Annotated in this window: 53 protein-coding genes and 2 pseudogenes (2 of these 55 running past the window's edge); 9 read left to right on the forward strand and 46 right to left on the reverse strand. The window is 56.7% G+C overall.

Annotated features, from left to right (window positions below; translation table 11 throughout):
- The 17 genes and pseudogenes from rplB to rpsL form a co-directional block, all read right to left on the reverse strand.
- Window positions 1-781, reverse strand: the 5' portion of a protein-coding gene (gene rplB, locus ACRZ9U_RS06715) for a 50S ribosomal protein L2 (protein ID WP_008757664.1). It extends 62 nt beyond the left edge of the window; only the first 781 of its 843 coding nucleotides appear in the window; its start codon is at window positions 779-781; its stop codon lies off the left edge, out of view.
- A 236-nt stretch (window positions 782-1,017) separates the two neighbouring features.
- On the reverse strand, window positions 1,018-1,566 hold the full coding sequence (locus ACRZ9U_RS06720) for a hypothetical protein (RefSeq protein WP_170402810.1): 549 nt from the start codon (window positions 1,564-1,566) through the stop codon (window positions 1,018-1,020).
- Entirely contained in the window at window positions 1,566-2,471 is a 906-nt protein-coding gene (locus ACRZ9U_RS06725) for a hypothetical protein (RefSeq protein ID WP_170737463.1), read from the reverse strand. The genes ACRZ9U_RS06720 and ACRZ9U_RS06725 overlap by 1 nt, the downstream gene beginning before the upstream one ends.
- A gap of 165 nt (window positions 2,472-2,636) precedes the next feature.
- Window positions 2,637-2,714, reverse strand: a pseudogene (locus ACRZ9U_RS06730) (50S ribosomal protein L23); the annotation flags it as partial.
- A gap of 23 nt (window positions 2,715-2,737) precedes the next feature.
- Window positions 2,738-3,772, reverse strand: a complete 1,035-nt coding sequence (locus ACRZ9U_RS06735) for a fatty acid desaturase (protein ID WP_170402816.1) — start codon at window positions 3,770-3,772, stop codon at window positions 2,738-2,740.
- 251 nt (window positions 3,773-4,023) lie between these two features.
- Window positions 4,024-4,656 (reverse strand): hypothetical protein, encoded by a 633-nt coding sequence (locus ACRZ9U_RS06740; RefSeq protein WP_480901477.1) that lies wholly within the window; start codon window positions 4,654-4,656, stop codon window positions 4,024-4,026.
- Window positions 4,653-4,949, reverse strand: a complete 297-nt coding sequence (locus ACRZ9U_RS06745) for a 50S ribosomal protein L23 (RefSeq protein ID WP_008757532.1) — start codon at window positions 4,947-4,949, stop codon at window positions 4,653-4,655. Before ACRZ9U_RS06745 ends, ACRZ9U_RS06740 begins: the two co-directional genes overlap by 4 nt.
- Complete coding sequence (gene rplD, locus ACRZ9U_RS06750; RefSeq protein ID WP_010437039.1) at window positions 4,946-5,563, reverse strand: 50S ribosomal protein L4; 618 nt, start codon at window positions 5,561-5,563, stop codon at window positions 4,946-4,948. Before rplD ends, ACRZ9U_RS06745 begins: the two co-directional genes overlap by 4 nt.
- Entirely contained in the window at window positions 5,560-6,285 is a 726-nt protein-coding gene (rplC, locus tag ACRZ9U_RS06755) for a 50S ribosomal protein L3 (protein WP_039538255.1), read from the reverse strand. Before rplC ends, rplD begins: the two co-directional genes overlap by 4 nt.
- Window positions 6,286-6,303: 18 nt before the next feature.
- The gene (gene rpsJ, locus ACRZ9U_RS06760) at window positions 6,304-6,618 is read right to left on the reverse strand and encodes a 30S ribosomal protein S10 (RefSeq protein WP_008756422.1); all 315 of its coding nucleotides are present in this window, start codon (window positions 6,616-6,618) and stop codon (window positions 6,304-6,306) included.
- A 151-nt stretch (window positions 6,619-6,769) separates the two neighbouring features.
- The gene (locus tag ACRZ9U_RS06765) at window positions 6,770-7,249 is read right to left on the reverse strand and encodes a hypothetical protein (RefSeq protein ID WP_170402823.1); all 480 of its coding nucleotides are present in this window, start codon (window positions 7,247-7,249) and stop codon (window positions 6,770-6,772) included.
- 147 nt (window positions 7,250-7,396) lie between these two features.
- Window positions 7,397-7,510: pseudogene (locus ACRZ9U_RS06770) on the reverse strand (EF-Tu C-terminal domain-related protein); the annotation flags it as partial.
- A gap of 49 nt (window positions 7,511-7,559) precedes the next feature.
- Window positions 7,560-9,272 (reverse strand): amidohydrolase, encoded by a 1,713-nt coding sequence (locus ACRZ9U_RS06775; protein WP_480886685.1) that lies wholly within the window; start codon window positions 9,270-9,272, stop codon window positions 7,560-7,562.
- Window positions 9,273-9,510: 238 nt separating this feature from the next.
- Window positions 9,511-10,686, reverse strand: coding sequence for an elongation factor Tu (gene tuf, locus ACRZ9U_RS06780; protein WP_010441214.1), 1,176 nt, complete (start codon window positions 10,684-10,686; stop codon window positions 9,511-9,513).
- A 60-nt stretch (window positions 10,687-10,746) separates the two neighbouring features.
- Window positions 10,747-12,864: an elongation factor G gene (gene fusA, locus ACRZ9U_RS06785; RefSeq protein ID WP_170328783.1), complete on the reverse strand. Its 2,118-nt coding sequence runs from the start codon at window positions 12,862-12,864 to the stop codon at window positions 10,747-10,749.
- An 18-nt stretch (window positions 12,865-12,882) separates the two neighbouring features.
- Window positions 12,883-13,353 carry a 30S ribosomal protein S7 gene (gene rpsG / locus ACRZ9U_RS06790; protein WP_010441203.1) on the reverse strand — a complete coding sequence of 157 codons (471 nt, stop codon included), beginning with the start codon at window positions 13,351-13,353 and terminating at the stop codon, window positions 12,883-12,885.
- 15 nt (window positions 13,354-13,368) lie between these two features.
- Complete coding sequence (gene rpsL, locus ACRZ9U_RS06795; protein WP_005621086.1) at window positions 13,369-13,740, reverse strand: 30S ribosomal protein S12; 372 nt, start codon at window positions 13,738-13,740, stop codon at window positions 13,369-13,371.
- A 359-nt stretch (window positions 13,741-14,099) separates the two neighbouring features.
- Here rpsL and ACRZ9U_RS06800 point away from each other — a divergent pair, with 359 nt between their 5' ends.
- Window positions 14,100-14,954, forward strand: a complete 855-nt coding sequence (locus tag ACRZ9U_RS06800) for a glycosyltransferase (protein ID WP_480901480.1) — start codon at window positions 14,100-14,102, stop codon at window positions 14,952-14,954.
- Here the strand turns inward: ACRZ9U_RS06800 and ACRZ9U_RS06805 are convergent.
- From ACRZ9U_RS06805 to ACRZ9U_RS06840, 8 genes are all read right to left on the reverse strand, one after another.
- Window positions 14,939-15,808, reverse strand: a complete 870-nt coding sequence (locus ACRZ9U_RS06805) for a DMT family transporter (protein ID WP_170406483.1) — start codon at window positions 15,806-15,808, stop codon at window positions 14,939-14,941. The two genes, ACRZ9U_RS06800 and ACRZ9U_RS06805, sit on opposite strands and share 16 nt — an antisense overlap.
- 129 nt (window positions 15,809-15,937) lie before the next feature.
- A complete protein-coding gene (locus ACRZ9U_RS06810; RefSeq protein ID WP_170406486.1) occupies window positions 15,938-17,011 on the reverse strand; it encodes a pyridoxal-phosphate dependent enzyme in 1,074 nt (357 codons plus the stop codon).
- Window positions 17,012-17,152: 141 nt separating this feature from the next.
- Window positions 17,153-21,394 carry a DNA-directed RNA polymerase subunit beta' gene (gene rpoC / locus ACRZ9U_RS06815; protein ID WP_170406489.1) on the reverse strand — a complete coding sequence of 1,414 codons (4,242 nt, stop codon included), beginning with the start codon at window positions 21,392-21,394 and terminating at the stop codon, window positions 17,153-17,155.
- 52 nt (window positions 21,395-21,446) lie between these two features.
- Window positions 21,447-25,583, reverse strand: a complete 4,137-nt coding sequence (rpoB, locus tag ACRZ9U_RS06820) for a DNA-directed RNA polymerase subunit beta (RefSeq protein WP_170406492.1) — start codon at window positions 25,581-25,583, stop codon at window positions 21,447-21,449.
- Between the two features lie 251 nt (window positions 25,584-25,834).
- Entirely contained in the window at window positions 25,835-26,209 is a 375-nt protein-coding gene (gene rplL / locus ACRZ9U_RS06825) for a 50S ribosomal protein L7/L12 (RefSeq protein ID WP_010441182.1), read from the reverse strand.
- Between the two features lie 79 nt (window positions 26,210-26,288).
- A complete protein-coding gene (gene rplJ, locus ACRZ9U_RS06830) occupies window positions 26,289-26,807 on the reverse strand; it encodes a 50S ribosomal protein L10 (RefSeq protein WP_170406495.1) in 519 nt (172 codons plus the stop codon).
- A 515-nt stretch (window positions 26,808-27,322) separates the two neighbouring features.
- Window positions 27,323-28,243, reverse strand: a complete 921-nt coding sequence (locus ACRZ9U_RS06835) for a LicD family protein (RefSeq protein ID WP_170406498.1) — start codon at window positions 28,241-28,243, stop codon at window positions 27,323-27,325.
- Window positions 28,240-28,812: a class I SAM-dependent methyltransferase gene (locus ACRZ9U_RS06840; RefSeq protein WP_480901493.1), complete on the reverse strand. Its 573-nt coding sequence runs from the start codon at window positions 28,810-28,812 to the stop codon at window positions 28,240-28,242. Before ACRZ9U_RS06840 ends, ACRZ9U_RS06835 begins: the two co-directional genes overlap by 4 nt.
- A gap of 11 nt (window positions 28,813-28,823) precedes the next feature.
- On the opposite strand from ACRZ9U_RS06840, the gene ACRZ9U_RS06845 reads away from it, so the two are divergent.
- A complete protein-coding gene (locus ACRZ9U_RS06845) occupies window positions 28,824-28,973 on the forward strand; it encodes a hypothetical protein (protein WP_480439580.1) in 150 nt (49 codons plus the stop codon).
- A 239-nt stretch (window positions 28,974-29,212) separates the two neighbouring features.
- On the opposite strand, the gene rplA is transcribed toward ACRZ9U_RS06845, so the two are convergent.
- On the reverse strand, window positions 29,213-29,911 hold the full coding sequence (gene rplA / locus ACRZ9U_RS06850; protein WP_010440987.1) for a 50S ribosomal protein L1: 699 nt from the start codon (window positions 29,909-29,911) through the stop codon (window positions 29,213-29,215).
- A gap of 1 nt (window position 29,912) precedes the next feature.
- Window positions 29,913-30,362 (reverse strand): 50S ribosomal protein L11, encoded by a 450-nt coding sequence (rplK, locus tag ACRZ9U_RS06855; RefSeq protein ID WP_010440985.1) that lies wholly within the window; start codon window positions 30,360-30,362, stop codon window positions 29,913-29,915.
- Between the two features lie 381 nt (window positions 30,363-30,743).
- On the opposite strand from rplK, the gene ACRZ9U_RS06860 reads away from it, so the two are divergent.
- Window positions 30,744-31,985 carry a peptidoglycan-binding domain-containing protein gene (locus ACRZ9U_RS06860; RefSeq protein WP_170406505.1) on the forward strand — a complete coding sequence of 414 codons (1,242 nt, stop codon included), beginning with the start codon at window positions 30,744-30,746 and terminating at the stop codon, window positions 31,983-31,985.
- Window positions 31,986-32,080: 95 nt separating this feature from the next.
- Window positions 32,081-33,268, forward strand: coding sequence for an adenylate/guanylate cyclase domain-containing protein (locus ACRZ9U_RS06865; RefSeq protein WP_170406509.1), 1,188 nt, complete (start codon window positions 32,081-32,083; stop codon window positions 33,266-33,268).
- A 47-nt stretch (window positions 33,269-33,315) separates the two neighbouring features.
- On the opposite strand, the gene nusG is transcribed toward ACRZ9U_RS06865, so the two are convergent.
- The 7 genes from nusG to ACRZ9U_RS06900 form a co-directional block, all read right to left on the reverse strand.
- Window positions 33,316-33,849 carry a transcription termination/antitermination protein NusG gene (gene nusG, locus ACRZ9U_RS06870; protein WP_152459924.1) on the reverse strand — a complete coding sequence of 178 codons (534 nt, stop codon included), beginning with the start codon at window positions 33,847-33,849 and terminating at the stop codon, window positions 33,316-33,318.
- Window positions 33,850-34,041: 192 nt separating this feature from the next.
- Complete coding sequence (gene secE / locus ACRZ9U_RS06875) at window positions 34,042-34,239, reverse strand: preprotein translocase subunit SecE (protein ID WP_170398600.1); 198 nt, start codon at window positions 34,237-34,239, stop codon at window positions 34,042-34,044.
- A gap of 80 nt (window positions 34,240-34,319) precedes the next feature.
- On the reverse strand, window positions 34,320-34,478 hold the full coding sequence (ccoS, locus tag ACRZ9U_RS06880) for a cbb3-type cytochrome oxidase assembly protein CcoS (protein WP_074737762.1): 159 nt from the start codon (window positions 34,476-34,478) through the stop codon (window positions 34,320-34,322).
- A gap of 5 nt (window positions 34,479-34,483) precedes the next feature.
- Entirely contained in the window at window positions 34,484-36,661 is a 2,178-nt protein-coding gene (locus ACRZ9U_RS06885; protein WP_170406511.1) for a heavy metal translocating P-type ATPase, read from the reverse strand.
- Window positions 36,662-36,663: 2 nt separating this feature from the next.
- On the reverse strand, window positions 36,664-37,122 hold the full coding sequence (locus ACRZ9U_RS06890) for a FixH family protein (protein WP_170406514.1): 459 nt from the start codon (window positions 37,120-37,122) through the stop codon (window positions 36,664-36,666).
- 2 nt (window positions 37,123-37,124) lie between these two features.
- The gene (gene ccoG / locus ACRZ9U_RS06895) at window positions 37,125-38,552 is read right to left on the reverse strand and encodes a cytochrome c oxidase accessory protein CcoG (RefSeq protein WP_170398610.1); all 1,428 of its coding nucleotides are present in this window, start codon (window positions 38,550-38,552) and stop codon (window positions 37,125-37,127) included.
- A gap of 111 nt (window positions 38,553-38,663) precedes the next feature.
- Entirely contained in the window at window positions 38,664-39,542 is an 879-nt protein-coding gene (locus tag ACRZ9U_RS06900; protein ID WP_170406517.1) for a LysR family transcriptional regulator, read from the reverse strand.
- A 101-nt stretch (window positions 39,543-39,643) separates the two neighbouring features.
- Here ACRZ9U_RS06900 and ACRZ9U_RS06905 point away from each other — a divergent pair, with 101 nt between their 5' ends.
- Window positions 39,644-39,802 carry a hypothetical protein gene (locus ACRZ9U_RS06905; RefSeq protein ID WP_170406520.1) on the forward strand — a complete coding sequence of 53 codons (159 nt, stop codon included), beginning with the start codon at window positions 39,644-39,646 and terminating at the stop codon, window positions 39,800-39,802.
- A gap of 151 nt (window positions 39,803-39,953) precedes the next feature.
- Here the strand turns inward: ACRZ9U_RS06905 and ccoP are convergent, their stop codons facing one another.
- The 4 genes from ccoP to ccoN are packed head-to-tail and all read right to left on the reverse strand — an operon-like array spanning window position 39,954 to window position 43,388.
- Entirely contained in the window at window positions 39,954-40,817 is an 864-nt protein-coding gene (gene ccoP / locus ACRZ9U_RS06910; protein ID WP_170398621.1) for a cytochrome-c oxidase, cbb3-type subunit III, read from the reverse strand.
- Window positions 40,814-41,026 (reverse strand): cbb3-type cytochrome c oxidase subunit 3, encoded by a 213-nt coding sequence (locus ACRZ9U_RS06915; RefSeq protein ID WP_170406523.1) that lies wholly within the window; start codon window positions 41,024-41,026, stop codon window positions 40,814-40,816. The genes ccoP and ACRZ9U_RS06915 overlap by 4 nt, the downstream gene beginning before the upstream one ends.
- A gap of 11 nt (window positions 41,027-41,037) precedes the next feature.
- Window positions 41,038-41,766 (reverse strand): cytochrome-c oxidase, cbb3-type subunit II, encoded by a 729-nt coding sequence (gene ccoO / locus ACRZ9U_RS06920; RefSeq protein WP_170398627.1) that lies wholly within the window; start codon window positions 41,764-41,766, stop codon window positions 41,038-41,040.
- 14 nt (window positions 41,767-41,780) lie between these two features.
- Window positions 41,781-43,388, reverse strand: coding sequence for a cytochrome-c oxidase, cbb3-type subunit I (ccoN, locus tag ACRZ9U_RS06925; protein WP_170398630.1), 1,608 nt, complete (start codon window positions 43,386-43,388; stop codon window positions 41,781-41,783).
- Between the two features lie 192 nt (window positions 43,389-43,580).
- Between ccoN and ACRZ9U_RS06930 the strand changes: the two genes are divergently transcribed.
- The gene (locus tag ACRZ9U_RS06930) at window positions 43,581-44,420 is read left to right on the forward strand and encodes a universal stress protein (RefSeq protein WP_170398633.1); all 840 of its coding nucleotides are present in this window, start codon (window positions 43,581-43,583) and stop codon (window positions 44,418-44,420) included.
- 42 nt (window positions 44,421-44,462) lie between these two features.
- Here ACRZ9U_RS06930 and ACRZ9U_RS06935 read toward each other — a convergent pair whose 3' ends face one another.
- Together ACRZ9U_RS06935 and fnrL are read right to left on the reverse strand one after the other, a co-directional pair.
- Window positions 44,463-44,717 carry a GlsB/YeaQ/YmgE family stress response membrane protein gene (locus ACRZ9U_RS06935; protein WP_170398637.1) on the reverse strand — a complete coding sequence of 85 codons (255 nt, stop codon included), beginning with the start codon at window positions 44,715-44,717 and terminating at the stop codon, window positions 44,463-44,465.
- A gap of 39 nt (window positions 44,718-44,756) precedes the next feature.
- Window positions 44,757-45,500, reverse strand: a complete 744-nt coding sequence (gene fnrL, locus ACRZ9U_RS06940; RefSeq protein ID WP_170406526.1) for a transcriptional regulator FnrL — start codon at window positions 45,498-45,500, stop codon at window positions 44,757-44,759.
- A gap of 61 nt (window positions 45,501-45,561) precedes the next feature.
- On the opposite strand from fnrL, the gene hemN reads away from it, so the two are divergent.
- Together hemN and ACRZ9U_RS06950 are read left to right on the forward strand one after the other, a co-directional pair.
- On the forward strand, window positions 45,562-46,917 hold the full coding sequence (gene hemN / locus ACRZ9U_RS06945; RefSeq protein ID WP_170406528.1) for an oxygen-independent coproporphyrinogen III oxidase: 1,356 nt from the start codon (window positions 45,562-45,564) through the stop codon (window positions 46,915-46,917).
- 213 nt (window positions 46,918-47,130) lie between these two features.
- Window positions 47,131-49,056, forward strand: a complete 1,926-nt coding sequence (locus ACRZ9U_RS06950) for an elongation factor G (RefSeq protein ID WP_170406530.1) — start codon at window positions 47,131-47,133, stop codon at window positions 49,054-49,056.
- Between the two features lie 22 nt (window positions 49,057-49,078).
- Here ACRZ9U_RS06950 and ACRZ9U_RS06955 read toward each other — a convergent pair whose 3' ends face one another.
- The 5 genes from ACRZ9U_RS06955 to ACRZ9U_RS06975 all read right to left on the reverse strand — a co-directional run bounded on the left by ACRZ9U_RS06955 (window position 49,079) and on the right by ACRZ9U_RS06975 (window position 55,450).
- Entirely contained in the window at window positions 49,079-50,656 is a 1,578-nt protein-coding gene (locus tag ACRZ9U_RS06955; RefSeq protein ID WP_170398649.1) for an ABC transporter ATP-binding protein, read from the reverse strand.
- Window positions 50,653-51,759: an ABC transporter permease gene (locus ACRZ9U_RS06960; RefSeq protein ID WP_170398652.1), complete on the reverse strand. Its 1,107-nt coding sequence runs from the start codon at window positions 51,757-51,759 to the stop codon at window positions 50,653-50,655. Before ACRZ9U_RS06960 ends, ACRZ9U_RS06955 begins: the two co-directional genes overlap by 4 nt.
- Complete coding sequence (locus tag ACRZ9U_RS06965) at window positions 51,760-52,854, reverse strand: microcin C ABC transporter permease YejB (RefSeq protein ID WP_170398655.1); 1,095 nt, start codon at window positions 52,852-52,854, stop codon at window positions 51,760-51,762.
- A 1-nt stretch (window position 52,855) separates the two neighbouring features.
- Entirely contained in the window at window positions 52,856-54,766 is a 1,911-nt protein-coding gene (locus ACRZ9U_RS06970; RefSeq protein ID WP_170406534.1) for an extracellular solute-binding protein, read from the reverse strand.
- A gap of 174 nt (window positions 54,767-54,940) precedes the next feature.
- Window positions 54,941-55,450 (reverse strand): c-type cytochrome, encoded by a 510-nt coding sequence (locus ACRZ9U_RS06975; RefSeq protein ID WP_170406537.1) that lies wholly within the window; start codon window positions 55,448-55,450, stop codon window positions 54,941-54,943.
- Window positions 55,451-55,571: 121 nt separating this feature from the next.
- Here ACRZ9U_RS06975 and ACRZ9U_RS06980 point away from each other — a divergent pair, with 121 nt between their 5' ends.
- Entirely contained in the window at window positions 55,572-56,405 is an 834-nt protein-coding gene (locus tag ACRZ9U_RS06980; RefSeq protein ID WP_170398663.1) for a prephenate dehydratase, read from the forward strand.
- Window positions 56,406-56,521: 116 nt separating this feature from the next.
- On the opposite strand, the gene ACRZ9U_RS06985 is transcribed toward ACRZ9U_RS06980, so the two are convergent.
- Window positions 56,522-56,699, reverse strand: the final stretch of a protein-coding gene (locus tag ACRZ9U_RS06985; RefSeq protein WP_170406540.1) for a GNAT family N-acetyltransferase. Its footprint extends 320 nt past the window's final position; 178 of the gene's 498 nt are visible here — the last part of the coding sequence; its start codon lies off the right edge, out of view; it ends in the stop codon at window positions 56,522-56,524.

Below are 56,699 nucleotides of genomic sequence, written 5' to 3' on the forward strand. Positions count from 1 at the left end.
TGTTGCGGGTACGCTTACCCTTGGTGTCCTTACCCCACGGGGTAACCGGCGTACGGCCACCCGAGGTACGACCTTCACCACCACCGTGCGGGTGGTCGATCGGGTTCATTGCAACACCACGAACCGACGGGCGAACGCCCTTGTGGCGCATACGACCGGCTTTACCGAGGTTTTGGTTGCTGTTGTCGGGGTTGGACACGGCACCAACGGTGGCCATGCATTCCTGACGGACCATGCGCAGCTCGCCCGAGCTCAGACGGATCTGAGCGTAGCCGCCATCGCGACCAACGAACTGAGCGTATGTACCGGCCGCACGTGCGATCTGACCGCCTTTACCAGGCTTCATCTCGATGTTGTGGACGATGGTACCGATGGGCATGCCCGAGAACGGCATTGCGTTGCCCGGCTTGATGTCGGCCTTGGCGGATGCCACGACTTTGTCACCAACAGCCAGACGCTGCGGAGCCAGGATATATGCCTGCTCGCCGTCTTCGTATTTTACCAGTGCGATGAATGCGGTCCGGTTCGGGTCATATTCGATCCGCTCGACGGTTGCCGCGACATCAAATTTGTTCCGTTTGAAGTCAACGATCCGGTAGAGACGCTTTGCGCCACCGCCGCGGCGGCGTGAAGTGATCCGTCCGGTGTTGTTCCGGCCGCCCGATTTGGTCAAACCCTCAGTGAGAGACTTGACCGGACGTCCTTTCCAAAGCTCCGAACGGTCGATCAGCACCAGCCCGCGCTGGCCCGGCGTCGTCGGCTTGTACGACTTGAGTGCCATGCTTTCTGTCTTCCGTTTAGCAAGTGCAGGGAGTTTCCCCACTATGTGATAGGCCCCCGTAGGTGCCAAGGGTATAGGGCCCCGAAGGTCCCCGGTTACAAATATCAGAGGCCCCGGAACGAATCCGAGGCCGCAAGATTGGGAGCGTGTAACAGGGTTGGGGGTGGGTGTCTATAGGTAGCGACTCATCTTTCACCAGAAATCAAAGCCTACTCGTAAAACGATTAATACGTCTTTCAGTCGTGGGTTCCTTCAAAACGCAGTGGCTTGGAATACTCCGAGTCAAAAACCTCATGGGCACGCTTGAGGACCATCGCCACTGTCAAAAGAAAATGTGAGTAGATTCCAATTAATAATCCGGCTTCCACGCTGCATGGAACTGGCGCAGCAAAGAAAACTAAGAATGTCGTAACGGCCACGCATGAAAGCAATATCAAATAGGAAACGTTCGCGTTGACCTCTCTCAGCAACTCACGCGCATTCTGAGCCTCCACCTGCGCATCAGCCTCTAAGATCGCATCGCCAGTCGCTTTTCTATCTGCGCGAAAAACACCGTACATCGCAACTTGAGCACTAAACAAAAGCGCCGAGAAAATAGAGAAAACGGAGATCGAGACGCTATATACTTCATCAGACAAACGCGCGCCGAAATACCATGCGATCAAACCAAGTAACGCGGGAATGGCAAAGAAGATCGTTAAATCAAGCTTGCTAACTTCGTTAGCACCGACATTACGCAGCGTTGCAATATGAGCATTGACGATGGCTCCAACCGAAATCTTCATTACAACATCCCATATTCTGCGCGAAAGTCAGTAATGACATTTGTCGCGACTTCCGAAATAGAGTCGAAAGAAGGATGCTGATCCTCATCCAAATCAACGTCTTCGGTGATGTCGATGACACCTGCGTTGTTTGAAGGACCAACAATACCAACTTTTCGATAGGTTTTTCCGATGCTGATCAGAGCGCTTGCTTCCTCAAACTCGATACCCTCAAACAAAAACGCCGTACCCCCTTGAGCCGCGCGAATTTGTGGGGCTACATCGGAGTACGTTCCGAACAATCCTGACCTGCCCGCAGAGAACGAAAGCTCAACATTGAGTTCTTCTGGAGGCAAGTTTCTCAAAATCTCAGCCCTGTCTTTTGGCACCCTCTTTTTCGATAATATAAGCTTCTTGACTGGAGAGTTTCGATACGCGTCATCGGAGGTCGGCATTACCTTTCTCGTTGTCAACCTAAGATGCTCAAATCTGTCGCTGAAATCCTTAGTTAGATCACCCAATACCTGAGACACACATGAACGCTCTCGAAAGGACTGGAGCGCTGCAAATCCATAGTTTCCAAAATCAGGAACCCAGAACTGATAATATAGCGGAATCTCTTCAACGTCCCCGGCAGTTCGGTCGTAGAGAACTTCGCTATTCGCAGGATTAACTATCTTGGAGCTAAATCCATAGGTGCCGTAATGAACAAGTCCATGACGACTACGCCCTTGATCTTCTTCCGGTTCCAAGCGCCAGCTTCTCTCAATGTTGTTATTTTGGAGGGTTGTGAACTTAGAAGCAACAAACTGCGGAAGAAATTCATGCAACTCCGATCCAGTCCCAGCATCAGAAAACGGAACCGACTGGTAGTTGTCTTTTCGACTAAGCATCAATTGATAAACATAAAGACCAATTTTGCTCATAGGGCCCTCTCAACAAATTTAATATCAAGACTTGATAACTCTTAGGTCGAGATACGCAATACTTCCTCAACCTAAAGGAAAATTCGTCACACCCATTCTGCCCGTAGTTAACAAAAAACCCCCGCTTTCGCGGGGGCTTCTATCTCTCTCCAAAGACAGGTCCGATCAAAGACCAGTGGATACGTCGATGGTGTTAACCTCTTCCAGGGTCACATATGCTTTTTTGACGTCTATCCGACGGCCCTACTGGCTGCAGAACCTGCCTCTCACCCATAAAGCGCGCGCGCCTCGGCGAAGGATAACAGGCGACGACTTTGCTCATCCCACAGATGCAGCCGCGCATTGGCGAGGCTCTCGCGGATGGTCATCTGATTGCTGTTGGCCAGTTCGTCGTGATCCCGCAGCACCTCGGTCAGGCGGTAGAACGGAATGCGGCTGTACAGATGGTGCACGTGGTGGATGCCGATATTGGCGCTGAACCACTGCAACACGGACGGCAGAATATAGTGCGAGCTACCGTGAAGGGCCGCCTCATGCAGTTGCCAATCGTCGTCCGAATCCCAATGCGTTTCTTCGAATTGGTGCTGTACATAAAACAGCCATACTCCGGCAGTTGCCGCAATCAGGGTTGATGGCAGAAAGATCAGCAAGACCGGCATTATGCCGCCAAAGTAGTAGACGGCCAGAAGAGCGGCCAGGATGGCAACATTGGTGCCCATCGCGCTGACCCAGAACCTCACACTGCCCGTCAAACCCAGCGGGAGGCGGTTCTGGAACAGGAACAAATAACCGGGGCCAAGCACGAACAGAGTAATGGGATTTCGGTAAACGCGATACCAGAACCGGTTCATGGGAGACTTGGATTGGTACTCAGCCACTGTCAGCGTGTGGATATCCCCCATTCCCCGCTTGTCCAAGTTACCCGAACTGTTGTGATGGTAAGAATGAGTGCGGCGCCAGACATCATAGGGTGTTAGGGTCAGCACCCCGATCACCCGTCCAACCCAGTCGCTGACTGTCCGGTTCTTGAAGAACGCCCCGTGCCCGCAATCGTGTTGGATCGCAAACAGGCGCAGCAGGAAGGCCGCATTCAGGACCGCAATGGCAAATGCCAGCCAGTAGCTGATGGATAATGCCATCCAGGACAGCGCCCAAAGCACAAAGAATGGGATAATGCTGACACCCAGCTCAAAGGAACTGCGCCATTGATTAGGTTCGCGGTATTTGGCAAGCGTCGAAACCCAATCCCGCGCGGCAGTTCTATCCGGGTTTTCCCGGGTCGAGAGAGAGGTTTCGGTCATGCGCCTGCCATGTCTTTTGCTTGTTGGAAGCCGGATAGACTACCCGCGCGACATAGCAAGCGAATTGTGCAAAATATGAGAGTTTAGTGCTCAAAATTTTGTGTCGCCGCGTAAGAACAACCCCCATGAGCACGCCACTTACCTCTCCCCAAAGACGCGTCCAATCACGGACCGCCGGATATATCGATGTGTGGCCTCTCTTCCAGGGTTGCACGTGCTTCTGACGCGTTTCTGATGAGTCAACGAAACTCTTAGCCCAACGACCGCCTTCTGCAGAGCGGCTCAGACTCTACCGCGATACGTTGCTTGAGTTGGATATGACCCAAAACCTTGCGAAATGCGCGGTGCTTGGGTTTGCCTTCCAGATAATCCGCCAGTTTGAGCAGGTTGATCGGGTGCTTCGTAATTAACGTCTCGATCCGCTGCACCGCTTCGTCCAGCACGTAGTGATCCACATACTGGCAGGCCACCTGTGTAGGCGTCAGGAGACAGTAATCCTGCGGGCGTTTCTCAGTATAGCGCGTGATGTCGAAGGGCGACGCACCGAGGGCGTGGAACTTGGGGATGTGCACACGCATCTCGGCCTCGACGTGTTCCAACACCGTACCCGAGGTCTGGCGAAACCCCAGCGGACCAAGCTTATCGACCACATGATTGCGCATCGCCGGAGAGATCATGTCCACATCCGCCCGGTCGTATTTCAGATCGTCGAAAACCGACAAAAGCCCCAGCTTTTCATCGGCGATCTGAAAATAGGGCTCGGCGCTGAAGGCCCGCATCTTCTCCAACACCTGCGCACGCGCAGTTTCAGGGTCTAAAGCGAAATCGGCCCCGACGGGTTGAACCGCCGGGGCCGTGAATAGTCGCAGTAAGCGTCGGATCAAAGACCGGTGCTCACGTCGATTGTGTTACCCTCTTCCAGGGTCACATATGCTTTTTTGACGTCTTTCCGACGGCCCAGCTGGCCGCGGAACCGCTTGACCTTGCCTTTGGTCACGGTGGTGTTCACCGCTTTGACCTTCACACCAAACAGAGCCTCAACGGCCTCTTTGATCTGCGGCTTGTTGCTATCGATCGCCACTTCAAAGACAACTGCGCCGTTTTCGGACGCCATGGTCGACTTTTCAGTGATGATCGGCTTGCGGATCACGTCGTAGTGTTCTGCCTTCGCGCTCATTTCAGACGAGCCTCCAGTGCTTCGACAGCCGCTTTGGTGAGCACCAGGGTGTCACGCTTGAGGATGTCATAGACGTTTGCGCCCATCGACGGCAGGATATCCAGACCTTCGATGTTCTTGGACGCTTTCAGGAACCCTTCGTTCACGGTCGCGCCGTCGATGACCAGAGCACGTTTCCAGCCCAGGTTTGCAACCTGTTTGGCCAGAGCGGCGGTCTTGCCTTCGGCTTCGGCGTTCTCGATCACGACCAGTTCACCTGCCTTGGCTTTGGCCGACAGAGCGTGGCGCAGGCCAAGCTTGCGGAACTTCTTTGGCAGGTCATGACCATGCGAACGCACGACGGGGCCTTTGTAGATACCACCACCACGGAAGATCGGCGCATTACGGTCACCATGGCGTGCACCACCGGTGCCCTTCTGGCGATAGATCTTCTTGGTCGAATAGCTGGTTTCCGAGCGGGTCTTGACCTTGTGGGTGCCGGCCTGCGCATTGTTGCGCTGCCAACGGACCACACGGTGCAGGATGTCCGCGCGCGGCTCGAGACCGAACAGGTCTGCATCCAGCTCGATGTTGCCGGCTTTGCCGCCGTCCAGTTTGATTACATCAAGTTTCATGCTTCACCACCTTCCGCGGGAGCTTCTTCCGCAGGTGCTTCAGTTGCAGCACCTTTTACGGCTGCCGGGAAAGGCAGACCTTCGGGTGCTTTCTTCTTGACGGCGTCCTTGACGGTGACCCAGCCCGATTTCGGTCCGGGAACGGCGCCTTTGATGAAGACCAGGTTCCGGTCGGCGTCGGTTTTGACAACTTCCAGGTTCTGGGTGGTAACACGGGCAGCACCCATGTGACCGGCCATCTTCTTGCCTTTGAACACCTTGCCCGGGTCCTGACACTGACCTGTCGAACCGTGCGAACGGTGGCTGATCGAAACACCGTGCGAGGCGCGCAGACCACCAAAGTTCCAACGCTTCATTGCGCCGGCAAAGCCTTTACCGATCGAGGTGCCTGAAACGTCAACTTTCTGACCTTCCAGGAAGTGTTCTGCCGAAATCTCGGCGCCCACATCGATCAGGCCATCTTCGGAGACGCGGAACTCGGCCAGCTTACGCTTGGGCTCGACCTTGGCAGCGGCATAGTGACCGCGCATGGCCTTCGAGGTGCGTTTTGCTTTGGCAGCACCGGCGCCCAGCTGAACGGCAGTGTAGCCGTCTTTGTCAGCGGTGCGCTGTGCAACGACCTGCAGGTTGTCCAGGTGGAGAACGGTCACAGGGATCTGCTTGCCGTCTTCCATGAACAGGCGGGTCATGCCAACTTTTTTTGCGATAATACCAGAGCGCATAATCTATACCCTCCGATCTTACGACTGCAGCTTGATCTCGACGTCCACACCAGCAGCGAGGTCGAGCTTCATCAGCGCGTCAACGGTCTGGGGGGTCGGATCAACGATGTCCAAGAGACGCTTGTGCGTGCGGATCTCGAACTGGTCGCGGGATTTCTTGTCAACGTGAGGGCCACGGAGAACCGTGAACTTCTCAATCTTGTTCGGCAGCGGGATCGGGCCGCGCACGTTCGCGCCGGTCCGCTTTGCAGTGTTGACGATCTCTTGCGTGCTGGCATCCAGAACGCGATAGTCAAATGCCTTCAGCCGAATACGGATGTTTTGGCTTTGCATAGATACAGCCTTTTATCAGGCGTTGAGGTTGAGAGGAGGACAGACGCGCATCGCCAACCCTCTTCGAACCCAAAAGGCGGGAATCATCCCGCCTTGATGTTCTTGATGAGAACTCGCGCGTATTAGTGGGGTTGGTGGGATTTGGCAAGGCCTATTTGATTGGACTTTCACCTGAAGTGTGCTTCTTAATCTGCTCTTCAGTGATGAGTTCTTCCGCAAGCGCACTCGCGAGACTATCAGCCACCCTCCAGCACTGAAAAAGCTCTTCATGCAACTCTTCTAAGTCAGCGACCATATCATCCCGCCCCACTTCGGACTGAATCTTAAAGTTATGACGCTCAAAAAACCCGTGAAAAAGTTTGTTTCTTGCGACCAAGCCTCGTTTGAACTGTTTGATGATTAGATCGTCTTCAAACCGCAATTCTTGTTTTAGCATTTCCAGGACTCTGCCCAACGTGCTGCATTCAATAACTTCTAGAGCCCTTGCGGCCGCATTTGGGTCCTGTTCGCTGTACCAATTGTTGTTATGTCCCTTGCTCGCCAACACAACAGTTCCGAGCGCAGTCTCGAATAGCTGTGCCGCTTCCGCAGTAATTCCGAACTTTGCATAAAGCTGATCTCTACTCGCCATACAAAAATCTATTTCAACTTCAGAAGCTGATTACAAGAAAAAGGCCGCCCCGAGGGACGGCCTTCTTGATTTCCTCACTGAGTTGCTCTCGGCAGATTTTTCCATGGAAAATCGCCTGCCGCAACCAGGTGCGACAAGCGCGCCTTTCTCGATGATTTTCGATACTACACCGGCGCCGACGGTGCCGCCGCCTTCGCGGATCGCGAAGCGCAGACCGTTTTCCATCGCGATCGGTGCCATTAGCTCAACGCCGAACGATACACATGTCCACCTCGGCTCCATTTTCGGTCTGTTTCAATCAAAACTTAACCTAATTCCTCACTAACCAAGGATCTTCTACCTTCATGCCTTGATAAACCGCGTGCAGGAAAAGATGAGCAATCACAGGGTCATTTGAAAATGGCGAGAATTGCAAATTGCCCTCTCTGACGCCCTCCTCAGCTTCATAGACAACCTCATCCCCTTTGACAGTCACCAGCACCTCAAGTTCAGCCAGAGTCTCCGGATCGACTGCCGTGGGATCATCCGACAGGATCACAAAATCCGCCACTTTGCCGACCTCAATCGAGCCCTTCTCATCTTCCTCAAAATGCTGCCATGCAGGCCAGATCGTCATTGCCTTCAATGCCGTCATGACATCGACCCTCTGATACGGCCCCAGAATGTCACCTGACCGCGTGCGACGCGTGACCGTAGCCGCAAGAACACGCATGCTATCTGGAAAGGCCACCGGCGCATCGTGATGCGTGCCGAACATCATGTCACGTTCGCGTAGCCATCCTGTAGGAGAGATATTGTCTGCATTGACCGGCCCAACAGTATGATCTCGGTGCCAATCGCCCCAATAAAACGTATGCATCGGGAATAACGACGGAAACACACCAAGGCGCTTAAAACTGGCAACCTGATCCTCTCTTAGAAACTGACCGTGCACCAGAACGGGCCGGTTGCCAGGGTCGCCATACTTGATCTGCGCCTCTTCGAGCGCAGCAATCAGCATGTCAGATGCTCCTTCGCCGTTGGAATGCACAAGGATCTGGAAATCATTCTCGTAACACCAGTTCACAGCGTCCTGGAGTTGTTCCATGGTTATGGCGGCATAACCTGCGTACCCCGCGGCATAGTTTCCAACCGGATCATAGTAGGGTCGATCCCGCAAAGCCGTGAAGCCCTGCGGCGAACCGTCAATTGTCAGCTTGCAGCCCCCTATCCGAACCCGGTTGTCATAATCCGCCGAGGTGTTTGCTCCGATATACTCCCTCGACTCGAGAACATCCGGAAACGCTACAACGTCGATAGGAAGCCCTTCTTCTGCGGCAACTTTCTTAAGAACTTCGACGATTTCACCTGAAGATCGACCTTCTTGTCCGGTCGTATATCCAAACTTTGCCCAGAGTTCGGTCCCAGCTCGGGCAAATGCTGCCAGACCTTCCTCACCCAAATTCCCCAGCATCGGCACGAGAACCGAAAAGAACGCGTACTCCTCCAGAACACCGTTTGGCTCTCCGGCCTCATCGCGTTGGATCACCCCGCCCGGAGGTGCTTCGGAAGCCGCCGTTATACCAGCCAATTCCAAAGCTTTCGAGTTTGCGACACCTATATGCCCAGACTGATGAATAATGACGACCGGCAAGTCCTCAGACACAATGTCCAACTCTTGTCGTGTTGGGTGACGGAGTTCCTTTAACTGAGCATTGTCGTAACCAAAGCCGATGATCATTTTGACCTGCTCAACGGCTTGCGCATTCTCCTCGGCCCAGTCAGTCAGTGTGGATTGCAGACTGGCGATATCAATGACATCCCCGTCCGGTGGCGCAAGAAGGTTAGCGGACAGGGCTTGCAGGCCGCCCATGACGACATGTCCGTGGCTATCAACGAAACCCGGAAGCATCGCGCGCCCTTCCAGATCATAGGTTTCGGTTTCCTCACCCTGATGCACCGACAAGTCAGATAGCGACCCGACCGCAAGAATGCGCCCGTCTTTGACTGCGACAGCTTCGGCGGACGGAGCCGTATCGTTCATCGTTACAATTGGTCCGCCCAAATAGATCCGATCCGCAATCTGTTGTGAGGACGCAGAGGTAGATGAGAAAGCAACCGCTGCGACAAGACAAACTGAACGCGCCCAAAAGTGCATCTTATGACCTCTTTCTAATTGCAATGTCTCAATACGAAAGAAGTTAGCATTACTGTTGGCTTAGGCAAAAACGAAAAAGGGCGCCCCGAGGGACGCCCTTTCTTTGTATATTCGCTTACGCGAATTACTCGATGATTTTCGAGACGACGCCGGCGCCGACGGTGCGGCCACCTTCGCGGATGGCGAAACGCAGGCCGTCTTCCATCGCGATCGGGGCGATCAGCTCGACGGTGAAGCCGACGTTGTCGCCGGGCATAACCATCTCGGTGCCAGCCGCCAGGGTCACGGTGCCGGTCACGTCAGTTGTACGGAAGTAGAACTGCGGACGGTAGTTCGCGAAGAACGGGGTATGACGACCGCCTTCTTCCTTGGTCAGGATGTAGGCTTCGGCTTCGAACTTGGTGTGCGGTGTAACCGAACCCGGCTTACACAGAACCTGGCCACGCTCAACGCCGTCACGGTCGATACCGCGCAGCAGGGCGCCGATGTTGTCGCCCGCTTCACCGCGATCCAGCAGCTTGCGGAACATTTCAACACCGGTACAGGTGGTTTTCTGAGTGTCACGGATGCCGACGATTTCGATCTCGTCGCCAACATTGATCACGCCACGCTCGACACGGCCGGTCACAACAGTACCACGGCCCGAGATCGAGAACACGTCTTCGACCGGCATCAGGAACGGCTTGTCAACTTCACGCTCAGGGGTGTCGATGTAGTCATCAACAGCCGCCATCAGTTCCTTGATCTTCTCTTCGCCGATTTCCGGGTTGTTGCCTTCCATCGCGGCCAGAGCCGAACCTGCGATGATCGGAATATCGTCGCCGGGGTATTCGTAGCTGGACAGCAGTTCGCGAACTTCCATCTCAACCAGTTCCAGCAGCTCTTCGTCGTCAACCTGGTCAACTTTGTTCATGAACACGACCATCTTCGGGATGCCAACCTGGCGGCCCAGCAGGATGTGCTCGCGGGTCTGCGGCATCGGGCCGTCAGCTGCGTTCACAACCAGGATCGCGCCGTCCATCTGAGCGGCACCGGTGATCATGTTCTTGACATAGTCGGCGTGGCCGGGGCAGTCGACATGCGCATAGTGGCGGTTGTCGGTCTCGTACTCCACGTGGGCGGTCGAGATGGTGATGCCACGTGCTTTTTCTTCAGGCGCGCCGTCAATCTGGTCATACGCTTTGAAGTCACCGAAATACTTGGTGATTGCTGCGGTCAGCGTGGTCTTGCCGTGGTCAACGTGGCCAATCGTGCCGATGTTGACGTGCGGCTTATTACGCTCAAACTTTTCCTTTGCCATGATGGCCTCCTTTTTCGGTAATGAAGGGAGCGCGTTAGCCGCGCTCCCTCAAATCTTCGCTTATGCGTATTTCGCCTGAATCTCGTCCGAGATGTTCTGCGGAACCGGATCGTAGTGATCGAACTGCATGGTGAACTGGGCACGGCCCGACGACATCGAACGCAGAGTGTTGATGTAGCCGAACATGTTGGCCAGCGGAACAAACGCGTCGATCGCGATTGCGTTTCCGCGCGGTTCCTGACCAGATACCTGGCCCCGACGCGAGGTCAGATCACCGATGATACCGCCGGTATATTCTTCCGGGGTGATCACTTCGACCTTCATGATCGGTTCCAGCAGTTTCGCGCCAGCTTTGCGCATGCCTTCACGCATACACATCCGCGATGCGATCTCGAACGCCAGAACGCTCGAGTCAACGTCGTGGAACTTACCGTCCAGCAGGGCAACCTTGAAGTCGATCACGGGGAAGCCAGCCAGCGGGCCGCTGTCCATGACCGAGTTGATACCTTTTTCAACACCGGGGATGTATTCCTTCGGAACGGCACCACCAACGATGCGGCTTTCGAACGAATAGCCTTCGCCTGCCTCGGTCGGCTGGATCTCCAGCTTGACTTCCGCGAACTGACCCGAACCACCCGACTGTTTCTTGTGGGTGTAGGTGTGCTCGACCGGCATCGAGATGGTTTCACGATAGGCCACCTGAGGTGCACCGATGTTCGCTTCAACCTTGAACTCGCGCTTCAGACGGTCAACCAGGATGTCCAGGTGAAGTTCGCCCATGCCCTTCATGATGGTCTGACCGGATTCCAGATCAGTTTCCACACGGAAGGACGGGTCTTCGGCGGCCAGACGGGCCAGACCCTGAGACATCTTCTCTTGGTCGCCCTTGGTTTTGGGCTCAACCGCGATCTCGATAACCGGATCGGGGAAGGTCATGGTTTCCAGAACCACCGGATCTTTCGCATCACACAGAGTATCACCGGTGGTGGTGTCTTTCAGACCTGCCAGCGCGATGATGTCGCCTGCAAACGCTTCTTCGATCTCTTCCCGGTTGTTCGAGTGCATCATCATCATACGACCGATGCGCTCTTTCTTACCTTTGGTCGAGTTCAGGATCGAGTCGCCCTTGTTCATGGTGCCCGAGTAAATCCGGGTGAAGGTCAGCGAGCCAACGAAGGGGTCGTTCATGATTTTGAACGCCAGACCCGAGAAGGCCATGTCGTCGTCTGCACGACGGGCGATGTCACGAACTTCTTCCTCGTCGCCGGGTTTGAAGCCCATGTAATCAACAACGTCCAGCGGGCTGGGCAGATAGTCGATCACAGCGTTGAGGAGCGGCTGAACGCCTTTGTTCTTGAACGCCGAACCACCCAGAACCGGAACGAACGCGATTTCCAGAGTACCTTTGCGCAGCAGGGCGCGCAGGGTCGGAACGTCGGGCTCATTGCCTTCCAGGTATTCCATCATCGCGTCGTCGTCCATTTCGACGGCCGCTTCGATCATCTTGCCGCGCCATTCGTCAGCCATGTCTTTCAGGCTGTCGCGGATAGGAGCTTTGATCCAGCTTGCGCCCAGATCTTCGCCCTGCCACAGCCACTCTTCCATGGTGACCAGGTCGATCAGGCCTTCCAGCTCGGACTCGGCACCGATCGGAATACCAACCGGAACAGCGCGTGCGCCGGTGCGGTCTTCGATCATGTTGACGCAGTTGAAGAAGTCAGCGCCGATCTTGTCCATTTTGTTGACGAAAACCATACGCGGAACCTTGTAGCGGTCAGCCTGACGCCACACGGTTTCGGTCTGGGGCTCAACACCGGCGTTTGCGTCCAGAACGCAGACAGCACCGTCGAGAACCGCCAGCGAACGCTCAACTTCGATGGTGAAGTCAACGTGGCCGGGGGTGTCGATGATGTTCAGGCGGTGCTTAGGAGTTTCTGCGGTCTGACCGTCCTCGGTGCGTTCCCAGAAAGTGGTGGTCGCAGCCGAAGTGATGGTGATGCCGCGTTCCTGCTCCTGCTCCATCCAGTCCATGGTGGCTGCACCATCGTGCACCTCACCGATGTTGTGGGATTTACCAGTGTAATACAGGATACGCTCCGAGCAGGTGGTCTTACCTGCGTCGATGTGCGCCATGATACCGAAGTTACGGTACAGTTCGAGCGGATATTCGCGTGCCATTGGTCTAAGCCTCTCGGATTACCAACGATAATGGCTGAAGGCTTTGTTCGCCTCGGCCATCTTGTGGGTGTCTTCGCGTTTCTTGACGGCAGTACCGCGGGACTGAACGGCGTCCAGCAGCTCGCCTGCAAGGCGCTCTTCCATGGTGTTTTCGTTGCGGCCGCGCGCAGCAGTGATCAGCCAGCGGATGGCCAGTGCTTCGCGGCGCTCAGGGCGCACTTCGACCGGAACCTGATAGGTTGCACCACCAACGCGGCGCGAGCGAACCTCGACCGACGGTTTGATGTTGTCGAGCGCTTCGTGGAACACTTCGACAGGAGCGCGCTTTACCTTGTTCTCAACGCGGTCAAACGCGTTGTAAACGATGCGCTCTGCGACCGACTTCTTGCCGTCGATCATCAGGTTGTTCATGAATTTGGTCAGTACCTTGTCGCCAAATTTGGCGTCAGGCAGGACTTCGCGTTTTTCGGCGGCGTGACGACGTGACATATCAGCCTCTCCTTCTTACTTGGGACGCTTCGCGCCGTATTTCGAACGACGTTGCTTACGATCTTTGACGCCCTGAGTATCCAGAACACCGCGCAGGATGTGGTAACGCACACCGGGAAGGTCTTTTACACGACCGCCACGGATCAGAACAACCGAGTGTTCCTGCAGGTTGTGGCTTTCACCCGGGATGTACGAGATGACCTCGAACCCGTTGGTCAAGCGCACCTTGGCAACCTTACGCATAGCCGAGTTCGGCTTCTTAGGTGTGGTGGTGTACACGCGGGTGCAGACGCCGCGTTTCTGCGGGCACTGTTCCAAGTGCATGGACTTCGAGCGTTTTACTTTGGGCTGCCGCGGTTTGCGGATCAGCTGTTGAATAGTTGGCATTCCGGTTTCTTCCCCGTTTTGCAACACACATGACATGCACGCGCGTTGCGTGCGGTTAAATTCGCTGCACTCATGCGTCCACAAGCGCAAAACCCGCGAGCGTTCCCATTCCGAGGTGAACGTCGCGGTTTGTTATCAGAGGGCGCGAACGATAAAAGTGTTCGGGCCTTGACCAGTTCATTACTGAAATCGGTTATGGGGCGGCCCCCGGTACCGAGATGTCGCGCGTATTAAGGGGAGTCGGCCCGAGTGTCAACAGCCCAGCAGGAAAGGCGTGTTGTACATAAGAGCTCCGGCCGTCTATCAGGAACTAATGGAGATTCCCACTGCGCCGACGCATTGCAGCACTCCGGCACCGGATGCATAGTGAGCATGCCCTGCAAACCATTGGATGCCCCATGCAAGTCTTTGGCCTGTGCCGATTTTCATTCCCTGCTCTGGGCGATTTCCAGATCGAACATGACACGGTCGCAGATCGGCGCGCCCATCTCTACAACCCTGCTCGTCTGGAAGAGCGGTTCCGCCTGTTCGAATCTGTGACGTTGCCCAGCTTTCGCGCGCAGACAGATGGGGACTATCAGCTTCTGGTCGTTGTTGGGGACTGTCTGCCGCGAAAGGCGCTCGACCGGCTTAAGGACCTCACCGCTGACATCAAGCAGGTACGAATTGTCCAAAGACCCGTCGAACCAAGCCATAAACACCGGCAGGTCATGAAACGAATCCTTCAGGAAGCGCGTTCAAACCCGGACCGGCCCTGTCTTCAATTTCGCCATGATGACGACGACAGCATTTCGATTGATTTCATCGAAAGACTGCGCGAGTCCGCCGATGATGTTGCCGGGCTGATTGGAAAAAATCAGGCCATAGGCCTCGATTTCAACAACGGATACCAGGCCAGCTTTGGGCCGAATGGGGTTTGGGCGGCACAAGTCTACAAATCTCTGCTTGGGGTGGGCTTGGGCATGCTTATCGCGGGCGGGTGCGACCACACGATCATAAGTTTTACCCACAACCGGATCGGGCGTTTCATGCCAGTGGTCAGTTATCCTGATCGCCCGATGTGGATCAGGACATTGAACAACTCCAACGACTCGCCGCGCGCTGAAAAGCAGAAGGCGCAGCTTGCGCCGATCACGCCCGAAATCGAGACCGATTTTGCCACGCGTTTCGCGCTAAACCCCGGTTTCGTACGTTTGCCTCACTTCTCCGCCTGACGCGACCGTTCGCGAAACAGAGTGAACATCCCTGCCCCAACTACCAATGCACCACCCAGCATTGTGATCGCGTCCGGCCAGTCACCAAACACAGCCCACCCCAGTCCCAGTGCCCAAAGCAGGCTGGAATAGCGAAATGGCGCAACAAAACCGACCTCGCCCACGCGCATCACCATGACACTGAACAGATAGCCTATCAGAACAAAGACCGCAGCGCTGGCGATCATCGCTCCAGATGCGGTCGAGACCGGCACCCATCCTTCAAACGTGGAGACGATGATCGCTGCCAATGTGATAGTGAGGGATGTCGCCAGTGTTACCACCACAGAAGGTACTTCAGCAGACATTCGGCGGGTGATCAAATCGCGAACTGTAACGGAAGCAACCGCAATCAATGCGTAAATCGCATAGATGCTGAACCCTTCAGGACCGGGCCGAACGATCAACAACATACCGACGAACCCAAGCGCAATTGCAGCAATACGTCTCCATCCAATTACTTCACCGAAGAATAAGGCAGCACCCAAAGTCACGGTCAGCGGCAACGCCTGTAGAACTGCCGTAACGTTGGCAAGCGGCATGTGCATCAGAGCCGTCAAAAAGAAGATGGTCGCCGCCAACTCTGCCAGGCAACGTAATGCGATAAGCCATTTGTCATGGAGGGGAAAATTCAGGTGGAGCGCCCCAAGATAACGGGCCATTATCAACACAAGAACTGTCGCCAAAACTCCGCGCATGGCCACAAGTTGGAACAGAGGCAGATCTTGCCCCACCACTTTCACCAACGCATCATTGACGGTAAAGGCCGCCATACTGCCCATCATCAGCAGCGCGCCTTTAACGTTAGGACTCATTTAATCAACACCCGATCTTCAATATATTGTCGTATTCACTGTTCAATTGATCACGAATTCAATTTGCGCCTGACAATCCTACAGTAATAGTTCCGACGAGCTACACAAACTGTCGACTTTTCAGTCGTTTCAATCTGTCATCTGGGCGGAAGGCGTAGATTTCGAGATCTCGATCTCATCATCCGTCATCTCCTCTTCTACGCCATCAAACAATGGCGTCGAAAGGTAACGCTCGCCCGTATCTGGCAACATTACCAACATGACGGAACCTTCCGGAGCAGTCTCCGCCAGTTTCATCGCGACCGCAAAGGTCGAGCCACCAGAAATACCGGTAAAAATCCCCTCTTCCGCGGCCAAACGGCGCGACCATGCAATACCGTCGCTACCGGGAACGGGAATCAACTCATCATAGTACGAGTTATCAATGGCCTCCTGCAGAACCCACGGAATAAAATCAGGCGTCCAGCCTTGGATCGGATGCGGCTCGAAGTTCGGATGGCTCTCGGTCGGCTGGTGTATTTCATTGCGCGTGTTCACATATCCTGACGACACAATGGCTGCGTTGGCAGGCTCTGTCAGGATGATCTTGGTCTCAGGGCGCGCTTTTCTAAGAGCCCGGGCCACGCCCGAGACGGTCCCGCCAGTGCCATAGCCCGTAACCCAATAGTCGAGATTCTGCCCATCAAAGTCACCCAAGATTTCCTGCGCGGTGGTATTTTCGTGAATATCGGCATTGGCTGCGGTTTCAAACTGGCTGGCCAGGAACCAACCGTTCTGCTCGGCCAGTTCCTTAGCTTTTGTATACATGCCGAACCCCTTTTGCGCGCGCGGTGTCAGGACAACTTTTGCCCCCAAAAACCGCATCAGCTTGCGTCGTTCGACCGAGAAGCTGTCGGCCATAGTCACAACCAAGGGATAGCCTTTGGCCGCGCAGACCATCGCCAGCCCGATACCGGTATTCCCCGAGGTCGCCTCAACTACTGTCTGACCGGGTTTTAAGCTACCGTCGCGTTCTGCCGCTTCGATGATGTTGAGGGCAAGGCGATCTTTGACAGAACTGGCCGGGTTAAACGCTTCGAATTTTACGTAAACCGTCACGTTTGAGGGGGTAATCCTGTTTATTCGTATGCTTGGCGTGTCTCCGACGGTGTCCAAAATACTGTCATACAGGCGCTTTCGCCCATGCGTTTGACGAGTTGTCATTGCGGCCCCCTCCTCTGTTGACGAAAGCATGCCACAAACCGGGTCACATTAGTAACTATCTTTGTGAGAGTTCGCCTCGGAGCGCTCACAACAAGAAAGGCCCCGCGAAATCGCGGGGCCTTTCTTAGTTATTGAGGGTGCCTATTCGCGGCTTTCCGGTGTTTCCACAAGAACGTCCAGCTCATCACCGACCATGTCGTCGTCGAAGGTCGGAGCGGCCAGAGCAGCAGCCGCTTCGGCCTCTTCCCGGCGGGCTTCGATGACCACGTTGTCACGCGATTGCGCGATGTGGCGGACGGCCTGAGTGGCCCCACCGGTACCGGCAGGGATCAGGCGACCAACGATGACGTTCTCTTTCAGGCCAACCAGCTTGTCTTTCTTGCCCTGAACCGAGGCTTCGGTCAGCACGCGGGTGGTTTCCTGGAACGACGCCGCCGAGATGAACGAACGCGTCTGCAGCGAAGCTTTGGTGATCCCCAGAAGGATCGGCTCACCCTGAGCCGGACGACCGCCACGCGAGATGGTCTTCTCGTTGGCTGCGTCGAACTCCTGCTTGTCGACATGTTCGCCTTTCAACAGGGTGGTGTCGCCTGAATCCAGGATCTCCCACTTCTGCAGCATCTGGCGCACGATGACTTCGATGTGCTTGTCATTGATCTTCACGCCCTGCAAGCGATAGACGTCCTGCACTTCGTCGATCATGTAATCCGCCAGCGCTTCGACACCCATGATGGACAGGATGTCATGCGGAGCCGGGTTACCGTCCATCAGGTATTCACCCTTCTGGATGAAGTCCCCTTCGGCGACCGGGATGTGCTTGCCCTTGGGTACCATGTATTCGATGGTCTCCATGGACTCGTCAGCCGGTTCGATGCTGATGCGGCGCTTGTTCTTGTAGTCGCGGCCAAAGCGCACGTAACCATCGGCTTCTGCGATGATCGCGTGATCTTTCGGACGACGGGCTTCGAACAGTTCGGCCACACGTGGCAGACCACCGGTGATGTCCTTGGTCTTGGCGCCTTCACGCGGGATACGCGCAACAACGTCACCGGCTTCGATGGTCTGACCATCTTCGACGGACAGGATCGCATCCACCGACATCGGATAGTGAACCGGGTTGCCCGCATCGTTGCGGACCGGCTCGCCATCTTCACCGACCAGAATGATCTCGGGCTTGAGGTCGCTGCCTTTGGGGGCCGCACGCCAGTCGATCACGATCTTCTGGGTCATGCCGGTTGCATCGTCGGTCTCATCCCGGACCGCAAGGCCCGAAACAAGGTCGACATATTTCGCGGTACCGGCTTTCTCGGCGATGATCGGCAGGGTGTAGGGATCCCATTCGAACAGCTTGTCGCCACGAGCAACCTTGGTGCCGTCCTTGACGAACAGCTTGGAGCCATAGCCCAGCTTGTGGCTGGCACGCTCTTCGCCGTGTTCGTCGCTGATCACCAGCTTCATGTTCCGGCCCATAACGAGGCTTTCGCCTGCGGCATTGACCAGAATCTGCGGGTTCTCGAAGGAAACGACGCCTTCCTGGCTGGCTTCCTGGAACGACTGCTGACCACCTTGCGCAACACCGCCGATGTGGAAAGTACGCATCGTCAGCTGCGTACCGGGTTCACCAATGGACTGCGCGGCGATGATGCCGACAGCCTCACCTGTGTTCACCATGGTGCCGCGTGCAAGGTCACGACCGTAGCAGGTGGCGCAGACGCCTTCCTCGGACTCACAGGTCAGAGGCGAGCGGATGCGCATCGACGCAACACCAGCTTCGTCAATGGTGTCCGCCATGCGTTCGTCGATCAACTGACCAGCGGCCACGATCACCTCATCCGTGCCCGGACGCAGAACATCGTCAGCCGCCACACGACCCAGCACACGTTCGGCCAGCGAGGCAACAACCTCACCGTCATTCACGGCGGCTTCGGCTGTGATCGCACGCTCAGTACCACAGTCGATCTCGCGAACGATGCAGTCCTGTGCGACGTCCACCAGACGACGGGTCAGGTAACCCGAGTTCGCCGTCTTCAGAGCGGTATCCGACAGACCCTTACGGGCACCGTGGGTCGAGTTGAAGTACTCGAGAACGGTCAGACCTTCTTTAAAGTTCGAGATGATCGGCGTCTCGATGATGTCACCGTTCGGCTTGGCCATCAGGCCACGCATACCGCCCAGCTGTTTCATCTGAGTGACCGAGCCACGTGCACCGGAGTGGGCCATCATGTAGACCGAGTTCGGCTCCTGATCCGACCCGTCTTCGGCCTTGGCAACGTCCGAGATGGTGCTCATCATCGCTTCGGTGACGCGGTCGTTACACTTCGACCAGGCATCAACAACTTTGTTGTACTTTTCGCCCTGAGTGATCAGGCCGTCCATGTACTGCTGTTCAAAGTCCTTCACCTGACCGCGGGTGTCATCAACGATGCCCCACTTGTCATCCGGGATGACCATATCGTCCTTACCGAACGAGATGCCCGCCTTGAAGGCTTCTTTGAAGCCCATCGACATGATCTGGTCACAGAAGATAACCGACTCTTTCTGACCGCAGTAACGGTAGACGGTGTCGATCACCTGCTGAACTTCTTTCTTCCGCAGCAGGCGGTTGACCAGCTCGAACGGGGCTTTGTTGTTCATCGGCAGCAATGCACCCAGACGCAGACGGCCCGGAGTGGTTTCATAGCGCTTCTGAACTTCGTTGCCTTCGTCGTCGATCTGCGTGATCCGCGCGGTGATTTTCGAGTGCAGATGCACCTCACCCGCGTCCAGCGCGTGCTGAACTTCTTCGATCGAACCGAAGACCTTGCCTTCGCCCGGCATGCCTTCGCGTTCGAGGGTCACATAGTACAGACCCAAGATCATATCCTGCGACGGAACGATGATCGGCGCGCCGTTTGCCGGCGAAAGAACGTTGTTCGTCGACATCATCAGAACACGGGCTTCCAGCTGGGCCTCAAGGCTCAGCGGGACGTGAACGGCCATCTGGTCACCGTCGAAGTCGGCGTTAAAGGCCGAACAGACCAGCGGATGCAGCTGGATGGCTTTACCTTCGATGAGAACCGGCTCGAACGCCTGAATGCCAAGACGGTGCAGCGTCGGCGCACGGTTCAGCATGACAGGGTGTTCGCGGATCACCTCGTCGAGGATATCCCACACTTCGGGACGTTCTTTCTCGACCAGTTTCTTTGCCTGTTTCACGGTCGAAGACAGACCCTTGGCTTCAAGGCGCGAGTAGATGAACGGCTTGAACAGCTCCAGCGCCATCTTCTTTGGCAGACCACACTGGTGCAGTTTGAGTTCCGGACCGGTCACGATGACCGAACGGCCCGAGAAGTCGACGCGCTTACCCAGAAGGTTCTGACGGAAGCGACCCTGCTTACCTTTCAGCATGTCCGACAGCGATTTCAGCGGACGCTTGTTGGCGCCGGTGATCACGCGGCCACGACGGCCGTTGTCGAACAGAGCGTCAACGGATTCCTGCAGCATCCGCTTTTCGTTGCGGACGATGATGTCTGGTGCACGCAGCTCGATCAGACGCTTCAGACGGTTGTTCCGGTTGATGACGCGGCGATACAGATCGTTCAGATCCGAGGTCGCAAAACGGCCACCATCCAGCGGAACCAGCGGACGCAGTTCCGGCGGAATGACCGGGATTACGGTCATAACCATCCACTCGGGCCGGTTGCCGGACTCGAGGAAGGATTCAACAACCTTCAAACGCTTGATGATCTTCTTGGGCTTCAGTTCGCCGGTCGCTTCGGCCAGATCAGCGCGCAGCTGCTCGGCTTCGGCTTCCAGATCGATCTGAGCCAGCATCTCACGGATAGCTTCGGCACCAATGTTCGCGGTGAACGCGTCCATGCCATAGGCATCCTGCGCGTCCATGTACTCTTCTTCGGTCAGCATCTGGCCGTAGGTCAGGTCAGTCAGACCGGGCTCGATGACAACATAGTTTTCAAAGTACAGAACGCGTTCCAGATCGCGCAGCGTCATGTCCAGCATCAGACCGATGCGGGACGGCAGCGATTTCAGGAACCAGATATGTGCAACGGGCGCGGCCAGTTCGATGTGGCCCATACGCTCGCGGCGGACTTTCTGCAGAGTGACTTCCACACCGCATTTCTCGCAGACAACGCCGCGATACTTCATCCGCTTATATTTGCCGCACAGACATTCGTAATCTTTGATCGGGCCAAAGATACGCGCACAGAACAGACCGTCACGCTCGGGCTTGAACGTCCGGTAGTTGATGGTTTCGGGTTTCTTGATCTCACCATAGGACCAAGACAGGATCCGTTCAGGGCTGGCCAGCGAAACCTTGATCTCGTCAAAGACTTTCGGCGGTGTCAGCGGGTTGAACGGGTTGTTGGTGATTTCCTGGTTCATTTTGATACCTCAAATCTTGCGGAAGGGGGGACGGGAGGAAGGGCCGAGGCCCTTACTCCTCAACCTCCGCATCCAGGAGTTCCATATTCAGGCCGAGGCCACGGACTTCTTTCACCAGAACGTTGAACGATTCCGGTACGCCCGCTTCAAAGTTATCCTCGCCCTTGACGATCGACTCATAGACCTTGGTCCGGCCAGCGACGTCATCCGATTTCACGGTGAGCATCTCCTGCAGGGTGTAGGCGGCGCCGTAAGCTTCCAGAGCCCAGACTTCCATCTCACCAAATCGCTGACCACCGAACTGCGCCTTACCACCCAGCGGCTGCTGGGTCACCAGGCTGTACGGCCCGGTCGAACGCGCGTGGATCTTGTCGTCCACAAGGTGGTGCAGTTTCAGCAGGTACTTGATGCCCACGGTCACTGGACGCGCAAATTGCTCGCCGGTACGACCGTCGAACAGAACCGACTGTCCGCTTTCCGAGAAGCCCGCCCGCACCAGCGCGTCGTTGACGTCAGCCTCTTTGGCACCGTCAAAGACCGGAGTTGCGATCGGAACACCGCGGGTCACGTTGCCCGCAGCCTCGATCAGGCCATCTTCGTCCAGACCGGTGATGCCTTCTTCGTAGACATTCTCACCATAGGCTAGCTTCATCGCTTCGCGTACCGGGGTCAGGTCGCCGGAGCGACGGTATTCACCCAGAGCGTCGTCGATGTTCAGACCCAGACCGCGCGCGGCCCAACCCATGTGGGTTTCAAGGATCTGACCGACGTTCATACGCGAAGGCACACCCAGCGGGTTCAGACAGAAGTCAACCGGAGTACCATCGGCCAGGAACGGCATGTCTTCCATCGGAACAACCTTGGAGATCACACCTTTGTTCCCGTGACGACCGGCCATCTTGTCACCCGGCTGCAGCTTGCGCTTCACGGCGATGAAGACTTTGACCATCTTCATCACACCCGGCGGCAGGTCGTCGCCACGACGGACTTTCTCGACCTTGTCCTCGAAACGGGCGTCCAGAGCACGCTTTTGCACTTCGTACTGCTCGTTCAGAGCCTCGACGATCTGTGCGTCCTGCTCACCTTCCAGTGCCAGCTGCCACCACTGACCACGGGTCAGGGTTTCCAGCAGTTCCTCGGTGATCACCGACCCTGCCTTGACGCCTTTCGGGCCTTTGACAGCGGTTTTACCCAGAATCAGGCCCTGCAGACGCGCGTAGATGTTGCGGTCAAGGATCGCCAGCTCGTCGTCCCGGTCACGGGCCAGACGTTCGACTTCCTCACGCTCGATCTGCAGCGCACGCTCGTCTTTTTCAACTCCGTGACGGTTGAAGACGCGGACCTCAACGACCGTACCGTAGTCGCCCGGCTTCACGCGCAGCGAGGTGTCGCGAACGTCAGATGCTTTTTCACCAAAGATGGCGCGCAGCAGCTTTTCTTCCGGGGTCATCGGGCTTTCGCCCTTCGGAGTGATCTTGCCGACCAGAATATCGCCCGGCTCAACATCCGCGCCGATGTAAACGATGCCCGCCTCGTCGAGGTTGCGCAACGCTTCTTCACCGACATTCGGGATGTCGCGGGTGATCTCTTCCGGACCCAGCTTGGTGTCACGGGCGGCGACTTCAAACTCCTCGATGTGAACCGAAGTAAAGACGTCGTCACGCGCGATACGTTCTGAGATCAGGATCGAGTCTTCGTAGTTGTAACCGTTCCACGGCATGAACGCGACGACCACGTTCTTACCAAGCGCCAGTTCACCCATATCGGTCGACGGACCATCGGCAATGACCTCGCCCTTCTGGACGGTGTCACCCACCTTGATCAGCGGACGCTGGTTGATGCAGGTGTTCTGGTTCGAACGCTGGAACTTGCGCAGACGATAGATGTCAACGCCAGCGTCACCCAGTTCCAGATCTTCGGTGGCGCGGATAACGATACGCTGGGCATCAACCTGGTCGATGATACCGGCGCGTTTCGCCTGAATCGCGGCACCCGAGTCGATCGCAACCTTTTCCTCGATCCCGGTACCGACCAGCGGAGCCTCGGCCCGCAGCAGCGGAACCGCCTGACGTTGCATGTTCGAGCCCATCAGAGCGCGGTTGGCGTCGTCATTCTCAAGGAATGGGATCAGCGATGCAGCAACCGAGACCAGCTGTTTCGGCGACACGTCGATCAGGTCCACATTCTCGCGCGGGGCCAGAGTGTAGTCACCAGCCTGACGGGTCGAAACCAGATCGTTGATGAACTTGCCATCGGCGTCCAGGGTCGCGTTCGCCTGCGCCACGGTGTGACGCATTTCTTCGGTCGCGGACATGTAGTGAACCTCATCGGTCACCTCGGCGTCTTTGACGACGCGGTAGGGTGTTTCGATGAAGCCATACTTGTTCACGCGGGCAAAGGTGGCCAGCGAGTTGATCAGACCAATGTTCGGACCTTCGGGCGTTTCAATCGGGCACATCCGACCATAGTGGGTCGGGTGTACGTCGCGCACCTCAAAGCCCGCACGCTCACGCGTCAGACCTCCCGGGCCAAGCGCCGAGAGACGGCGTTTGTGGGTGACTTCCGAAAGCGGGTTGGTCTGGTCCATGAACTGCGACAGCTGCGATGAGCCAAAGAATTCACGAACAGCAGCCGCAGCTGGTTTCGCGTTGATCAGGTCCTGCGGCATGACGGTGTCGATCTCGACCGACGACATACGCTCTTTGATCGCGCGCTCCATGCGCAGCAGGCCAACGCGGTACTGATTTTCCATCAGTTCGCCCACTGAACGCACACGACGGTTGCCGAGGTGGTCGATATCGTCCACGTCGCCTTTGCCGTCACGCAGTTCCACCAGCGCCTTGATGCAGGCCACGATGTCTTCGCGGCGCAGCGTGCGCAGGGTGTCCGGCGCGTCCAGAGCCAGACGCATGTTCATCTTCACACGACCAACGGCGGACAGGTCATAGCGCTCGCTGTCGAAGAACAGGGTGTCGAACAGAGCCGACGCAGCCTCGACGGTGGGAGGCTCGCCCGGACGCATGACGCGGTAGATGTCCATCAGCGCGCTTTCACGGTTCAGGTTCTTGTCCTGAGCCATGGTGTTGCGCATGTAGGGGCCAACGTTGACGTTGTCGATGTCCAGAACCGGGATGTCGGTGATGCCCGCATCCATCAGGTCCTTGACGGTGCCGCCGATCAGGTCGCCGTCTTTATCATACTCCAGGGTCAGCTCATCACCGGCTTCGACATAGATCGCGCCGTTTTCTTCGTTGATGATGTCCTTGGCGACATACTTGCCGACGATGTTGTCGAAGGGCACCAGCAGGTCGGTAACAGCACCTTCGTCGATCAGCTTCTTGACCGCGCGCGGGGTGACTTTCTTGCCCGCTTCGGCAATCACTTCACCAGATTTCGCGTCGATCAGATCATATGTCGGACGGGTGCCGCGCACACGCTCGGGGAAGAAGGGCGTGACCCAGCCTTTCTTCTTGTCCAGCTTGTAGGACACGGTGTTGTAATACGCGTCCATGATCGCTTCCTGATCCAGACCCAGCGCGTACAGCAGGGTGGTCACAGGCAGTTTGCGGCGACGGTCGATACGGGCGAAGACGATGTCCTTGGCGTCGAACTCGAAGTCCAGCCAGCTGCCGCGATACGGGATGATGCGGCAAGCAAAAAGCAGTTTGCCCGAGGAATGGGTTTTGCCCTTGTCGTGGTCAAAGAACACACCGGGCGAGCGGTGCATCTGGGACACGATCACACGCTCGGTGCCGTTCACGATGAAGGTACCATTCGGCGTCATCAGGGGCATGTCGCCCATGAACACGTCCTGTTCTTTGATGTCTTTGACCGATTTCGCGCCGGTGTCCTCATCGACATCAAACACGATCAGGCGCAGTGTGACCTTCAGCGGCGCGCTGTAGGTCATGTCGCGCTGCATGCACTCTTCGACGTCGTATTTGGGTTTTTCCAGATCGTATTTCACGAACTCCAGAACGGAGGTTTCGTTGAAATCCTTGATCGGGAAAACCGACTGGAACACACCTTTGATGCCTTCGCCGTCTGTGGGCTGTTCTGCATCGCCGGAGCGCAGGAAAAGATCATAAGAAGATTTCTGCACCTCAATGAGGTTCGGCATCTCCAGCACTTCGCGGATTTTGCCGTAATATTTACGAAGACGTTTCTGGCCAAGGAACGTTTGAGCCATGTCAGATGTCACCTTTCGATGTTCTCAGCGGGCAAAGACACCGTCGGGCCCCGGCATCTTGCACAATCGAGACGACACGTCCGGATCAATTCGTGACCACCGTCCCGAAGGTGGCCTCCCGATCCGAAAACCGTGTCTTAGAAAACGCCCCAGACAATGAGGCCCTTTCTAAGACAGGTTCGGCTGGACCCGGATTTCTCCGGACCCAGCCAAATTTTTGCGGCGCATCAGCGATGCACCTGTCGGTTGGCTTAGGCCAGCTCGACTTCGGCGCCAGCTGCTTCCAGCTTGCCTTTGACTTCCTCGGCTTCGTCTTTCGACACGCCTTCTTTGATCTTGCCGCCAGCTTCGACCAGCTCTTTGGCTTCTTTCAGGCCCAGACCGGTGATGCCGCGAACTTCTTTGATCACGTTGATTTTCGAAGCGCCGGCGTTCTTCAGAACGACGTCGAATTCGGTTTTTTCTTCCTCAGCTGCGCCACCGGCGTCGCCACCAGCTGCAACCATTACGGCGCCGCCAGCTGCAGGCTCGATGCCGTATTCGTCTTTGAGGATAGTTTTCAGTTCTTGTGCTTCCAGCAGGGTCAGACCCACGATGCTTTCTGCGAGTGCTTTCAGATCAGCCATTTTATCAGCTCTTTCCGTTTACAGTGTGTGTTCCAACGTCAGGGTATTTACCCTACGCAGATCATTCAGTGCCAACCGCTTACGCAGCTTCCGCCTTCTCTTCGATGGTGGAAAGGATGCTTGCGATGTTGCTTGCAGGTGCGCCAATCGCGCCGGCGATGTTCGAAGCAGGTGCGCCAATGCAGCCCACGATCGAAGCAATAAGCTCTTCACGAGACGGCATTTTCGAAACGGCTTCAACGCCTTTGCGGTCCAGAGCGTTCTCGCCCATTGCACCGCCGAGGATTTCAAAATTCTTGTTATCCTTGGCGAAGTCCTCGGCCACCTTGGCTGCTGCCACGGGATCCTCGGAATAGGTCAGAACGGTCATCCCTGTCAGCAGGTCGGCCATGCTTTCACACGGCTTACCCTCAAGGGCGATTTTGGCGAGCCTGTTCTTGGCAACACGCACGGCACCACCCGCGTCACGAGCACGTGCGCGAAGGTCCTGCATCTCGGCAACTGTCAGACCGGCGTAGTGCGAAACCACTACGACGCCAGAGCTTTCGAAGATTTGGCCGAGTTCCTCGACCACTTTCTCTTTCTGGGCTCTATCCACAGTTCTCTCCAAGTTAGGGGCGATATCTCACCCCGGCTCATATTTGCCGCAGCTTTCGCTCCGGCGTTCAGGTCCGTTGTTACGGGATTGGCCAAAATGCGCCCGAGGATCGTGACCCTCAGAATTCTTTGGTCTTACCCGTCTCAGGCAGGGAATTAAGGGGCCAGATGGACCCACCCACCGTCTTGGACGAAACAAAATAAAGCGCACGACGAATCGCACGCTTTATTCCGTGGCTCTACTTAGGACAGATGGGCCGCGTTTCCAAGGGGTAAATTTAGGTGACTCGCGTCTTCTGCGCAGAGGAAGCCACATAGCTGGAAATGTTCTGAGACCTCTTGGTTATTGGGAAACAAGCCGACATTAAGGCTTGCAGAATCCGCTGCGCACAAACCATAGCCTCACCCCTCCCGCGACAAAGCGCACATCCCTACATTGATCTGGTCAGGCATACCCCTGACTTACCCCCTTGGCACAAATGTGATTGCAACTTGAGGGCCTATGGCGCGGCGCTTTCAACCGATACTAAAGTCGCGCTGACACAAAGGTGCAAACTTACGGCGCGCCCGTCGCCAATGGAAATGAAAAAGCGGGTCCGGTATCCGCCAATTGTTACCGTAACTTTGGGCCAGCAATGCAGGCGCGTCCTGTGGCAGCATGATTTCACCACCGTTAAGCGATTTGAGTGGGAAAATCGCGCTTTCCGGCAGATCATCAAGTGAGTACGGATACACGCTAAAGCGCCCGTTTTCCGTCCAAGCCGGAAACAGATCGATATCAATACCCAAGTTATTTTTGACTTTGAAGATAGGAATGCTGTTTTTCAGCGAATTGTCATCCAAGCAATCGCTGTCCAGCAACTTTCGCTGATAATCAGCCCATTTTTTTGCGACGCCTTCAAGCGTGGACTCACCCAAATACACCGCAAAATCGACATCGTCATCGTGACCGATCAATCCACCCTCGCGAACATGACCCAACAATGCGCCAGCGTACAGCATGATCGGCTTTCCTAAACGGATTACGGGTTCAAGCTCGGCGTCAAGCTTTGAAAAGATATCATCGCCAGTCTTTTCCCCGAATGTTCTGTTATAGCCATGCGGTGTAATGAAATCGGGGTATAGCGTCTGCTTCACGCGCTCAAAGAACGAGGCAAAGCGCGCCTCTTTGCCCTGATCCGCATAGCGAGTCTCCATATGCTTTAGCCTACCGTGCGTCCGGGCAGGCTTTGTTCTCCCATGGCAGCAAAGAAGGATATAGGTCTCTTCCCAGTCATCAAATAGCGCCTGGTTTTCCAAGCGCTTTATTGGTTCCTTTAGCGAATTGACAGCCAAGCGCGTTTTACGAGGCCGTGGTAGTGCAGTTTGTGCCGCAGCATGGGTGAAAACATGCTCTCGAAGTGAGGCAAGCTCCTTGATTAACTCTTCTTCTGTCATTGTGTTTTTTCATAGATCGCGCGGGCGACGATCGCATCTTCTGTTTTATATTTTGCGAAACCACTGCCTTCGACGCCATAACACTTTCGGAATTCTGAGGCTTCCATTTTTGAATCCAGATCCGTCGCACTTACGTATCGCCGGAAATGCGGCACCGCAATTTTCGTTGTGGCTCGGTCCGCCAACGTTCGATATTCGAACGCTACGACATCGCCAGGCCTGCACTCGCTCCGCAGCGCCCGGATCAGAGCATCTTCTTCATCATCTGTGATCGCATGCAAAAAGAACCGAGCATAAACGCAAACGATTTCAGATCGTCGCTCGAACAACACACGCTCAATCAATCCATCTTCGAGATTGGTCTGAACAAATTCAAGATCGTCGCCGCCCTGCTTTTGTGCATGCTTTTGCGCTGACGCAATCGCTGCCTCAGACGCATCCATGCCGGTCACTTTGAACCCGTGTCGTGAAAAGAAAAAACTGTCACGGGCATTCCCACACCCTACGTCAATGACATGTGACTGCCGATCAATCTCATTTGCTACAAACGCTGCGAATTGCGACGGCAAGGTAAGCTCCCATGACCCTGCCGATTTCGCATAAAACTGGTCCCAAAAGGCGCGTCGATCTTCTGGAAGTGATTTCTGACGAATATTTTGGTTCATTGATGGGTATTCTCGAACAGCTACTACACGGCAATGGGGGAACTGTGTCAGACCGCACCCCCTAGTTCAATCGCTTCTTTAGCCACCGCTGCTGAAGCAGTGAATCTATGTTTGTGTGTATCGCTGCTTTTTAGTCAGCTTAGCTGTAACCGGGTTTGAAATTGGCAAAACTTCAAGATTTCAATTGAGGTGCAAGCAACCGCGCTATCACACAGCTACAGCCTGTTTCTCATGTGGTGCGCAATAAAAATCCCGGGCAGTTCTCACTACCCGGGATCAAGTTCTCAAAGCTAAACGCTAAGGCTTATTCGCCCGCAGCAGCCGCCACGTCCAAAGTCACACCCGGGCCCATGGTCGAGCTCAGCGCGATTTTCTTCATATAGGTGCCTTTGGCACCCGACGGTTTGGCCTTCGCAACAGCCGAGATGAAGGCACGGACGTTTTCGACCAGCTTGGCTTCGTCGAAGGACGCTTTGCCAACACCGGCGTGCACAACGCCGCCTTTTTCCGCTTTGAACTGAACTTCACCACCTTTTGCTGCTTCCACAGCCGCTTTCACGTCCATGGTCACGGTGCCAACTTTGGGGTTCGGCATCAGGTTGCGGGGGCCGAGCACTTTACCCAGACGACCGACGATCGGCATCATGTCCGGGGTTGCAATGCAGCGATCAAATTCGATGGTGCCGCCCTGAATGGTTTCCATCAGATCTTCTGCGCCAACGATATCTGCGCCCGCTTCTTTCGCTTCGTCTGCCTTGGGGCCACGAGCAAATACAGCAACGCGCATCGCTTTGCCGGTACCGTTCGGCAGGCCAACAACGCCGCGAACCATCTGATCTGCGTGACGAGTGTCAACGCCAAGGTTCAGAGCGATCTCGATGGTCTCGTCGAATTTCGAGGTCGCGTTGCCTTTGACCAGGGAAACAGCTTCTTCGACCGACAGGTTTTCCTTGCCAGCGACAGCTTCGCGCGCAGCGCGGGTACGTTTACCGAGTTTTGCCATCTTACTTCACCTCGATGCCCATTGAGCGGGCCGAGCCCAGGATGATCTGCATTGCGCCTTCGACGTCGTTGGCGTTCAGATCTTTCATTTTGGCTTCGGCGATTTCACGAACCTGCTTCGAGGTTACGGTTGCCACGGTCTCACGACCTGGGTTTTCCGCACCACGAGGACGGTTACGCTTGCCAACCGGCTTCAGACCAGCCGCTTTTTTCAGGTAGTAAGACGCGGGCGGCGTCTTGATGTCCATGGTGAAGGACTTGTCCTGATAATAAGTGATCACGGTCGGGCACGGAGCGCCGGGCTCCATGTCTGCGGTCTTGGCGTTGAACGCCTTGCAGAATTCCATGATGTTGATGCCGCGCTGACCCAGCGCCGGACCAACTGGTGGCGACGGGTTCGCCTGACCTGCAGGAACCTGCAGCTTCATTGTACCAGCAAGCTTCTTGGCCATTTGGTTTTCCTTTCAACTTAGGTGAAACGCGTTTCACCCAGACTATGTTGCGTGGTCCGATCCGGGATCGCGATCCCAGCAACCTCCCACGAGAGAATCTCGCCCGAAGACGATAGGGGCGGCATTTACAGCGGAACGGCGGGGTTGGCAAGTGGCCTGCCCTGCTCTCACACATCGAATCAAGCCCCCAAGTGGGTCTCATACGCTCTCGGCGTACAGATCGTTACTAACAAGGTGCGACTGACAGCTCTTAAGAAATTAATATCAATGCAGAATCTGCGCGGTGGTTGCGGGATGGTCGGGTTTTCGCCACCCCCATCACCTCAATACTCGCAGCTGTGCTATACTCGACGAAATTAGTATTTTTGGTGGAGGTTAATTATGATCATTCGTTTATTAATAACAGTTGGCATCGCGCTGTCATTTGCGGCGTTTTCTCCTCAGACCGCGCGGGCCGATGCTGGCGAGATACTGGGCGGTGCTGTGGTTGGTGGCGTCATCGGCTACGCTATCGGCCGGGATCAGCAGAGAAAACAGCAGGCCCGGACGAGGTCAACAACAACACGCACCTATCGCCCCGGAATTCCGTCGACCACACAAGGGGCGCAAACCCAGACCGCGCTCAACTATTTTGGCTACAACGCCGGTCGCGTTGATGGTCAGGTCGGTCGTGGCACGCGGTCTGCGATCGAACGCTATCAGGTCTCGATGGGCTACCCCGTGAATGGCTATGACTTCCAGCCCTATCAGCGCGACTTCCTGATGCAGGCCTATTACTGGGCGACAAGCGGCGGTCAGACGACAACCCAACTCGCAGGCCAACCGCTTTTGATGGAATACCGTCGGCAGATACAAACCGGCTCTGCCCTGGCTGCTGCCCCTCAGGCACCAGCACAAGCCCCAGCAACCACGATTCCGGTTGTGGTTCCTCAAGCTCAGGAACCAGAGCCCGAGGCCAATACAACTGAAACCGCCTCTGCCAGCCTGCCAAGCCTGTTTTCCGGCGGGACCGGCGGCCCATCGCTGGCCAATCGGTGTAGCGGGGTGATGCTGCAGACCTCGACAAACGGGGGCTACACGACGCTGTCAAATATGACGGATGCCGATTTTGCCCTCAGCGAACAGTTCTGCCTTGCTCGCAGCTATGCAATGGCGCGTGGCGAAGATCTGATGGCGGATATCCAGGGGCTGACGCCGGATCAGGTGAGCGCACAATGCGACTCGTACGGCGAAATGTTGGCACCGCAAGTTGATGCGCTTTCGATCAGCTCGAAGGCAGAAGCTGAAACCCAGGTACGCAAGCTTGCGCTGGACTCGGGCCTCAGCCCCGCTGATCTTGCAGCGACAAGCAAGGTCTGTCTGTCGATGGGCTACCGTCAGGACAACATGGACACGGCAGTCGGTTCCGCATTGATGCTAGTCGCGATGGGTGAGCCTGCCTATGGAGAGTTGATCGGCCACCACCTGCGCGAAGGCTTTGGTGTGCAACAGCGTCGCGATCTTGCGATGCAGTGGTACGATGCGAGCCTTTCGGCACTGGATGCCGGTTCGCAAGCCGTCTTCCTGCCGTCCCAGACCGACCGCCCGCAACTGTTGCGTGCGGCTATGGTTCAAGCGCAGTAAGTCGCGCACTCAGTCGTTTCAGCCACTGCGAGGCTGATACAAATAACGCCGCGGTGTCTGTTTGCATCGCGGCGTTCTATCTTGAGGGTGCCACTATGCCGACCCCACCGGAACCGATCCCAAAACAGGACAAGATCGACACTTTGATCGAGTGGATGGTTGACGGTGCCCGCCCAGCTGGAAATGCGGTCGATATCATCGAAGGTATCTGTACCCGTCTGCTGGATGCCGGTGTCGCCATCGACCGGTTCGGTTTGTTCATCTGGACGCTGCATCCCAATCTGATGGGTCGACGTTTCCTGTGGAAAGCGGACGCTGGCGTTGATCGGGTCGACGCGCCGTCTCAATTGTTCAACGAGGCGATCTACACCGATAACCCCCTGCCGCATGTGATCGAGCGTCAGCAACCCATCCGCCGCCATCTGGAAGACCCCAGCTGCCCCGAGGATTACATCATTGTCGGCGAATTGCGCGAGCAGGGCTTCACCGATTATCTGGCGCAACCGCTGATCTATCTCAACGGCGATACCCATGTCTGCACTTGGTCAAGTGCCACGCCCGGTGGGTTTTCAGAGAGTGATCTAGCGATCCTGAGCCGGGTTCGCGGTCCGCTCGCCCGCCTGACCGAGACCTATATGCTGCGGCTCGACGCGACCTACCTGCTGTCGACCTATGTCGGCCGTAACAGTGGCGCCCACATTCTGGACGGTAAAGTACATCGCGGTGATGGCAGCAAAATTGAGGCCGTTATCCTGTTTGCGGATCTCAAGGGATTTACCCGCCTTTCGAATTCGGTTTCCGGCGCTACGCTGGTCCGGCTGCTGAATGACACGTTTGATTGCCTTGTCCCGTCGGTCATGGACCACGGCGGAGAGATTCTGAAGTTCATGGGCGACGGCTTTTTTGCCATCTTCCCTACCAGCACGGATCTTCCGCCAAAGGTGCAGATTCAGGCCGCCATCGCAGCGGTGCGCGAGGGTGTGGCGTCGCTGGCCGAGGCCGATTTCCAGCACAAGCTAGGCGTACGGACTGCGATCCATCATGGTCGCTTCCACTATGGAAATGTAGGTGGCGGGGATCGGCTGGATTTCACGGCCATCGGTCCCGACGTCAATTTGGCGGCTAGACTTGTAGCGGCGGCCACAGACTTGGATTGCGACCATGTCCTTTCGGATACAGCCGCAGCATTTCTCCCGACACTCTGCGAACCGGTCGGAACTGTATCACTTAAAGGTTTTGGTGAGGATCAAACTGTCTGGCAGATGAGCACGCCCCAAACGTAAAAAGGGTGCCCATAAGGCACCCCAAACGATGGTACGATGGAAACCAATCAGCTCTGCTTGGTGACCTGCGTAAAGTCCAGCTCGACCGGTGTTTCGCGGCCAAAGATCGAAACCGAAACTTTCAGTTTCTGGTTCTCGTCGTCCACACCTTCGACCATGCCGTCGAAATCCTCGAACGGGCCGTCGTTGACCTTGACCTTCTCGCCGACCTCGAAGCTGATCATCAGCTTGGGCGCTTCTTCACCTTCCTGAACGCGGTTGAGGATCTGGTTCACCTCGGCGTCGCGCATCGGCATCGGGCGGCCTTGGGGGCCCAGGAAGCCGGTAACGCGATTGATCGAGTTGATCAGGTGATAGCCCTGATCCGACATTTCCATGTGTACCAGCACGTAACCCGGCATAAAGCGGCGTTCGGTGGTGACCTTCTTGCCCCGGCGCACTTCGATCACCTCTTCGGTGGGCACCAGAACCTCGTCGATATCGTCTTCAAGGCCCTGCTCAGCCACCGACGTGCGTATCTGCTCTGCGATCTTCTTCTCGAAATTCGAAAGAACGCTGACCGAATACCACCGTTTCGCCATGAACCTGTCGTCCTTGTTTGCCTTTGGGCTGCGACGCATCGCGCCCTTCGTTGAAATCCTATTGCGTCACCCGGAACAAAAAGCGGCGCGCAGCCCGATTCGCCGCACGCCCATTCCGAATAGTCATGTCACCTACTCTGACATCGCAAGCTGTGCAAGGGGGCAGTCGCGTTTCGGCTTGCCCAAACCGGCTTAGCTAAACGCGCCGAGTACCAGTTGCAGACCGCCGCGAATGCCCAGATCAACCAGCGCAAAGAACACAGCCGTCAGCGCCGCCATGATGAACACCATGACCGTGGTCAACAGAACCTCACGACGGGTCGGCCAGACGACCTTTGCGACTTCGGCGCGGACCTGCTGAATGAACTGGATCGGGTTTAAGGTTGCCATGAGGCTACAATCTCTCTTCTAGCGGATGGGCCGGACATAGCCGGGCATTGCGGCAATTTCAAGGGCTGTTGACGCCTCTGTCAGGGCTTGGGCTTGTCATCCCATTCGTCGCTGAGGATACGGCGCGCATCGCCTTCCGGATCCTCATACTGGTTCGAGCGGACCGTGTAGATAAACGCAACCAAGCCAACCCCGCCCAAAAGCAGGGAAATCGGGATCAGATAGGCAAGCACTTCCATCAGAGTTACCTCAGCCGCAAAGCGTTCAGCGAAACAGTAATCGACGAGGTCGACATCGCCAATGCCGCAATAAGGGGTGTCGCCAACCCGGCAACGGCCAGCGGGACCGCGATGATGTTATAGACAGTGGCGATCCGGAAATTCTCGCGAATCCGACGCGTCGCCCTGACGGCTGTATCGCAAGCCTCAGCGATTGGGGACAGATCATTGCCCAGTAGCACGATATCCGACGCCACCCGCGCGGCATCCAAGGCGCTGGCCGGAGAAATCGAGACATGCGCCGCCGCCAATGCCGCCGTATCGTTCAGCCCATCGCCGACCATCAGAACGTGCCGACCTTGATCACTCAGCTCCTGCACCTTGGCGGCTTTGTCTTGAGGCAAGGCCTGGGCGATCCAGTTCTCAATGCCAAGCTTGCCCGCCAAGGCCTGAACCGCGCCTTGCGTATCGCCCGAAATCAGGATGACGTCTTTGCCTGCCGCACGGAAAGCCGCGACCGCCTCGGCAGCGCCTGCGCGCAGACTGTCGGTAAAAGTAAAGCGCGATGGCGTCCGCGATCCGATTGCGAGCCAGGCTGCGGTCTGCTCACCATCTTCGCCGCCGACCCAGGCCGCTCGACCCAGCCGGACCTGCTGATCGCGGTAAACGCCCTCAGTGCCATATCCCGGCACCTCAACAACATCGTGCAACTTGGCAGGCTTGATCCCGGCCTCACGCGCAGCCTTTGCAAGGGCAAGCGACAAGGGGTGCGAAGACGCTTCGGCTAATGCCAGAGCCACTTGCAAATCGCTACGCGAATGATCACCAAGGTTGGTCAACTCAGGCGCACCGGATGTGAGGGTTCCGGTCTTGTCGAACACCACCGTATCCACTTCGGCCAACCGTTCTAACGCGGTCGCGTGTTTGATCAGCATGCCACTGCGGAACAATCGGCCTGATGCAGCAGTGGTTACCGCCGGCACTGCCAAGCCCAGCGCGCAGGGACATGTGATGATCAAAACCGCCGCAGCGATATTCAGCGCCGTCCGGATATCGCCCGAATAAATATACCATCCTAAGAAGCTGAGCGCGGAGAGTATGTGTACCCCCGGCGCATAAAGCTTGGCCGCCTTGTCTGCCAGCGAGGTATACCGTGACCGGCCCGATTCAGCGATGGCTACCAGATCCGCCATACGGTGCAGCGAGGTATCTTCCCCGACTGCCGTCGCACGGATGGTCAGAGGGCCGGTCAGGTTAACCTCACCTGCACTGACGTTCAGCCCGGCCTCGGCAAAGACCGGGAGGGTTTCCCCGGTCAGCAGCGACCGGTCCAACTCGGACTGGCCCGAGATGATTTCGCCATCCACTGGCATGCGCCCTCCGGGGCGAACCAGAATCAGATCACCCACGTTAAGGCTCGCCACCGCCACTTCCGCTTCGGTCCCATCCACGAGCCGGATGGCGCGCGGGACCTCCAGCGCGGTTAGTTCTTCGGCGGCCGAACGTGCCGCGGCACGGGTGCGATAGTCCAAATACCTGCCCGCTAGCAGGAAGAATGTCAGGGTCAAAGCCGCGTCGAAATAAGCATGTTCACCGCTGAGTGCAGTTTCCCAAAGCGACGTGACCAGAGCTAGCAGTATCGCCAAAACAATCGGCACATCCATATTCAACCGGCGTACGCGCAGCGCGCTCCAGGCGTTGGAAAAGAAAGGCTGGGCCGAGAACGCAATTGCAGGCAGCGCAATCGCCGCAGATATCCAGTGGAACATGTCGCGCGTCGCATCGGTGGCGCCGGACCAGACCGACACCGATAACAGCATCACGTTCATCGAAGCAAAACCCGCCACTGCCAGCCGCATCAGCAGATCGCGCCCGGCCTTATCGGTTTGCGTAGCCGAAAGCGCACCCGGATCCAGTTCGTGGGCTTCAAAGCCAGCGCGCTCCAGCACCGGGATCAGATCGGCGGCGCGCGTATCCGGTGCCGCCTTGATCATCGCGCGTTTCAGCGTGAGATTGACCCGCGCGTCTTCAACGCCGGGATGGGCATTCAACTCACGCTCGACCGTAGAGATGCAGGCCGAGCAGTGGATGCCCGGCAGCGACAGCGCGATCTGCACATCCTCTGGGATTGGCCGCGCCGCTTCCGCCGGGGCTGCGATGCAGCCAGGACAGGCTGCCCGAGATGGAGTGGCTTGCGCAACCATCTCTAACCTTTCACATACAGGGGCACACGTTGCGCGAACTCGGCACCATCTTTTGCTTTGGCCACAAGGCGAATGTTCCAGTTCCCTTCGCCCAGGGCAGCCGGAGCGGCATAGGCGATGCCATCAAAAGTAAAGTCCGGCGAGAAGTCTTCCTTCACATGGGTGGCGCGCCCCACCACGGCCTGCAGATCTGCCACTTCAACAGGGGAACCGGTCTGATCGGTTATGTATAGCACCAGCAGCCCTCCGGTCAGCTCGGCCTTGATGTTCCAACCCAGGGCCTGCTGTTCCTTCAAACGTTCATTGAACTCCTGGCTGGCTACATAAGAGTTCTTCACCTCAAGCCCCGGAAAGGTCTTGATTGCACTATAAGCCAAGACGAGGTTCACCGTGATGATCACGCCAAAGGCCGCGACAAATACCGCCAATGCGTGTTTGCCTGTGAATTGACGTTCCGCCATTCTCAGCTTCCTCGTCCGTTGAAACTGGTATCCTTGTAGGCCCGCTCACCACTTTCCAGATCTTCGACCCAAATGCGAACCGATGTGCTGTCAGCCGCTGCAGGGGCAGTACCCTGCGGAGCGGTGATATAGACGCGGGTCAATTGTGCCGTATCTGCAGTGACATTAACAGTCTCGCCTTCAACACCTTCGATTTCAATCTGCAGCGAAGGATCGCCAGCAATCGTCAGTTTGAATGGCCGATCCTCGCCATGTTTGTTGCGCAGGCGTACATCATAGGTGTTACGGATCGTGCCATCTGAGAGGGTAACGAAAGTCGGGTTCCGCACCGGCGCAACCGTCAAATCGATATCCGAACGAATGAACAGCGCAAAGAGCAATGCAAATCCGACCAGTGACCATAGCGCCGTGTACAGGATCGTGCGCGGACGCAGGATGTGTTTCCAAACGTTTTTGGGTGGCTGACCTTCGCGTTCGCGGGCCTCATCACTCAGCGCCATGTAATCGATCAGACCACGGGGCTTGCCTATCTTGGCCATCATGTCATCGCAGGCGTCGATGCAAAGTGCACAGGTAATGCATTCCAGTTGCTGACCGTCTCGGATGTCGATCCCTACCGGGCAGACATTGACGCAAGCCATACAATCGATGCAATCGCCCAGCTCGCTGTCAGCCGTACGTTTGCCTTTGCCGCGTGGTTCACCCCGCCATTCGCGATATCCGACGACCAGGGTATCCTCGTCCATCATCGCGGCCTGTATGCGCGGCCATGGGCAGGCATAGATGCAGATTTGTTCGCGTGCAAAGCCACCGAAGAAAAACGTGGTGCCGGTCAGAATCAGCATCGTCGTATAGGCCACTGGATGCGCGTTTCCGGTGACCAGATCACGCGCCAGAGTTGGTGCATCCGCAAAATAGAAAACCCAGGCGCCACCGGTCGCGAGCCCGATGAAGAACCAAGCGACCCACTTGGTCAGGCGCAGCCGCGCCTTGCGGAAATCCAGCTTTTTCTGCCTGTGCAGACGCAGGCGCGCATTACGGTCGCCCTCGATCCAGCGCTCGACAAGGATATACAGGTCCGTCCAAACCGTCTGCGGGCAGGCATATCCGCACCAGACCCGCCCAAGCGCCGAGGTGAACAGGAACAGACCCAATCCTGCCATGATCAGCAGCCCAGCGACGAAATAGAACTCGTGCGGCCAAATCTCGATCCAGAAGAAATAGAAGCGGCGGTTCGCCAGATCCAGAAGAACGGCCTGATCCGGAAGGCTTGGACCGCGATCCCACCTGATCCAAGGCGTCACATAGTAAATGCCCAGCGTCACCGCCATGATGATCCATTTCAAATTGCGAAACGGGCCGGACACACGTCTCGGGAAAATCGGCTCTCTGGCGGCGTAGAGACTGGGGGTGGGATTGGAATCGCTCACAGGCTGGCTCCGCAACTGGCTATTCTGAGTGTGTGTTCTTCCAGATCACGAGGCAAGGGACTTTGACATGGGTCAAAACGCGCATCGAGCAGACACCTTTAGACGCGTGAATTACTGCTGGCTTCGCGCTTCGCGCCTCAGCCAGTTGATGAAGATTTTCACGGATCGCCTAAGAGCTTGTTTTTGCGTAACTATATGATACCCGCGCGTATCCGGCTCGGCGAACAGTTCGACGATGCGGCCCGCTTTGATGTCCGCTTCGACGAATTGTCGCACAGTGACGGTGACCCCTTGCCCAGACCGCAAACCATCCAGCAGCAGGTTACCGGGAAGCTGCGTACGCCCCGCGCCGCGTTCGGGTCCGACACCTCGCTCAGTCAGCCATTTTGTCCCCTCAGTCGTGCCAATTTCCTCAAGCCACGGCAACTGCGCAAGTTCTGCCGGGGACCAATCGGTCTTGTTACCCAATAGTGTGGGAGAGGCGACGATGACCATCGGCGTCTGCAACAACATCTCACACTCCACCCCCGGCCAACCGCCGGCGCCATAACGGATCGCTACATCCACGCCACCCGGTTGCAGCTCGACCACCTCAAAGGTTGGATCTAGGATCAGGTTTACGTCGGGATGCGTCGCGCGGAAACTCGGCAGTCGCGGCATCAGCCAAGATGCAGCGAAGGAAGACGTCAGCGACACATGAACCGGGCGGTCCTGAGCCGAGCGAGCCAGATCACCCACAGCAGCCTCGATAGCACCAAATCCAAGCTGCAGGGCACGGGCCAGATGCTCACCTTCCGCGGTAAGTGTCAGCGCTTTGCCCGTTCGGTCCAGCAGAGCCGCGCCCAGATGTTTCTCGAGCGCGCGAAGCTGCTGACTGATTGCAGCGTGGCTAACATTGAGCGCAGCACCGGCCTCGACAACACTTCGCTTCTCAGCGAAGGCTGCAAAGGCCCTGAGAGAGGCCAACGGCGGCAGTGATAGCCAGTCCATATGTAAACCCTACTTACACATTGAAATGGTAATTGAGTCGCATTCGGCGTGCGAAAGGTCAATCTTAAAGCTCAGAAACAACTCTGCACAGGAGGGAAACCATGCTGATCGTATTCGCCAGATCTTTTTTGAACGCGACACGCATCAATACGCCTCACATCTACGATGCGCCAAAGCCGGGCCGTCGCAAGCGGCGCTGGTTGCCCGAACATCATTGGTGGAGAGAAAACCCGCGCGATGTAAATCTGAACGATCTTTGATACTGGATTGAATGCCGTATCTGGACCGGCAGAGATTGCAGCCCTATTGTTTGAAAATCGGCACCGGCTGTTCTGGAAACGCGCGAACAGATGGAACAGCCGGTGCCTCGACCTTCGGGCGGGAGACCACCCGGAGGTGTTCTTTTAACCCTTACTGACCGCCACCCAACTGGTGGACATAGGCCGTGACAGCGCGAATCTGCGCGTCGGTCAGGCGATTCTCCCACGGGGGCATCACACCAAAGCGGCTGTAGGTGACCGTCTCGGTCAGGGCCTCTTGGCTGCCGCCGTAAAGCCAGATCGCATCGGTCAGATTCGGCGCGCCCTGGGAAACGTCGCCTTTGCCGTCATCACCGTGGCAAGCCGCGCAGTTGTCTTCGAACACAACCTTGCCTGCCTGCGCCGCCGCGTCATCGGTCTGGGCGTTAGTCAGGGACATGACGTATTGAACCACTTGAGTGATCTCATCCTTTTCGAGGATCTCACCAAAGGCCGGCATCTCGGAATAGCGCGCGTCGTCGCTTTCCTCGTTCCGGATGCCATAGGCGATGGTGTACTCGATATCCTCAAGCGAGCCGCCCCACAGCCAGGCATCATCCAGCAGGTTCGGGAAACCCGGCGCACCCTGCGCGCCCGATCCGTGGCACTGCGCACACCAGGTTCGGAACACAGCGCCACCAGAGTTAACTGCGTATTGTTGCAGCTCCGCGTCGGCCGAGATTTCTTCCAGCGGTGTTTCCACCAACTTGGCATTCCACGGCGCATTCGCTTCTTCGAACGCGACCATTTCCTGCTGCACCAGCTCGCGCGAGGACCAACCCAGTACACCGGCGGTTGCCGATTGAACCAAGGGCCATGCGGGGTACATGATCGTGTAGATCACGCCCCAAATGATGGTCGCGTAAAAGGTCCAAAGCCACCAGCGTGGCATCGGATTATCGAATTCCTCGATTCCGTCCCAGCTGTGACCCGTGGTGTTAGGATCGCCCGGCTGTTTTTCAGGTGTCTTACTCATTGCCGCGCCTCCTTGGATGTGGCGGGTTTGTCATCGCCCCGACGGGGCGCTGGGGCATCAGTGTGCCGGAACGGGATGTTGGCGGTGTCCTTGTATTCCTTGCTGGCACCCGGGCGGAAAACCCAGATGATGATGCCAATAAAAAACGAGAACAGGAGCAGCAACATCCAGCTATCCGCGAACTGCCTTAGAATTGTGTATAGTTCCATCACACCCTCCTTTAACGGCTTGCGTCCGGGGTGAAGGTCGAGAAATCGACCAGCGTGCCCAGCATCTGGAGGTAAGCAACCAACGCATCCATTTCAGTCAGCTCGGGCTGACCGTCAAAGTTACGCACATTGACCTTGTCGCCATAGCGTTCCAACAATCCATCATAATCGCTGTCCGGATCGGCCTGCGCCCGAAAATCGGCCTGCGCCTGTTCAAGCATCTCGTCGGTATACGGGGTGCCGACCACGGCATTTGCCGCCATGATGTCACCGATATACTTGCCGTCTAGCTTACGATCCTCAAGGAAGCCGTATTTCGGCATCACCGATTCCGGCACCACCGATTGTGGATCGCGCAGGTGGTCCACCTGCCATTGATCCGAATACCGGCCACCGACGCGGGCAATATCCGGCCCGGTGCGTTTGGACCCCCATTGGAACGGATGATCATACATGGATTCAGCCGCCAGCGAGTAGTGGCCATAGCGTTCAACCTCATCACGCATCGGGCGGATCATCTGGCTGTGGCAAACATAGCAGCCTTCGCGCAGATAAACCTCACGCCCCGCCAGTTCGAGAGGGGTGTAAGGGCGCATGCCCTCCACCTTCTCGATGGTGTTCTCAAGATAGAACAGGGGCGCGATCTGTACGATGCCACCGATGGTCACGACCAGAAAGCTGAAGATCAGCAGGAGGGTCGCGTTGGTCTCGAGGATCTTGTGTTTGTCGAGAATTGCCATTGCTCCGGCCCTCCTTATTCAGCCGGGACCGCGACGGTCAGGCTGGCCTCTTTGGCCGGCGCTTTCCGTACAGTCATCCACAGGTTGTAGCACATGATCAGCGAGCCAGCGACGAACATCACGCCACCCAGCGCACGCACCACATACATCGGGAACTTCGCGGCAACGGTGTCAGCGAACGAATTCACCAAGAAGCCATTGGCGTCCACTTCACGCCACATCAGGCCTTCCATGATACCGGTGACCCACATCGACGCCGCGTAGAGAACGATGCCAATGGTGGCGAGCCAGAAGTGCCAGCTGACCAGCTGCAGCGAGTACAGGCGCTCACGCTTCCACAGAACAGGGACTAGGAAGTAAAGAGCACCAAAGGTGATCATACCGTTCCAGCCCAGCGCGCCCGAGTGTACGTGACCGATAGTCCAGTCGGTATAGTGGCTGAGGCTGTTCACAGCGCGGATCGACATCATCGGACCCTCGAACGTGGACATGCCGTAAAAGCCGACCGAAATCACCATCATCCGGATCACTGGGTCAGTGCGTAGTTTGTCCCATGCACCCGACAGGGTCATCAGACCGTTTATCATACCACCCCACGAAGGCATCCATAGGATCACCGAGAATACCATGCCAAGGGTCGAGGCCCAATCAGGCAGCGCGGTATAGTGCAGGTGGTGCGGGCCGGCCCAGATATACAGGAAGATCAGCGCCCAGAAGTGGATGATCGACAGCTTGTAGCTGAATACTGGACGCTCAGCCTGTTTCGGGATGAAGTAGTACATCATACCCAGGAAACCGGCAGTCAGGAAGAAGCCCACGGCGTTGTGGCCATACCACCACTGGATCATGGCATCCTGAACACCAGACCAGACGATGACCGATTTCGATCCCCAGATGCTGACCGGGATGGTCATGTTGTTGACCAGGTGCAGCATGGCGACAGTCACGATAAAGGCCAGATAGAACCAGTTTGCCACGTAGATGTGCGGCTCTTTCCGCTTGATGATCGTGCCCAGATAAACAGCCAGATAGGCAACCCAGACAACGGTCAGCCACAGGTCAACGTACCATTCAGGTTCGGCATATTCTTTCGACTGCGTTCCACCAAGTATATAACCGGTTGCCGCAAGCACGATGAACAGCTGATAGCCCCAGAACACGAACCATGCCAGGTTTCCACCCCAAAGTCGCGCAGCGCTGGTGCGCTGTACGACATAGAACGAAGTTGCGATCAACGCGTTACCGCCAAAGGCAAAGATAACCGCCGATGTATGTAACGGCCGCAGACGCCCGAAATTAAGATAGCCCTGCGCCCATTCGAAGTTCAGCGCCGGAAAGGCTAGCTGGAACGCAATAAAAGTCCCCGCCAGGAACCCGACTACCCCCCAGAATGCGGTTGCGATCACGCCGTAGCGGATCACGTCATCCATATACTCACCAGAGCGGTCGACGAGGATATCTGGCTCTTCCGTGTTTCTAAGCGTCCAGATGAACAGACCGCCGGCGATCAACATCACCAGAATTGCGTGCACCTGATACGCCAAATCCCGTGCGTAGTTAGAGCCGATGGCTGCGAACAGCACCACCAGCCCAAGCACGATCAGCTTGATGTAATTTGACATATTGCGTCCCTTTGCCATGCCTCGCGCGATTCTTCGTGTCACGCGAAACCTTTTTGACTGCATGCTGTAATGCAGCGAGGTCGCCTTTGACGCTTTGATCTGCATCAAGACAAGCCCCTGTTTTCTGTGAGAGGTATTTTGCAGAAACAGACACGCGCTGGCAACGGACAGCGCCGGAAACATGAGGTCGACATGGCATTTAAATCTCTTCTTACGGTCATGACGGAAACCAAGCTTTCTCAGAACGCACTGGCACAAATGGTGGCATTGGCAGAAGGGCAGGACGCCCATGTCGAAGCGTTGTGTCTTGGCGTCGATCGCAGTCAGACCGGTTATTATTATGCCGGTGCAAACGCTTTGATCCTGCAGGAGACCCTGAGCCGCGCCAATGCCGAGGCGGACGAGATACTCGCCTACGCTCAGGATTATCTGGGTAAGTCGGGCGTGCGCTGGTCCGCTGAAAACGGGGTAGCTCAGATCGCTGATCTCGGGCGACATGTCGCACGTCGCGCGCGCTTTTCGGATCTCGTGGTATTGCCGCGACCTTATGGAAAAGACCGCGACGCAGAAGCTGAACCCATCGTCGAGGCCGCCATGTTCGAAGGCCATTCGCCGGTGCTGTTAGTGCCCGATGATAACAAACCGATTTCGGCCCCTAAAACCGTCATGGTGGGCTGGAACGAAAGCGTCGAAGCGATGCGCGCCATCCGTCGCGCGTTGCCATTCTTGAAGCAGGCCGAACTCACACGGATTGTTGTGATTGATCCACCGCGTCATGGGCCGGATCGATCGGACCCGGGCGGTCTGCTATCTCAGATGCTGGCACGACATGGGGTGAAGTGCGAAATCGACGTGCTCAGCAAGACCATGACGCGCGTCTCAGACATCCTCAATCGCCACGCTGCCGATACCGAGGCCGATATGATCGTTATGGGGGCCTATGGCCATTCGCGCTTTCGCGAGGCCATTTTGGGCGGTGCGACCCGCAATATGCTGGAGCAATCAGAAATCCCCGTGTTTCTGGCTCACTGACGACGCCAACAAACGCAAAAGCCGCCCGTCTCTGGTGCGGCTTTATGTCTTGCGGATCAGGCCGATCAGGAACAGCAGGATCACCGCGCCGATAGTGGCAAAGAAGATCGAAGAGATGAGCCCTCCGCCAACCGCAAAGCCCAGGGCGGGAAAGATCGTGCCCGCCAGAAACGCACCGACAATCCCGACTATAATATTCCCGATCAGGCCGAACCCACGCCCTTCCATGATTTTTCCCGACAGCCAGCCAGCTATTGCGCCGATGAACAGCATGGCGAGTAAACCGCTAAATTCCATAAGGGACTCCCAATTGTTCGAGGGCGGCGGGCTGAGGCATCAGACCAGAAACCCGCCATCGGTATCGTCGCCCGCCTCTTCCATTAGGCGCCCCATATCGGGGATTGTTACATGGCGTTTACCTTCCAGAGTAATGACCTGATCTTTCTTCAAGGCGGAAATCTGCCGGCTGACAGTTTCCAGGGTCAGCCCAAGATAGTCGGCCATCGCCTCGCGCGTCAGTGGCAGGTCAAAGACAATCGGAGCTACCATTCCGGCTTGATGAATCGATGCGTCCCGGCGCGCGATGATCGAAAGCAGGCTGGCAATCTTTTCCCGCGCCGTCTTGCGCCCAAGCACCAGCATCCACTCACGGGCCGCATCCAATTCGTCCAGCGTCATTTCCAGCAGACGCTGCGAGATGTGCGGCGTTGTGATCATCATGTCTTCGAACGGCTTTTTGCGGAAACAGCACATCATCAGATCGGTGGTTGCAACCACGTCATAAGGCGCGTTGTCTCGTCCAGGGCGACCCACGAAATCACTAGGCAGCAGCAGGCCGACCATTTGCCTGCGCCCATCCTCCATCGTCTGTGTCAAAGACGCGATTCCCGACACGACCGAGCCGACAAAATTCATCGGATCGCCGGACCAGATGATCGTCTGCCCCGCCTCAAAGCTGCGGTAGTACTTGATGTTCTCAAGCTCTTCCAGCTCGTCCTTTTCGCAATGCGCGCACACCGCACGATGCCGGATCGGGCATTCTGCGCAATTGGTGTGGTCGAATTGGGCCTTGAGTGTCATTCGCGCTTCCATTTGATTTCGGTCAAAGTACCCTGGGCCCTCCAGCTATAGTCATATCTTTATGACACTGAAACCTCAACTGGCACGGCTTGGACTTTTTGACGCGAAAGTACCGCGTTACACAAGCTATCCCACCGCACCCCACTTCAGCAATGACGTTGGGGCCGATCTGTTTAGCGACTGGATTTCCGGGATTGCTCCGGGCAGTTCAATCTCGCTTTACATCCACGTACCCTTCTGCCGTCGGCTGTGCTGGTTTTGCGCCTGCCGGACACAAGGCACCCAGACTGATAACCCGGTCATTGCCTATGTCGACGTGCTAAAGGCCGAGCTGGACCTGCTGGCGGCACGCCTGCCAGAGGGTGTTAAATTGTCGCGGCTACACTGGGGCGGCGGTACGCCGACGCTGTTGAATGCAGACCTGATGCGGGATCTGGCCGCGCGAATCCTTGAGATTGTGCCTTTAGGCCCAGACGCCGAGTTTTCCGTCGAGATCGATCCGAATGAGATCGACGAAGCTCGGCTGGATGCACTGGCCGAAGCCGGGATGAACCGCGCATCGATCGGCGTTCAGGATTTTGACGACGAAATCCAGAAAACCATCGGTCGCATTCAAAGCTATGACACCACCCGCGAAGCTGCCGAGATGATCCGAGCGCGTGGTATATCCAGCCTGAATGCGGACATCCTTTATGGCCTGCCCCACCAGACCAAGGCACGCATGACCGAAAGTGTGCAAAAGCTGTTGTCGCTGAACCCTGACCGGGTCGCACTCTATGGCTACGCGCATGTGCCGTGGATGGCCAAGCGCCAGCAGTTGATTCCATCAGATGCCCTGCCCACACCGGAACAGCGACTGGAACTTTTTGAAACCGCCCGGCGACTGTTCCTATGGGACAATTATGCCGAGATCGGGATCGACCACTTTGCAACGCAGGACGATGGACTGACCCACGCGTTGCGCGCGGGTCGCCTAAAACGAAATTTCCAGGGCTATACAGACGATCAAGCTCCTATTCTGATTGGCTTGGGTGCCAGCTCGATCTCACGCTTCCCGCAAGGATATGCGCAGAACGCACCGGCAACCTCGGCTCATACGAAGGCCATACGCGAAGGGCGGTTCTCGACGTCGCGCGGGCATTTGTTCAAAGATCAGGATGTTCTACGGTCTCGTCTGATCGAAGCATTGATGTGCGATTTTCAGATCAACTCGGCCGAGATTCTGCGCGATTATGACATTTCAACTGCGGAACTGCAGCAAATGTACGCAACGGCAAACGCGGCCTTCGACGGGTTGCTACGCGTGGATGAAAACGGATTGTTCATACCGCCCGAAGCACGTGCGCTGACCCGCATGATCGCGCGCAGCTTTGACACGTATGATCTGAGTAAGGCTGGGCATAGTTCCGCGATCTGAACACTCTTCGGCAGGTCGTTTTTCGCGACCTTCCCTTACAAACCGGCACGGGGGCTTGACGCATGCCTTCGGTTTTCTCCACACTCAAGGGGTGGAGAGACCCACCTCTTCACAGCCTGAGGCAGGCAAACGCAGACAGTTCTTGCCGACGCGCATGCGTTCGACAGCCCTTTTCGTGCAGCCATACTGCAACCTGAAAGAGGGACAGCACTCATGCGCGTTTTCACCGTCCTCGGCCCCAGCCAATCGGGCAAATCCACCTTGGTCGAAGCGATCAGCCGCCTCGACGGGCGGCCCACCACATTCGATGTTGCCGGAACCGTGCATCTGCACGGTTTTTCTTATTTAAACGAACCGTGGTGCGCTGTGGACGTAGACGGAGGCGGCGATGCGCTGGCCTATGTCGGCCCGGCCATGGCGATCTCGGACGCAGCAGTTGTGGTTGTCCCGCCTGACCCCGATGCCGCCGTTCTGTGTGCCCCGTATCTAAGGTTGGTCGAAGAGGCCGGCATTCCCTGTTTTTTATTCATCAACCGCATGGACAGCCCTAACGGTCGCATCCGCGACATCGTTGCTGCACTGCAGACCTATTGCACCCACCACATCGCTCTGCGGCAGGTGCCGATCCGGGACGGAGACACCATTATCGGCGCAGTCGATCTGATCTCGGAACGCGCCTGGAAGTATCAGGAGGGGCAGCCCTCGGCCCTGATCGAGCTACCGCAATCAGCGGAAGACCGCGAACAGGAAGCACGCACTGAGTTGTTGGAGACCCTATCGGATTTCGATGACAATCTGCTGGAGCAACTGATTGAGGACAAACAGCCCCCAAGCGACGAGGTATACGAGCTGGCCGCACAGGTCTTGCAGAACCATCAGCTTATCCCGGCTTGTCTGGGTGCCGCGAGCCATGGCAACGGTCTGACCCGCTTGATGAAAGCGCTGCGTCATGAAGCACCTGAATTCAACATTGCAGCTGACCGGGATGAGGCCGAAGAAAACGCCCGTGCCATTGCTGGCTTTGCGGATGTGAAGAAGCATATCGGCAAGATCACCGTATTGCGCGGTCTGGGCGACGGCGTGAAAGCTCATGAACCCCTTGGTGGCGAAACTGTTGGAAATCTGACAACCTTGGACGCCAAGACCCAGATCAGCGCGCTTGAAGCCGGACATATTGGCCTTGCTGTCAAATCCGACCACCTTAATCCTGGCTTCATCTATGACAGCGCGGCGGCAACGCCGTTGCCGGAATGGGCCTCATCCCATCCTGCCGCGCATCGTCAGGTCGTATCGCCCGCGCATGAGCGAGACGACGTGCGCCTGTCGAATGCGTTGACCCGGCTGGTTGAGATCGACCCCGGCCTGCACCTGGAGCAAGACGAGTTGAGCGGTCATTCTATTCTGGGCTCACAAGGCCCGCAGCACATGCGCCGCGTGACCGCCAAACTCGCCGAGGATTTTGGCATCGAGATCGAGGCCGAGGCCGCCGGAACCGCCTATCGCGAAACCATTCGCACAAGGGTCGATCATCGCCATCGCCACCGCAAGCAATCCGGCGGTGCGGGGCAGTTTGCCGATGTGGTCATATCCATCGCTCCGCTGCCGCGCGGCTCGGGGTTCCAGTTCGAGGAAGTGGTGAAAGGTGGGGCCGTACCCCGGAATTACATTCCTTCGGTTGAACACGGGGCCAAGGACGCACTGGTCGAAGGCCCCGAAGGTTTCCCTGTGGTGGACGTTAAGGTGACGCTCAGCGACGGCAAGCACCATAACGTGGACAGTTCGGATTATGCCTTCCGCACCGCTGGCAAGAACGCGGTGCGTGAAGCGCTGCCCGAAGCGAAACCAGTCGTGCTGCAACCGATCCTGAACGCCGAGATCCATCTGCCGTCAACCTTCGTAGGCGATCTCGTTCCAACGATCAGCTCGCTGCAGGGACAAGTCCTAGGTTTCGAAGGCAACCCCAACGCCTCAGGCTGGGAAATCTTCAATGCGACACTCCCCGCCGTTGCGGAAGATGAACTGCACCGAACCCTCGCCAGTGCCACCCGTGGCACCGGTTGGGTCAAACTGCAATTCGATCACTATGAAGAACTGCGCGGCCCCGTTCCCGCGTCAGCCAAAAACAAGGAAATAGCCTGACATCGAAGGCGCGGGCTGCGTATCAGCCCGCTGCCGCGATCAGTTCGCGGGTGTAGTCGGTCTGGGCGTGTTCGAACAAATCTTCGGCAGCGCCCATCTCGACGACATCGCCGTTTCGCATGACGATTACGTTATGTGACATCGCGCGCACGACCTTCAGGTCGTGGCTGATAAACAGATAGGCCAGCCCGTATTTCCTTTGCAGGTCACGCAGCAGGTCAACGATCTGCACCTGCACGGTCATGTCCAGCGCACTTGTAGGCTCGTCCAGAACCAGCAGCTTGGGCCGCAACACCATGGCGCGGGCGATGGCGATCCGCTGGCGTTGCCCGCCGGAGAACTCATGCGGATAGCGGTCCATCGCAGAGGGGTCCAATCCGACCTCGTTCATCACTTCGGCCACCAGATCGCGCGGGGCGCGATGAGGATCGACCTTATGGATGGCCAGCCCCTCGGCGATGATCTGCATGCAGGTCATCCGCGGGCTGAGGCTGCCGAACGGATCCTGAAATACGATCTGCATGTCCTTGCGCAACCGCCGCAACTCGCGCGTTGACCAGCGGCGCACATTCTGGTCGCGGAAAGTGATCCCGCCCTCGGACGCGATCAGACGCATGATCGCCAGCGCCAGCGTCGTCTTGCCCGAGCCGCTCTCCCCCACGATCCCAAGCGTTTCCCCGGCACGGACGCTGAGGGTCGCGTCGTTGACGGCCTTCACATAGCCTACGGTCCGTTTCAGGAAACCGCGCTGGATCGGGAACCAGACTTTCAGGTGATCGGTGCGGGCTACCTCTTCGGCATCCGGGGCCACCGGGTCGGGGTGCCCGGACGGCTCGGCCTCCAGAAGCTTGCGAGTATAGGGGTGTTGCGGGTTGTCGAAAATCTCCGTTGTCACTCCGGCTTCGACAATTTCGCCGTCCTTCATCACGCAAACCCGGTCGGCGATGCGGCGGACGATGCCAAGGTCATGGGTGATGAACAACATACCCATGTTCTCGGACTTTTGCAATTCGGCCAGCAACTCCAGAATCTGCGCCTGGATGGTGACGTCCAGCGCCGTTGTCGGCTCATCCGCGATCAAAATGTCCGGCTTGTTCGCCAACGCCATCGCGATCATCACGCGTTGACGCTGCCCGCCGGACAACTGGTGCGGATAGCTGTCCAGCCGTTCCTCTGGGTCTCGGATGCCGACCTTGGTCAGCAGTTCTACAATCCGTTCCCGTGCCTCATCGCCGGTAACGCCCTGATGCAGAGCCAGCGATTCCGCCATCTGTTTCTGGATCGTGTGCAATGGATTGAGCGAGGTCATCGGCTCCTGAAAGATGAAACTAATGTCGTTGCCGCGCACGTCCATCAACCTGTCTTCGGACGCGCCGATCATCTCTTGCCCTTCATAAGTGACCGAGCCTTCGACAATTGCGCTATCACCCAGCAGCGACACAGTGCTCAACGCCGTCACGGATTTGCCCGAGCCGGATTCGCCCACCAAAGCCACCGTTTCACCCCGGTCGACGGTAAAGGACACGCCTTTGACTGCCGCACTCACCTGCCCGTCCTGCCGGAACGAGACCTTGAGGTTGTTCACATCCAAAAGGCTCATGAGAAGGTCTTTCTGGGATCAAACGCATCGCGGACGCCTTCAAAAATGAAGACCAACAGCGACAGCATGATGGCAAAGGTGAAGAAGGCAGTGAAGGCCAGCCACGGTGCCTGAAGGTTCTGTTTCGCCTGCAAAGTCAACTCTCCAAGCGACGGGGCTGAAGACGGCAAACCGAAGCCAAGGAAATCCAGCGAAGCCAGCCCACCGATGGTTCCAGTCACGATGAACGGCATGAAGGTCAGCGTGGCGACCATCGCATTAGGCAGCATGTGGCGAAACATGATCGTCATGTTACCCACGCCCAGCGCCCGCGCGGCACGGACATACTCCAAATTTCGTGCCCGCAGGAATTCAGCGCGCACGACGCCCACCAGTCCGGTCCAACTGAACAGGATCATCAGAATCACCAAGAGCCAGAAACTTCGCCCAAGAATCGCGAACATGATGATAATGACATAAAGCGAGGGTGTCGCCGACCAGATCTCGATAATACGTTGGAAGATCAGATCCAGCCAACCGCCAAAGAACCCCTGAATGGCCCCAGCAAAAATGCCGATCAAACTGGCCACACCGGTGACGAGTAAAGTGAACAGGATCGACAGGCGGAAGCCATAGATGACACGAGCTAGCACATCTCGCTTGGTGTCGTCAGTGCCGAGCAGATTCTGACCATTAGGCGGCAGCGGTGCAGCGCCCGGGCGGTCCACGCTGGTGTTGAAGGAATACGGGATTGGAGGCCAGATGGCCCAGCCTCGCTCAAACCCATCCGCTTCGAACGTGCCCGCCTTGATTTCGTCGATGATACCTTCGGGGTCGTCGAAGCACTGATCCAATCCGCCGCTATCGATCAGGCACATGACCTCGGGGTCGCGATAGATCGCCTCGGTCTGGAAATCACCGCCGAACTCAGTCTCGGCGTAAAAGTTGAAGACTGGCGTGTAGATTTCACCCCGGTACTTTACCAGGATCGGTTTGTCGTTGGCGATGAACTCGGCAAACAGCGATAGGCCGAACAACACCGAGAAGATGATCAGCGACCAGAACGCCCTGCCATTGCGCCGGAAGTTGCGCCAACGGCGCTGATTGAGAGGGGAGAGTGCCATTTACCCCTCCCGCTTTTCGAAATCGATACGTGGGTCAACGAGCACATACATCAGATCGCTGATAATGCCGACGACCAGCCCCATAAGGCCAAATATGAAAAGCGTACCAAAAATCACCGGATAGTCGCGCGCCACTGCGGCCTCAAAGCCCAGACGCCCAAGACCATCGAGCGAGAAAATGGTCTCGATGATGATCGATCCACCGAAGAACACACCAATGAATACAGCAGGGAAACCTGCAATCACGATCAGCATCGCGTTGCGGAAGACATGACCATACAGCACCTTGCTTTCACTCAAACCCTTGGCGCGAGCGGTCATCACGTACTGCTTCTTGATCTCATCCAGAAACGAGTTCTTGGTCAGCAGCGTCAGCGTCGCAAAGGCCGAGATGGTCAGCGCGATTATCGGCAAAGCAATGTGCCAGAAATAGTCAGTAATCTTCCCAAACAGGCTGAGGCTGTCCCAATTGTCCGAGGTCAAACCCCGTAGCGGGAAAATCTGCCAGTAAGAGCCACCGGCGAACAACACCAGCAGCAGAATGGCAAACAGGAAACCGGGGATCGCATAGGCCACGATGATCGCACCGCTGGTCCAAGTATCAAAGCTCGACCCGTCCTTGATCGCCTTGCGGATACCTAGCGGGATCGAGACCAGATAGGCGATCAGCGTCGACCACAGACCCAGCGAAATAGACACCGGCATCTTTTCCAGCACCAGATCAATCACACTGATCGAGCGGAAATAGCTCTCTCCAAAATCCAGCGTCAGGTAGTTGCCCATCATGCCCAGAAAGCGTTCCAGTGGCGGTTTGTCGAAGCCAAACTCTTTTTCCAGTTCAGCGATGAATTCGGGCGGAAGGCCACGCGCACCGACGTATTTGTCATCAAAGGCACCACCTGCGGGCTCGGCCCCAGCTCCGGCATCGCCTCCACCAGCGAACCCAGCAAAGACGTCGCCCTGCCCTTCGATCTGCGCGATGATCTGTTCAATGGGACCACCGGGCACGAACTGCACCAGCGTGAAGTTGACGATCATGATGCCCAGAAGGGTCGGAATGACCAGCAACAGGCGTCTTAGGATATAGGCGCCCATGTTATCGCAGCGCGCCTTTGGCTTTCAGGTCAGCCTCTTTCTCGGGGTTGATCCACCACAGATCGAGATACCCAAGCGAGAATGGAGGCAGGTTTTCAGGGTATTCGTACATGTCGTAATAAGCCGTCCAGTAATCCGCCACATACCCATCGGGAATGACGAAGAACTCATAACGCAAGACACGATCCAACGCCATCAGCGCAGCATCCTGTTCTGCCTGATTTGTCGTGTCGAATGACGCTTCGATCACAGCGTCAACAAGCGGGCTGGCAAGACCGGCAGGGTTGAACAAGCTGAACGCGGCTTCTTCCGATCCGTACATCTGACTGAGACCCCCGCCGGTCGACAGGAACGAGCCGTAGCGGTTCGAATATACCATATCATAATCACGCTCACGCCGCCGCAGGGTGAATTGAGAAGGATCTACCTTCTCTGCCGAAGCATCCACACCGATCGACTGCAGGTTCTGCACATAGGTCTCGATCATGGTGGCGGTCGAGGTTGGAATGCTCGACGCATACGGAATATTGACCTTCAGCATCTGCCCATCGGCATTGCGGCGCAGATTGCCGTCGCCGACGGGCCAACCAGCCTCGTCCAGCAGTTTCGAGGCTTGCCGCAAATTGCGACGGTCGTTCAACCGAGCTGGATTGGATTCGTGGACGACAAGCGCAGGCTCGCTGAACACCTCGGCCGGAACCACGTCACCCAGCGTTTCCAGAAACGCCAGTTCGGCACCCTCCGGCACGCCTGTCGCTTCAAGATGTGTCCCCTGCACAAATGAACTGCGCGGTGCGTTCAGACCGAACATCAGCGATTCATTTGCCCATTCGAAATTGAACGCCAGCGCCAGCGCTTTACGCACATTCTTGTCGGCAAATTGAGGCTTGCCCAGATTGAAAACGAAACCCGACGGCGTCGGTGGGCTACCATCCACGATCTCGTCCTGCACGACAAACCCTTCGCTGAGTTTCGGGAAATCGTAACTAGAGGCCCAGAGCTTGGGGTCACTTTCGATACGCATCGTGTATTCGCCCGCCTTGAACCCTTCGAAGGCGGCGGTCTGGTCCGCGAAATACTCGATCCGGATGGTGTCGTAATTGTTGCGGCCTACGTTGATCGGCAGGTCCTTGCCCCAATAATCATCGCGACGCTTGTAGACGATCCGACGATTGATGTCGTAGCTGTCCAGTTTGTAAGGGCCAGAGCCAACCGCGACCTCCAACCGGGGTTCGTCGAGGCGACGGCTCTCATCAGCCTCGAACCAGGCTTTTGAAAATACCGGGGTCGACCCGACGGTTTCGATCAACCCGCGCCGGGTGACATCCGGGCTGAATGTGAATTTGACGGTATGGTCATCCAGCGCTTCAGCCCCTGTAACCATGCGCCCGACGGCCTGCGCATAAGACGGCAAACCCTGCTCAATGAACAAACGATGACTATAGACGACGTCTTCGGCAGTCACCGGGGTGCCATCCCAGAACATAGCTTCGGGGCGCAGATTGAAGATCACATAATTGCGCCCTTCGTCATATTCCATACTTTCCGCAACAACCCCATAATACTGCCCGACACTGTCCGCGGTGCTTTCGATCAGCGGGTCATATTGAAGCGTGGTCAAAGCGCCTGCCCGCCCCTTGCGCGAATAAGGGTTCAGGGAATCAAACGTACCTGAGCCCGCCAAAGACAGCTCTCCGCCCTTTGGTGCGTCTGGGTTGACGTAGTTCAAGTACGGATAGTCCGCCGGATAATCCAGATTTCCGAAATAGGAATACCCGTGGCTGCGCGTGACGCCCTCTTCATTGGCACGGGCAGGATCGCTGCTGCCCAGAACCAGTGTCGCCGAAATCCCCAAAGCCGCAGCCCAAGCGTGAATTCCGGTAAAGCGCATCTGGGGCAGAAGGGGTTTCATCAGGCTCGTCCTCTGAATTTCTGTCATCTTCATTGTCGTGCCCGCCAGCTAAAGGTCCAGCACTGTCAGTTGCAAGTTTAGAATGCGTGAACGCTTTGTGAAGTTCTTCTCAGACAAAAAATAAAGCCGCTGCGCAAGGCAGCGGCTTTAAATCCTGCAAATCTGATCAACAGATCAGTTGCCGATGGTCTGCAGATACGCAATCAGATCGGCGCGTTCTTGTGGTTTTTTCAGGCCAGCAAAGCTCATCGAAGTGCCCGAGATATAGGCACTGGGGCGTTCCAGGAACGCGTCCAGGGCTTCGGGTGTCCAGTTGCCGCCGTGGGCCTGCATTGAGGCCGAGTAACCGGTAAATCCTTTAGCTGAAGCAACAGGGCGATCTACAACAGCGTAGAGGTAAGGGCCTGTACCATTGGCGCCGTCTTCTAACTTGTGGCAGGCGGTGCACTTGCGGAATACACGTGCGCCCTTTTCAGGGTCGGCTGCAGCCAACATATCTTCGAAGACCACTTCTTCGCCGTCCGCGCTTTCGCCCGAGCTTTCGGTTTCGATAATGTAAGCAGCTTCGGCAAGATGGCTGTCAGAGCTATAGAGGACATCCGCCCCCCATTTTGCCAGAAGCAACACCAGGAAGGTGCCAAACAAGCCGGCTGCGGCTTTGGTAACTGTCATCGTGTCGAACATTTTGATCGCGTGTCCATTTCAGCTGTCTGCGGGGTGTCTAAGGCTTCCCCTGAGAAGACGCAAGGTATAGACACCGCGACTAAACGCCCAATTCAAGAACTTGTTGCACGGAAACGACCAAATGACCAATCGCATAGCATTTCAGGGAGAACCCGGCGCATACAGTCACGAAGCCTGCCGGAACGCACGCCCGGATATGGACGCCCTGCCCTGCCGCACTTTCGAAGATGTGATCGAATCAGTGCGCTCAGGTGAGGCTGATCTGGCCATGCTACCGGTGGAAAATACCACCTATGGTCGTGTGGCCGATATTCACCGCCTGCTTCCGCATAGCGGGCTGCACATCATCGACGAAGCATTTGTGCGCGTGCACATCAACCTGTTGGGCGTACCGGGCGCGACTCTGGAGGATATCACTGAGGCGCATTCCCACCTCGTCTTGCTACCACAATGCGCAGGTTTCCTGAAGCAACACGGAATTCGTGGCAGGGTCAGCCCGGATAATGCTCGTGCCGCACGCGAGGTCGCCGAGATCGGCGACAAACACTCCGCAGCGTTAGCCAGTGAGCTGGCAGGTGAGATTTACGGCCTCAACGTTTTGGCCCGTCACATTGAGGATCAGGGCGACAACACGACCCGTTTTCTGGTGATGTCTCGTGAGGCCGATGAATCGCGCCGTGGTGATCACGGCATGATCACAAGTTTTGTCTTTCAGGTGCGTAACATCCCGGCAGCGCTGTACAAAGCGATGGGCGGATTTGCCACCAACGGAATCAACATGACCAAGCTGGAAAGCTATATGGTCGACGGGTCCTTCACCGCGACCCAGTTCTATGCCGATATCGTGGGTCATCCAGGCGATCGAAATGTGCAACTGGCGATGGATGAGCTTGAGCATTTTACCACCAACGTAGAGGTCCTCGGCGTTTATCCGGCGGCGCAACCTCGTGGTTAGTGCAGGCAATCGGCTCGCCCCTTCAAAGGAACGGCCTAGATAGGCGGGGCAGCTACGCTTGCAGCTTAGAACGGTAGCTAGAGTCCTTCGGTGCGACATCCTGAAAGTGCGGCGGACTACGGGTTGGTCACTCCGGTCCCCATGCGAAAGACCTTGCATATCGCGCCATCCATCTGCCGGTACTCTCTGAATCCCATCGCCTCATAATAGCCAAGGCCGTCGGAATTATTGGCCCCGATCGTAGCATCGATAGCGGGCAATCCCTGCTGCCTAGCGGCTTGAAGAGAACGTTTG

The sequence above is a fragment of the Ruegeria sp. D7 genome, assembly GCF_056534355.1.

What these genes read in the sequence shown, in the direction of transcription:
- ACRZ9U_RS06720 (WP_170402810.1), bottom strand. Translation starts at nt 1,566, where the DNA reads ATGAAGATTTCGGTTGGAGCCATCGTCAATGCTCATATTGCAACGCTG.
- ACRZ9U_RS06725 (WP_170737463.1), bottom strand. Translation starts at nt 2,471, where the DNA reads ATGAGCAAAATTGGTCTTTATGTTTATCAATTGATGCTTAGTCGAAAA.
- ACRZ9U_RS06735 (WP_170402816.1), bottom strand. Translation starts at nt 3,772, where the DNA reads ATGACCGAAACCTCTCTCTCGACCCGGGAAAACCCGGATAGAACTGCC.
- ACRZ9U_RS06745 (WP_008757532.1), bottom strand. Translation starts at nt 4,949, where the DNA reads ATGAGCGCGAAGGCAGAACACTACGACGTGATCCGCAAGCCGATCATC.
- rplD (WP_010437039.1), bottom strand. Translation starts at nt 5,563, where the DNA reads ATGAAACTTGATGTAATCAAACTGGACGGCGGCAAAGCCGGCAACATC.
- rplC (WP_039538255.1), bottom strand. Translation starts at nt 6,285, where the DNA reads ATGCGCTCTGGTATTATCGCAAAAAAAGTTGGCATGACCCGCCTGTTC.
- rpsJ (WP_008756422.1), bottom strand. Translation starts at nt 6,618, where the DNA reads ATGCAAAGCCAAAACATCCGTATTCGGCTGAAGGCATTTGACTATCGC.
- ACRZ9U_RS06765 (WP_170402823.1), bottom strand. Translation starts at nt 7,249, where the DNA reads ATGGCGAGTAGAGATCAGCTTTATGCAAAGTTCGGAATTACTGCGGAA.
- ACRZ9U_RS06775 (WP_480886685.1), bottom strand. Translation starts at nt 9,272, where the DNA reads ATGAACGATACGGCTCCGTCCGCCGAAGCTGTCGCAGTCAAAGACGGG.
- tuf (WP_010441214.1), bottom strand. Translation starts at nt 10,686, where the DNA reads ATGGCAAAGGAAAAGTTTGAGCGTAATAAGCCGCACGTCAACATCGGC.
- fusA (WP_170328783.1), bottom strand. Translation starts at nt 12,864, where the DNA reads ATGGCACGCGAATATCCGCTCGAACTGTACCGTAACTTCGGTATCATG.
- rpsG (WP_010441203.1), bottom strand. Translation starts at nt 13,353, where the DNA reads ATGTCACGTCGTCACGCCGCCGAAAAACGCGAAGTCCTGCCTGACGCC.
- rpsL (WP_005621086.1), bottom strand. Translation starts at nt 13,740, where the DNA reads ATGCCAACTATTCAACAGCTGATCCGCAAACCGCGGCAGCCCAAAGTA.
- ACRZ9U_RS06800 (WP_480901480.1), top strand. Translation starts at nt 14,100, where the DNA reads ATGCATAGTGAGCATGCCCTGCAAACCATTGGATGCCCCATGCAAGTC.
- ACRZ9U_RS06805 (WP_170406483.1), bottom strand. Translation starts at nt 15,808, where the DNA reads ATGAGTCCTAACGTTAAAGGCGCGCTGCTGATGATGGGCAGTATGGCG.
- ACRZ9U_RS06810 (WP_170406486.1), bottom strand. Translation starts at nt 17,011, where the DNA reads ATGACAACTCGTCAAACGCATGGGCGAAAGCGCCTGTATGACAGTATT.
- rpoC (WP_170406489.1), bottom strand. Translation starts at nt 21,394, where the DNA reads ATGAACCAGGAAATCACCAACAACCCGTTCAACCCGCTGACACCGCCG.
- rpoB (WP_170406492.1), bottom strand. Translation starts at nt 25,583, where the DNA reads ATGGCTCAAACGTTCCTTGGCCAGAAACGTCTTCGTAAATATTACGGC.
- rplL (WP_010441182.1), bottom strand. Translation starts at nt 26,209, where the DNA reads ATGGCTGATCTGAAAGCACTCGCAGAAAGCATCGTGGGTCTGACCCTG.
- ACRZ9U_RS06835 (WP_170406498.1), bottom strand. Translation starts at nt 28,243, where the DNA reads ATGACAGAAGAAGAGTTAATCAAGGAGCTTGCCTCACTTCGAGAGCAT.
- ACRZ9U_RS06845 (WP_480439580.1), top strand. Translation starts at nt 28,824, where the DNA reads ATGACCCTGCCGATTTCGCATAAAACTGGTCCCAAAAGGCGCGTCGAT.
- rplA (WP_010440987.1), bottom strand. Translation starts at nt 29,911, where the DNA reads ATGGCAAAACTCGGTAAACGTACCCGCGCTGCGCGCGAAGCTGTCGCT.
- rplK (WP_010440985.1), bottom strand. Translation starts at nt 30,362, where the DNA reads ATGGCCAAGAAGCTTGCTGGTACAATGAAGCTGCAGGTTCCTGCAGGT.
- ACRZ9U_RS06860 (WP_170406505.1), top strand. Translation starts at nt 30,744, where the DNA reads ATGATCATTCGTTTATTAATAACAGTTGGCATCGCGCTGTCATTTGCG.
- ACRZ9U_RS06865 (WP_170406509.1), top strand. Translation starts at nt 32,081, where the DNA reads ATGCCGACCCCACCGGAACCGATCCCAAAACAGGACAAGATCGACACT.
- nusG (WP_152459924.1), bottom strand. Translation starts at nt 33,849, where the DNA reads ATGGCGAAACGGTGGTATTCGGTCAGCGTTCTTTCGAATTTCGAGAAG.
- secE (WP_170398600.1), bottom strand. Translation starts at nt 34,239, where the DNA reads ATGGCAACCTTAAACCCGATCCAGTTCATTCAGCAGGTCCGCGCCGAA.
- ccoS (WP_074737762.1), bottom strand. Translation starts at nt 34,478, where the DNA reads ATGGAAGTGCTTGCCTATCTGATCCCGATTTCCCTGCTTTTGGGCGGG.
- ACRZ9U_RS06885 (WP_170406511.1), bottom strand. Translation starts at nt 36,661, where the DNA reads ATGGTTGCGCAAGCCACTCCATCTCGGGCAGCCTGTCCTGGCTGCATC.
- ACRZ9U_RS06890 (WP_170406514.1), bottom strand. Translation starts at nt 37,122, where the DNA reads ATGGCGGAACGTCAATTCACAGGCAAACACGCATTGGCGGTATTTGTC.
- ACRZ9U_RS06900 (WP_170406517.1), bottom strand. Translation starts at nt 39,542, where the DNA reads ATGGACTGGCTATCACTGCCGCCGTTGGCCTCTCTCAGGGCCTTTGCA.
- ACRZ9U_RS06905 (WP_170406520.1), top strand. Translation starts at nt 39,644, where the DNA reads ATGCTGATCGTATTCGCCAGATCTTTTTTGAACGCGACACGCATCAAT.
- ccoP (WP_170398621.1), bottom strand. Translation starts at nt 40,817, where the DNA reads ATGAGTAAGACACCTGAAAAACAGCCGGGCGATCCTAACACCACGGGT.
- ACRZ9U_RS06915 (WP_170406523.1), bottom strand. Translation starts at nt 41,026, where the DNA reads ATGGAACTATACACAATTCTAAGGCAGTTCGCGGATAGCTGGATGTTG.
- ccoO (WP_170398627.1), bottom strand. Translation starts at nt 41,766, where the DNA reads ATGGCAATTCTCGACAAACACAAGATCCTCGAGACCAACGCGACCCTC.
- ccoN (WP_170398630.1), bottom strand. Translation starts at nt 43,388, where the DNA reads ATGTCAAATTACATCAAGCTGATCGTGCTTGGGCTGGTGGTGCTGTTC.
- ACRZ9U_RS06930 (WP_170398633.1), top strand. Translation starts at nt 43,581, where the DNA reads ATGGCATTTAAATCTCTTCTTACGGTCATGACGGAAACCAAGCTTTCT.
- ACRZ9U_RS06935 (WP_170398637.1), bottom strand. Translation starts at nt 44,717, where the DNA reads ATGGAATTTAGCGGTTTACTCGCCATGCTGTTCATCGGCGCAATAGCT.
- fnrL (WP_170406526.1), bottom strand. Translation starts at nt 45,500, where the DNA reads ATGACACTCAAGGCCCAATTCGACCACACCAATTGCGCAGAATGCCCG.
- hemN (WP_170406528.1), top strand. Translation starts at nt 45,562, where the DNA reads ATGACACTGAAACCTCAACTGGCACGGCTTGGACTTTTTGACGCGAAA.
- ACRZ9U_RS06950 (WP_170406530.1), top strand. Translation starts at nt 47,131, where the DNA reads ATGCGCGTTTTCACCGTCCTCGGCCCCAGCCAATCGGGCAAATCCACC.
- ACRZ9U_RS06955 (WP_170398649.1), bottom strand. Translation starts at nt 50,656, where the DNA reads ATGAGCCTTTTGGATGTGAACAACCTCAAGGTCTCGTTCCGGCAGGAC.
- ACRZ9U_RS06960 (WP_170398652.1), bottom strand. Translation starts at nt 51,759, where the DNA reads ATGGCACTCTCCCCTCTCAATCAGCGCCGTTGGCGCAACTTCCGGCGC.
- ACRZ9U_RS06965 (WP_170398655.1), bottom strand. Translation starts at nt 52,854, where the DNA reads ATGGGCGCCTATATCCTAAGACGCCTGTTGCTGGTCATTCCGACCCTT.
- ACRZ9U_RS06970 (WP_170406534.1), bottom strand. Translation starts at nt 54,766, where the DNA reads ATGAAACCCCTTCTGCCCCAGATGCGCTTTACCGGAATTCACGCTTGG.
- ACRZ9U_RS06975 (WP_170406537.1), bottom strand. Translation starts at nt 55,450, where the DNA reads ATGTTCGACACGATGACAGTTACCAAAGCCGCAGCCGGCTTGTTTGGC.
- ACRZ9U_RS06980 (WP_170398663.1), top strand. Translation starts at nt 55,572, where the DNA reads ATGACCAATCGCATAGCATTTCAGGGAGAACCCGGCGCATACAGTCAC.